This is a genomic window from Streptomyces sp. NPDC051064 (genome assembly GCF_044455985.1).
Classification (GTDB): domain Bacteria; phylum Actinomycetota; class Actinomycetes; order Streptomycetales; family Streptomycetaceae; genus Streptomyces.
Genome location: NZ_JBITFK010000001.1, coordinates 760,158 through 815,768 on the forward strand (window position 1 = coordinate 760,158; position 55,611 = coordinate 815,768).

Annotated in this window: 58 protein-coding genes and 7 pseudogenes (1 of these 65 cut by a window edge); 36 read left to right on the plus strand and 29 right to left on the minus strand. The window is 67.0% G+C overall.

The features are described 5' to 3' along the window. From ACIBCU_RS03595 to ACIBCU_RS03605, 3 genes are all read right to left on the minus strand, one after another. Positions 1-571, minus strand: the beginning of a protein-coding gene (locus ACIBCU_RS03595) for an NAD(P)H-binding protein (protein ID WP_399228956.1). 572 nt of this gene lie to the left of the window's left edge; only the first 571 of its 1,143 coding nucleotides appear in the window; it begins with the start codon at positions 569-571; its stop codon lies off the left edge, out of view. Between the two features lie 59 nt (positions 572-630). Further along, complete coding sequence (locus ACIBCU_RS03600) at positions 631-1,446, minus strand: oxidoreductase (protein ID WP_399228958.1); 816 nt, start codon at positions 1,444-1,446, stop codon at positions 631-633. Positions 1,447-2,096: 650 nt separating this feature from the next. Beyond that, a complete protein-coding gene (locus tag ACIBCU_RS03605; protein ID WP_399228960.1) occupies positions 2,097-2,666 on the minus strand; it encodes a TetR/AcrR family transcriptional regulator in 570 nt (189 codons plus the stop codon). A gap of 157 nt (positions 2,667-2,823) precedes the next feature. Between ACIBCU_RS03605 and ACIBCU_RS03610 the strand changes: the two genes are divergently transcribed. Further along, the gene (locus ACIBCU_RS03610; protein WP_399228962.1) at positions 2,824-2,985 is read left to right on the plus strand and encodes a hypothetical protein; all 162 of its coding nucleotides are present in this window, start codon (positions 2,824-2,826) and stop codon (positions 2,983-2,985) included. 108 nt (positions 2,986-3,093) lie between these two features. On the opposite strand, the gene ACIBCU_RS03615 is transcribed toward ACIBCU_RS03610, so the two are convergent. Next, complete coding sequence (locus tag ACIBCU_RS03615) at positions 3,094-4,593, minus strand: MFS transporter (protein WP_399228964.1); 1,500 nt, start codon at positions 4,591-4,593, stop codon at positions 3,094-3,096. Here ACIBCU_RS03615 and ACIBCU_RS03620 point away from each other — a divergent pair. After that, positions 4,587-4,904 (plus strand): TetR/AcrR family transcriptional regulator, encoded by a 318-nt coding sequence (locus tag ACIBCU_RS03620; RefSeq protein ID WP_399228966.1) that lies wholly within the window; start codon positions 4,587-4,589, stop codon positions 4,902-4,904. The two genes, ACIBCU_RS03615 and ACIBCU_RS03620, sit on opposite strands and share 7 nt — an antisense overlap. Positions 4,905-5,206: 302 nt before the next feature. Here the strand turns inward: ACIBCU_RS03620 and ACIBCU_RS03625 are convergent, their stop codons facing one another. Together ACIBCU_RS03625 and ACIBCU_RS03630 are read right to left on the minus strand one after the other, a co-directional pair. Beyond that, the gene (locus ACIBCU_RS03625; protein ID WP_362939299.1) at positions 5,207-5,842 is read right to left on the minus strand and encodes a LysE family translocator; all 636 of its coding nucleotides are present in this window, start codon (positions 5,840-5,842) and stop codon (positions 5,207-5,209) included. A gap of 112 nt (positions 5,843-5,954) precedes the next feature. Further along, positions 5,955-6,395 carry a YbaK/EbsC family protein gene (locus tag ACIBCU_RS03630; RefSeq protein ID WP_399228969.1) on the minus strand — a complete coding sequence of 147 codons (441 nt, stop codon included), beginning with the start codon at positions 6,393-6,395 and terminating at the stop codon, positions 5,955-5,957. A 156-nt stretch (positions 6,396-6,551) separates the two neighbouring features. On the opposite strand from ACIBCU_RS03630, the gene ACIBCU_RS03635 reads away from it, so the two are divergent. From ACIBCU_RS03635 to ACIBCU_RS03665, 7 genes are all read left to right on the plus strand, one after another. Then, on the plus strand, positions 6,552-7,643 hold the full coding sequence (locus ACIBCU_RS03635; protein ID WP_362939320.1) for a DUF5937 family protein: 1,092 nt from the start codon (positions 6,552-6,554) through the stop codon (positions 7,641-7,643). A 281-nt stretch (positions 7,644-7,924) separates the two neighbouring features. Continuing rightward, positions 7,925-8,821, plus strand: a complete 897-nt coding sequence (locus ACIBCU_RS03640) for a LysR substrate-binding domain-containing protein (RefSeq protein ID WP_362939305.1) — start codon at positions 7,925-7,927, stop codon at positions 8,819-8,821. A gap of 69 nt (positions 8,822-8,890) precedes the next feature. Continuing rightward, positions 8,891-9,946, plus strand: a complete 1,056-nt coding sequence (locus tag ACIBCU_RS03645; protein WP_362939308.1) for a tartrate dehydrogenase — start codon at positions 8,891-8,893, stop codon at positions 9,944-9,946. A gap of 183 nt (positions 9,947-10,129) precedes the next feature. Continuing rightward, entirely contained in the window at positions 10,130-11,527 is a 1,398-nt protein-coding gene (gene dctA, locus ACIBCU_RS03650) for a C4-dicarboxylate transporter DctA (RefSeq protein WP_362939311.1), read from the plus strand. A gap of 197 nt (positions 11,528-11,724) precedes the next feature. Further along, positions 11,725-11,904: a hypothetical protein gene (locus ACIBCU_RS03655; protein ID WP_399228973.1), complete on the plus strand. Its 180-nt coding sequence runs from the start codon at positions 11,725-11,727 to the stop codon at positions 11,902-11,904. 12 nt (positions 11,905-11,916) lie between these two features. Continuing rightward, positions 11,917-12,648, plus strand: a complete 732-nt coding sequence (locus ACIBCU_RS03660; protein ID WP_399228975.1) for a hypothetical protein — start codon at positions 11,917-11,919, stop codon at positions 12,646-12,648. After that, positions 12,645-13,163: a hypothetical protein gene (locus ACIBCU_RS03665; RefSeq protein WP_399228978.1), complete on the plus strand. Its 519-nt coding sequence runs from the start codon at positions 12,645-12,647 to the stop codon at positions 13,161-13,163. Before ACIBCU_RS03660 ends, ACIBCU_RS03665 begins: the two co-directional genes overlap by 4 nt. Before the next feature lie 475 nt (positions 13,164-13,638). On the opposite strand, the gene ACIBCU_RS03670 is transcribed toward ACIBCU_RS03665, so the two are convergent. From ACIBCU_RS03670 to ACIBCU_RS03680, 3 genes are all read right to left on the minus strand, one after another. Next, positions 13,639-14,295 carry a hypothetical protein gene (locus ACIBCU_RS03670; protein WP_399228980.1) on the minus strand — a complete coding sequence of 219 codons (657 nt, stop codon included), beginning with the start codon at positions 14,293-14,295 and terminating at the stop codon, positions 13,639-13,641. 13 nt (positions 14,296-14,308) lie between these two features. Continuing rightward, entirely contained in the window at positions 14,309-15,823 is a 1,515-nt protein-coding gene (locus tag ACIBCU_RS03675) for an alpha/beta hydrolase (protein ID WP_399228982.1), read from the minus strand. Positions 15,824-16,034: 211 nt separating this feature from the next. Then, positions 16,035-16,271 (minus strand): hypothetical protein, encoded by a 237-nt coding sequence (locus ACIBCU_RS03680; RefSeq protein WP_362938291.1) that lies wholly within the window; start codon positions 16,269-16,271, stop codon positions 16,035-16,037. A 228-nt stretch (positions 16,272-16,499) separates the two neighbouring features. On the opposite strand from ACIBCU_RS03680, the gene ACIBCU_RS03685 reads away from it, so the two are divergent. The 3 genes and pseudogenes from ACIBCU_RS03685 to ACIBCU_RS03695 all read left to right on the plus strand — a co-directional run. Further along, on the plus strand, positions 16,500-17,681 hold the full coding sequence (locus ACIBCU_RS03685) for a histidine kinase (RefSeq protein WP_362938288.1): 1,182 nt from the start codon (positions 16,500-16,502) through the stop codon (positions 17,679-17,681). After that, entirely contained in the window at positions 17,682-18,359 is a 678-nt protein-coding gene (locus tag ACIBCU_RS03690; RefSeq protein ID WP_399228986.1) for a response regulator, read from the plus strand. Between the two features lie 114 nt (positions 18,360-18,473). Continuing rightward, positions 18,474-18,650 (plus strand): annotated as a pseudogene (locus ACIBCU_RS03695) (transposase); the annotation flags it as partial. An 81-nt stretch (positions 18,651-18,731) separates the two neighbouring features. Here the strand turns inward: ACIBCU_RS03695 and ACIBCU_RS03700 are convergent. The 3 genes from ACIBCU_RS03700 to ACIBCU_RS03710 all read right to left on the minus strand — a co-directional run bounded on the left by ACIBCU_RS03700 (position 18,732) and on the right by ACIBCU_RS03710 (position 20,240). Continuing rightward, complete coding sequence (locus ACIBCU_RS03700) at positions 18,732-19,154, minus strand: hypothetical protein (RefSeq protein ID WP_362938282.1); 423 nt, start codon at positions 19,152-19,154, stop codon at positions 18,732-18,734. Positions 19,155-19,174: 20 nt separating this feature from the next. Then, positions 19,175-19,438 (minus strand): hypothetical protein, encoded by a 264-nt coding sequence (locus ACIBCU_RS03705; protein WP_362938279.1) that lies wholly within the window; start codon positions 19,436-19,438, stop codon positions 19,175-19,177. 559 nt (positions 19,439-19,997) lie between these two features. Further along, the gene (locus ACIBCU_RS03710) at positions 19,998-20,240 is read right to left on the minus strand and encodes a hypothetical protein (RefSeq protein ID WP_362938276.1); all 243 of its coding nucleotides are present in this window, start codon (positions 20,238-20,240) and stop codon (positions 19,998-20,000) included. A gap of 172 nt (positions 20,241-20,412) precedes the next feature. Here ACIBCU_RS03710 and ACIBCU_RS03715 point away from each other — a divergent pair. Together ACIBCU_RS03715 and ACIBCU_RS03720 are read left to right on the plus strand one after the other, a co-directional pair. After that, positions 20,413-21,233: pseudogene (locus tag ACIBCU_RS03715) on the plus strand (IS982 family transposase). Positions 21,234-21,275: 42 nt separating this feature from the next. Further along, complete coding sequence (locus ACIBCU_RS03720) at positions 21,276-21,737, plus strand: SRPBCC family protein (RefSeq protein ID WP_362938273.1); 462 nt, start codon at positions 21,276-21,278, stop codon at positions 21,735-21,737. Between the two features lie 246 nt (positions 21,738-21,983). On the opposite strand, the gene ACIBCU_RS03725 is transcribed toward ACIBCU_RS03720, so the two are convergent. From ACIBCU_RS03725 to ACIBCU_RS03745, 5 genes and pseudogenes are all read right to left on the minus strand, one after another. Further along, a complete protein-coding gene (locus ACIBCU_RS03725) occupies positions 21,984-22,694 on the minus strand; it encodes a TetR/AcrR family transcriptional regulator (protein ID WP_362938270.1) in 711 nt (236 codons plus the stop codon). A gap of 40 nt (positions 22,695-22,734) precedes the next feature. Further along, the gene (locus ACIBCU_RS03730) at positions 22,735-23,496 is read right to left on the minus strand and encodes an SDR family oxidoreductase (protein ID WP_399228990.1); all 762 of its coding nucleotides are present in this window, start codon (positions 23,494-23,496) and stop codon (positions 22,735-22,737) included. Positions 23,497-23,761: 265 nt separating this feature from the next. Next, the gene (locus ACIBCU_RS03735; protein WP_399228992.1) at positions 23,762-24,118 is read right to left on the minus strand and encodes an MmcQ/YjbR family DNA-binding protein; all 357 of its coding nucleotides are present in this window, start codon (positions 24,116-24,118) and stop codon (positions 23,762-23,764) included. After that, positions 24,115-24,282 (minus strand): annotated as a pseudogene (locus ACIBCU_RS03740) (MmcQ/YjbR family DNA-binding protein); the annotation flags it as partial. The pseudogene ACIBCU_RS03740 and the gene ACIBCU_RS03735, both read right to left, overlap by 4 nt. 57 nt (positions 24,283-24,339) lie before the next feature. Beyond that, complete coding sequence (locus ACIBCU_RS03745; protein WP_362938306.1) at positions 24,340-24,558, minus strand: hypothetical protein; 219 nt, start codon at positions 24,556-24,558, stop codon at positions 24,340-24,342. Positions 24,559-24,601: 43 nt separating this feature from the next. Between ACIBCU_RS03745 and ACIBCU_RS03750 the strand changes: the two are divergent. Beyond that, positions 24,602-24,847 (plus strand): annotated as a pseudogene (locus tag ACIBCU_RS03750) (helix-turn-helix domain-containing protein); the annotation flags it as partial. Continuing rightward, entirely contained in the window at positions 24,796-25,248 is a 453-nt protein-coding gene (locus ACIBCU_RS03755; protein ID WP_399228994.1) for an FUSC family protein, read from the plus strand. The pseudogene ACIBCU_RS03750 and the gene ACIBCU_RS03755, both read left to right, overlap by 52 nt. Positions 25,249-25,772: 524 nt before the next feature. Here ACIBCU_RS03755 and ACIBCU_RS03760 read toward each other — a convergent pair. The 8 genes and pseudogenes from ACIBCU_RS03760 to ACIBCU_RS03795 all read right to left on the minus strand — a co-directional run. Continuing rightward, a pseudogene (locus ACIBCU_RS03760) lies at positions 25,773-25,880 on the minus strand (ISAs1 family transposase); the annotation flags it as partial. Positions 25,881-26,093: 213 nt separating this feature from the next. Then, positions 26,094-26,396, minus strand: a pseudogene (locus ACIBCU_RS03765) (transposase family protein); the annotation flags it as partial. Between the two features lie 197 nt (positions 26,397-26,593). Beyond that, positions 26,594-27,385, minus strand: a complete 792-nt coding sequence (locus ACIBCU_RS03770) for an SDR family NAD(P)-dependent oxidoreductase (RefSeq protein WP_399228997.1) — start codon at positions 27,383-27,385, stop codon at positions 26,594-26,596. A gap of 171 nt (positions 27,386-27,556) precedes the next feature. Further along, a complete protein-coding gene (locus ACIBCU_RS03775; RefSeq protein ID WP_362938252.1) occupies positions 27,557-28,366 on the minus strand; it encodes a sugar phosphate isomerase/epimerase family protein in 810 nt (269 codons plus the stop codon). 57 nt (positions 28,367-28,423) lie between these two features. Next, positions 28,424-29,845, minus strand: coding sequence for an MFS transporter (locus ACIBCU_RS03780; RefSeq protein ID WP_362938249.1), 1,422 nt, complete (start codon positions 29,843-29,845; stop codon positions 28,424-28,426). Between the two features lie 100 nt (positions 29,846-29,945). Further along, positions 29,946-30,743, minus strand: coding sequence for an IclR family transcriptional regulator (locus ACIBCU_RS03785; protein ID WP_362938246.1), 798 nt, complete (start codon positions 30,741-30,743; stop codon positions 29,946-29,948). A 211-nt stretch (positions 30,744-30,954) separates the two neighbouring features. Next, positions 30,955-31,545, minus strand: a complete 591-nt coding sequence (locus ACIBCU_RS03790; RefSeq protein WP_362938243.1) for an AAA family ATPase — start codon at positions 31,543-31,545, stop codon at positions 30,955-30,957. Further along, the gene (locus ACIBCU_RS03795) at positions 31,542-32,270 is read right to left on the minus strand and encodes a bifunctional 4-hydroxy-2-oxoglutarate aldolase/2-dehydro-3-deoxy-phosphogluconate aldolase (protein ID WP_399229001.1); all 729 of its coding nucleotides are present in this window, start codon (positions 32,268-32,270) and stop codon (positions 31,542-31,544) included. The genes ACIBCU_RS03790 and ACIBCU_RS03795 overlap by 4 nt, the downstream gene beginning before the upstream one ends. Positions 32,271-32,357: 87 nt before the next feature. Between ACIBCU_RS03795 and ACIBCU_RS03800 the strand changes: the two genes are divergently transcribed. From ACIBCU_RS03800 to ACIBCU_RS03845, 10 genes and pseudogenes are all read left to right on the plus strand, one after another. Beyond that, a complete protein-coding gene (locus tag ACIBCU_RS03800; RefSeq protein ID WP_399229003.1) occupies positions 32,358-33,347 on the plus strand; it encodes a Gfo/Idh/MocA family protein in 990 nt (329 codons plus the stop codon). Continuing rightward, entirely contained in the window at positions 33,340-34,335 is a 996-nt protein-coding gene (locus ACIBCU_RS03805; RefSeq protein WP_362938234.1) for a LacI family DNA-binding transcriptional regulator, read from the plus strand. Before ACIBCU_RS03800 ends, ACIBCU_RS03805 begins: the two co-directional genes overlap by 8 nt. After that, complete coding sequence (locus ACIBCU_RS03810) at positions 34,332-34,895, plus strand: VOC family protein (protein WP_362938231.1); 564 nt, start codon at positions 34,332-34,334, stop codon at positions 34,893-34,895. Before ACIBCU_RS03805 ends, ACIBCU_RS03810 begins: the two co-directional genes overlap by 4 nt. Continuing rightward, positions 34,892-35,812, plus strand: coding sequence for a sugar phosphate isomerase/epimerase family protein (locus tag ACIBCU_RS03815; protein ID WP_399229006.1), 921 nt, complete (start codon positions 34,892-34,894; stop codon positions 35,810-35,812). Before ACIBCU_RS03810 ends, ACIBCU_RS03815 begins: the two co-directional genes overlap by 4 nt. Beyond that, the gene (locus tag ACIBCU_RS03820) at positions 35,809-36,789 is read left to right on the plus strand and encodes a Gfo/Idh/MocA family oxidoreductase (RefSeq protein ID WP_362938225.1); all 981 of its coding nucleotides are present in this window, start codon (positions 35,809-35,811) and stop codon (positions 36,787-36,789) included. Before ACIBCU_RS03815 ends, ACIBCU_RS03820 begins: the two co-directional genes overlap by 4 nt. Beyond that, positions 36,765-37,532 carry an SDR family NAD(P)-dependent oxidoreductase gene (locus ACIBCU_RS03825; RefSeq protein ID WP_399229008.1) on the plus strand — a complete coding sequence of 256 codons (768 nt, stop codon included), beginning with the start codon at positions 36,765-36,767 and terminating at the stop codon, positions 37,530-37,532. The genes ACIBCU_RS03820 and ACIBCU_RS03825 overlap by 25 nt, the downstream gene beginning before the upstream one ends. Before the next feature lie 71 nt (positions 37,533-37,603). Beyond that, positions 37,604-38,022 (plus strand): annotated as a pseudogene (locus ACIBCU_RS03830) (transposase); the annotation flags it as partial. A gap of 739 nt (positions 38,023-38,761) precedes the next feature. Then, complete coding sequence (locus ACIBCU_RS03835; protein WP_362938216.1) at positions 38,762-39,523, plus strand: IclR family transcriptional regulator; 762 nt, start codon at positions 38,762-38,764, stop codon at positions 39,521-39,523. Between the two features lie 389 nt (positions 39,524-39,912). Then, complete coding sequence (locus ACIBCU_RS03840; protein WP_399229011.1) at positions 39,913-40,194, plus strand: hypothetical protein; 282 nt, start codon at positions 39,913-39,915, stop codon at positions 40,192-40,194. Positions 40,195-40,347: 153 nt separating this feature from the next. Beyond that, positions 40,348-41,037, plus strand: coding sequence for a hypothetical protein (locus tag ACIBCU_RS03845; RefSeq protein WP_399229014.1), 690 nt, complete (start codon positions 40,348-40,350; stop codon positions 41,035-41,037). A 46-nt stretch (positions 41,038-41,083) separates the two neighbouring features. Here the strand turns inward: ACIBCU_RS03845 and ACIBCU_RS03850 are convergent, their stop codons facing one another. Then, positions 41,084-42,442, minus strand: a complete 1,359-nt coding sequence (locus ACIBCU_RS03850) for an MFS transporter (RefSeq protein WP_362938207.1) — start codon at positions 42,440-42,442, stop codon at positions 41,084-41,086. Positions 42,443-42,734: 292 nt separating this feature from the next. Here ACIBCU_RS03850 and ACIBCU_RS03855 point away from each other — a divergent pair, with 292 nt between their 5' ends. Then, positions 42,735-43,076: a hypothetical protein gene (locus tag ACIBCU_RS03855; protein ID WP_399229016.1), complete on the plus strand. Its 342-nt coding sequence runs from the start codon at positions 42,735-42,737 to the stop codon at positions 43,074-43,076. 64 nt (positions 43,077-43,140) lie between these two features. Here the strand turns inward: ACIBCU_RS03855 and ACIBCU_RS03860 are convergent, their stop codons facing one another. The 3 genes from ACIBCU_RS03860 to ACIBCU_RS03870 all read right to left on the minus strand — a co-directional run bounded on the left by ACIBCU_RS03860 (position 43,141) and on the right by ACIBCU_RS03870 (position 45,164). Next, entirely contained in the window at positions 43,141-43,416 is a 276-nt protein-coding gene (locus tag ACIBCU_RS03860) for a transposase (RefSeq protein ID WP_399229018.1), read from the minus strand. After that, complete coding sequence (locus ACIBCU_RS03865) at positions 43,413-44,036, minus strand: transposase (RefSeq protein ID WP_399229020.1); 624 nt, start codon at positions 44,034-44,036, stop codon at positions 43,413-43,415. The genes ACIBCU_RS03860 and ACIBCU_RS03865 overlap by 4 nt, the downstream gene beginning before the upstream one ends. Before the next feature lie 204 nt (positions 44,037-44,240). Continuing rightward, complete coding sequence (locus tag ACIBCU_RS03870) at positions 44,241-45,164, minus strand: transposase (RefSeq protein WP_399229022.1); 924 nt, start codon at positions 45,162-45,164, stop codon at positions 44,241-44,243. Positions 45,165-45,700: 536 nt separating this feature from the next. Between ACIBCU_RS03870 and ACIBCU_RS03875 the strand changes: the two genes are divergently transcribed. The 9 genes from ACIBCU_RS03875 to ACIBCU_RS03915 all read left to right on the plus strand — a co-directional run bounded on the left by ACIBCU_RS03875 (position 45,701) and on the right by ACIBCU_RS03915 (position 55,477). Next, entirely contained in the window at positions 45,701-46,495 is a 795-nt protein-coding gene (locus ACIBCU_RS03875; protein WP_399229024.1) for a citryl-CoA lyase, read from the plus strand. A gap of 87 nt (positions 46,496-46,582) precedes the next feature. After that, positions 46,583-47,719, plus strand: a complete 1,137-nt coding sequence (locus tag ACIBCU_RS03880) for an acyl-CoA dehydrogenase family protein (RefSeq protein WP_362938189.1) — start codon at positions 46,583-46,585, stop codon at positions 47,717-47,719. 106 nt (positions 47,720-47,825) lie between these two features. Further along, positions 47,826-48,734, plus strand: a complete 909-nt coding sequence (locus tag ACIBCU_RS03885; RefSeq protein WP_362938186.1) for an SDR family oxidoreductase — start codon at positions 47,826-47,828, stop codon at positions 48,732-48,734. A 186-nt stretch (positions 48,735-48,920) separates the two neighbouring features. Then, a complete protein-coding gene (locus tag ACIBCU_RS03890) occupies positions 48,921-49,364 on the plus strand; it encodes a hypothetical protein (protein ID WP_362938183.1) in 444 nt (147 codons plus the stop codon). Then, positions 49,364-50,500: a thiolase family protein gene (locus tag ACIBCU_RS03895; RefSeq protein WP_362938180.1), complete on the plus strand. Its 1,137-nt coding sequence runs from the start codon at positions 49,364-49,366 to the stop codon at positions 50,498-50,500. The genes ACIBCU_RS03890 and ACIBCU_RS03895 overlap by 1 nt, the downstream gene beginning before the upstream one ends. Before the next feature lie 98 nt (positions 50,501-50,598). Then, positions 50,599-51,390 carry an enoyl-CoA hydratase/isomerase family protein gene (locus ACIBCU_RS03900; RefSeq protein WP_362938177.1) on the plus strand — a complete coding sequence of 264 codons (792 nt, stop codon included), beginning with the start codon at positions 50,599-50,601 and terminating at the stop codon, positions 51,388-51,390. 96 nt (positions 51,391-51,486) lie between these two features. Next, complete coding sequence (locus ACIBCU_RS03905; protein ID WP_399229029.1) at positions 51,487-52,653, plus strand: CaiB/BaiF CoA transferase family protein; 1,167 nt, start codon at positions 51,487-51,489, stop codon at positions 52,651-52,653. Positions 52,654-52,716: 63 nt separating this feature from the next. Then, the gene (locus ACIBCU_RS03910; protein ID WP_399229031.1) at positions 52,717-53,484 is read left to right on the plus strand and encodes a nitroreductase; all 768 of its coding nucleotides are present in this window, start codon (positions 52,717-52,719) and stop codon (positions 53,482-53,484) included. A gap of 121 nt (positions 53,485-53,605) precedes the next feature. Beyond that, positions 53,606-55,477 carry an MFS transporter gene (locus tag ACIBCU_RS03915; protein ID WP_362938168.1) on the plus strand — a complete coding sequence of 624 codons (1,872 nt, stop codon included), beginning with the start codon at positions 53,606-53,608 and terminating at the stop codon, positions 55,475-55,477. The last annotated feature ends 134 nt before the right edge of the window (positions 55,478-55,611 follow it).

The following is a 55,611-nucleotide window of genomic DNA, read 5'->3' on the forward strand; positions in this document are numbered from 1 at the left end:
TGACGAGTCCGCCGAGCCGCGCACTCCGTTCTTCGACCGGTGCGGTCATCCTCTCGAACGTCATGAACGACTGCTCGTACTCGGATATGTTGACGAACGCCTCGATGTCGCCCTGGGCGCGGGCCGCTGCGGCCATCAGGCTGACGGCGTCGGCGTAGTACGGCGACAGGCTCATGCTGAAGTAGATGCGTCGGACGCCCTTCAGCGCGGCTGTCACGTCAGCGATATTGAGCAGGTCACCGACGAAGACCTCGGCTCCGGCCTGGCGGAGCGAGTGCGCGCGTTCATCGTCCTGCCGTACGAACGCACGCACTGGGTGCCCTTGTTCGAGCAGCATGTCGACCATCGTCCTGCTGACACCGCCGATTTCACCAGCGGCACCGGTGATCAGGATGGGATTGCGCTCTGGCATCAGTGTGTCCTCTGTCTGGTTGGGATGGGGTGAGTCAGCTGTTCTCGGAAAGCCCAGGATCTGGTCGACGAACGTCTTGGGCTGCTTGAGCTGGTCCGGGGGGTAAGGGGTGCCCTCCACGGAAAGGCCCTCGGCCTTCTCTGCCAGGTAGGTGCCCATGACATACGTCCCGTTCTTGCTGCCGTGCTCGAACGGTGGAACGTGCGGGGCGGCGGGTTTCAGCCATCCAGCTGGTTGAGCTTGCGGATCTGCCTGTCGAAGGCCCAAGCAGGAACGAAGCGGCGCAGTACGCTGGCACGCCCGGCCAAGGTGCCGGCGGTGTAGCGCAGCTTCGGCTTCGCATCGGTCGCTGCCGCGACGATCACCTTGGCGACGGTGGCGGGGTCGTCGCCGTCCTTGATCGCCGCCGCCATCAGGCGGTCGAAGGAGCGCCGCTGCGCCGCGTAGACCTGCACAGGCACGTCGGGCTTGGCGCTGTTGGCCTCGAATCCCGTTCTGGTGTAGGCGGGTTCGACGAGAAGCGCCCGGATGCCGTACTCCCGGACCTCGTGGTCCAGGGACTGGGAGTAGCCCTCGATCGCATGCTTGGAGGCGCCATAGACGGCCATGTAAGGCGCGGGGATGAACCCCTGTACGGACGAGAGGTTGATGATGCGCCCGCGCCCCCGGGCTCGCATGTGCGGCAGGACCTCCTTCACCATGCGCATGACCCCGAAGACATTGATGTCGAAGACCGCTTGGGCCCGCGCGACGGAGGTTTCCTCGGCCGCACCGATCGAGCCGACACCGGCGTTGTTGACCAGAACATCAATCCGCCCGAACCGCCCGACCACCTGCTCGACCACGGCGGCGACCGACGCGTCACTGGCCACGTCGAGGTCGAGGAACGTCACACCGCCGAGCGGGGTGACACGCGAGGTGTCGCGGCCTGTACCGACCACGTCGAAACCCGCTGCGACCAGCGCGAGCGCGGCTTCCCTCCCGATGCCGGATGACCCACCCGTCACGAGCGCCACCGGCCGATTTGTCGTCATCATGCGCTCCCGAACCCAGGGGGGAAACCGATCGGTTTCACCTCCTTCTCACGGTAAACCGATCGGTTTCCGCGCGCAAGTTCACGCAGCGGGCTGATCCCGGGCCGCGTCACGGGTCACGTTCGGGCCGATCAGCCAGCAGAGGGTCAGCGTTCGGGCCCTGCGAAGATTCCGCGAAGCCGATCATGCTCCCGTATGCTGATTACGCTCCGTAACCTCCGGTGTGATGCTCACCAAATGCGAGGACTACTGAAGACGGTGCTGCCGCACCTGAGCAGGGGCCTGGGGGAGCAAGTGAGCCGCGAGGAGGGGGCGTTACGCATCGTGGCCGGAACCTGGAGTCGGCGCCTGTGTCGTGCCCGTGCTGCAGGGCACTGTCGACGCGGCGGCACAGCGGACACCGGCACCGTCTTGCGGCTGACGCGATCGGCGGGCGCCAGGTGTGCATCGAGCTGACCATCAGCCGTCCGGCCTGCGGCGCGCCGGGGTGCGTACGGGTGACCTTCGCCGAGCAGATGGAGGGGTTGGCCGGGCGTTACGGGCGCCGGACTCCCCGGCTCGCAAGCCTGCTGGTGCGTTCACGGTGACCCTGGCCGGACGGCCCGGCGAGCGTCTCGCGGCCAACCGAGACTGCTCGAGAAGGCGATGGGTCAGCGCATGCGTGCCGAATCGAGCAAAGTGGTCACAGTGGGCGCGATGAGCCCTGTCAGTTTGTCGGCTCCGATACCCGCGCGGACACTGGCACCGTCGAAGACCAGGCTGAGCTGCCGGGCCAGCAGATCCGGATCGCTCGCCCCACCGTGTTCGGCCTCGGCACGGAAGAAGGCTGTCAGGTTCCCCTTGACCCGGTGGGCCACCTGGCTCGCAGGGTGGCTCTGGTCCTTCAGCTCGATCTGAACAGCCAGGTACTGGCAGCCTCGGAATTCGGGCGCACCCGCCTGCAGCTCCACCTGCTCGAAGACGTGCAGGATCCGCTCGCGGGGCGAACGGCCGTCGTCCGCCGCAGGCAGGAGCCCAGCGACGAAGGCGGAGGCGCGTTCCTCCAGGCTCGCCGCCAGCAGTTCGTCCTTGCTCTCGAACAGCTGGTACATGGAACGCTTCGACACCACCGCCGCCTTGCACAGCGCGTCGACGCCGATGCCCACACCGTCTCGGTAGGTGAGCCTGGCCGCCGCCTCCAGCAGCCGCTCTCGGGAACTCGACTTCGCCTCGGTGGTCATACCGCGAGGGTAACCCGATTCCGACACTATGAAAACCGATCGGTTTATGATGCTTTGCCGGGGCGATCTTCTGCGCCGTCCACGGCCGAGCAGGCATGTGAGTACGGTTCCGCTACGCCGGGGCGGCGGTCTTGGCGTGCCGAACCCGCCAAGGAGGGTGAGCGCACCGATCCCGGAGACCGTAAGGGCGCGCACCGAGTACAGCCACAGCAGCGGCAGGCAGGAGGCGTCCATCCCTATGAGGCCGACCGCGCCCACCGTGACCAGCGTCCCCATCGGCCTCGCAAATTCAGCCCACATCGTGGATCTGACGCCGTAATTGACGGAAGGTGCCCGCTACCTGTGATGATCAGTTTTCTGAAGGTAGCAGGGCATTTCCCACTGTCCACTCGTTGTGATCAACCGCGTATCCTCGGTGGATTCAGGCTCAGTGGGCCATCACGCGCTCGCCCTCCGACGCCTCCAGAGCCTTGTTCGGCATCAGGAACGCCGTGAGCACCGCACCGACCACGAAGAACCCGGCACCCCATGCCAGGGTGGCCGTGTAGCCCTCGACCCCCGCCTGCGCCGCGGTCAGCGCGCCGGCCTTGTGCGAGGACAGGTAGTCGGTCGCGGCCGATGAGGCAACGGTGGTCAGCAGCGCCGTACTGATCGAGCCACCTATTTGCTGGCCGGTGTTGACCAGCGCCGAGGCGACGCCCGTGTCCTCGCGGTGCACGCCTGAGGTCGCACCCTGGAACGCGGTGGCCATCACCCCACCGAGACCGAGACCCAGCAGGATCATGCCGGGCATGATGTCGGCGACGTAGGTGCTGTCCAGCTTGAGCTGGGTCAGCAAGGCCATACCGGTTGCGGCGACCAGGAAGCTGGCGCCGACCACGATCTTCGGACCAACCTTGGGCAGCAGCAGCGAAGGCGCCGTGGTCGACGCAAGAACGATGCCCCCGACCATCGGCAGGAACGCCAGACCGGTCTTGATCGGCGAGTAGCCGATGCCGGCCTCCAGGTAATAGGTCAGGAACAGGAAGATCGAAAACATTCCCATGCCTATGACGAACACCGCCAGGAACGAACCACCGCGGGTCCGGTCCCGCACGAGTCGCAGCGGCAGCAGCGGATGCGCGACCCTGGACTCCAGCCAGACGAATGCCGCGAGCAGCACCACGCCGACGATCATGGAGCCGAGGGCGACCGGGTCGGTCCAACTGGTGGATTCGACGTGCGCGAACCCGTAGACGATGGCGAACAGTGCGGCGCTCACCGCGAGGGTGCCAGGAATGTCGAGTTTGGGCCGCTCGGTGATCGCAGGCTTGGCAAGCCACAGCAACGCACCGGCCAGCGCGACGGCCGCGAAGACGACGTTCACGTACATCACCCAGCGCCACGACGCCCATTCGGTGAGCATGCCGCCGAGCAGCAGCCCGACCGCACCGCCCGCACCGGCCAACGCACTGAAGATGCCGAAGGCCTTCGCCCTTTCGGCCGGTTCGGTGAAGGTCACGCTGACCAGTGAGAGTGCCGCGGGCGCAAGCAGCGCGGCGAAGAGGCCTTGGGCCACACGTGCCCCGACGAGGATTTCGAAGCTGCCGGCCGCGCCGCCGACGACGGATGCGACCGCGAAACCGACCAGGCCGGCCACGAAGGTGGTACGTCGGCCGAACAGGTCACCGAGTCGGCCACCGAGCAGCAGCAGGCTGCCGAACGCCAGGGCGTAACCCGTGATGACCCACTGCCGGCTGCCGTCGCTGAAACCGAGGTCATGTTGCGCCGCGGGCAGCGCGATGTTCACGACGGTCGCATCGAGCGTGACCATGAGCTGCGCCACACCCAGCACGACAAGCACCAACCAGCGCATGGCGTGTGAGCCGCGGCGGCCCGAGTCTGTTTTCCCGGAGGCAGGCGCCCCACGATCGACAATGGTTGTCATTTTTCCCCTTTGGCGCTGGTCATAGGTGGAACCGGAACATCAATCGGAAACCGATCGGTTTCCACACAGAAAAACAGATCGGTTTCCACAGCGCAAGTGAACGGGTGGTCTCTGGCCTGTGGGCGCCCCGACAACGCCCGACGCCCGCGTCGGCCGCCTGTGCTGTCTCGACGCGCGACCGGTTGCTCGACGTCGCCGCGCAGCGGTTCTACGAACAGGGCGTCCACATCGGCGACGACACGTTCTGCGGCGCCGCCGGGGTATCGAAGCGTTCGACGTACCAGCTGTTCGGCAGCAAGGATCAACCTTGAGCGACGACGACCGCGCCGATCCATGCGGGGACGGCGAAGAAAAAGCCGAGCGGGGATGACGGCGTAGATGCCGACCACGGGCGAGATCGTCGCGAATCCGATCCAGCGCCAATACCCTTCATGGTGGGCGGGTTCATCCCGTCGAGCGTGCCATGTCGGCGCGCGGGGCTCCCCGAGGCCGCTCCGCGCGGCCGGCCGGTGCGACAGCCTTGCCGCATTGCGCCGCCTCATGACTTCCCGCCCTACAGCCGATCTTGTACACGGCCCTGCGGATGACCCTGTACGCGGACACCTGGAGTCGGTCAGTGGCGGGTGGTGGCGACGGTGAGCCCGAGGCCGATCAGTGCGATACCGCCCGCGCCGCCGATCATCGAGAGGCGGCGGTCGGAGCCGGCGAGCCAGGTCCGGGCGGCCGACGCGCTCAGACCCCAGACGGTGTCGCAGATCAGGCCGATGCCGGCCGGGATCAGGCCGAGGACCATCATCTGCAGCGGGATACGCCCGGCGTCCTGGTTGACGAACTGCGGGAGGACCGCGGCGAAGAAGACCAGGCCCTTGGGGTTGGTGGCGCCGACGAGGAGGCCGTCCAGGACGGTGCGGAGATCGCTGCGCCGCTCCCCTTCCTCCGCTGTCAGGTCGGTTCGCAGGCGGTCGCGGTGGCGGAGCGCCTGAACGCCGAGATAGACGAGGTAGGCGGCACCGGCCAGCTTCACCGCCGTGAACAGGGTGGCTGAACTCTGCACGAGGGCACCCAGGCCGAGGGCGACGGCGAGGACGAGGGCGTAGCAGCCGAGGAGGTTGCCCAGGACGGTGGCGAGCGCGGTGCGGCGGCCGTGGGCGAGGGCGCGGCCGACGACGAACAGGACGCTCGGGCCGGGGATCGCGATCACGACGAGGGACATCGCGGCGAAGGCGAGAAGGCTTTCGGTGGTCACCATGGGCCGGTCTTCCCTGATTTCTGCTGTGTCGCCGCTGGGGCTGCGGCATGTGCGTGCTGTACGTAGGCGGGACGGGGCGGACCCGGCGTGAACCGGGGTTCGGCGGGGACGGCTACCGGGAGACCGGGGTCACCTGGGCGCGCGGGAGGCGGGCCAGGACAGCGGAATCGATCTGAAGGGTGCAGTCGGCCGATCCTGCGCCGCAGTAGACGGGCCGGGCCGATTCGGCGACCGCGGTGTCGATCAGGCACGGCACTCCGGGCCGGTGGCTGACCGGCGGGATGCCGCCCGGGATCAGGCCCTCCGCAGCGAGCAGGTCGGCATCCGCCGTGCGCAACTGGGAGCGGCTGGTGCCGGTGGCGGCCGTGGGACGGGCGAAGTCCACCCGGTCCTCCGCCCGCAGAGCCACGAGCAGGAGCGGGATGTCCGGAGTGGTGAAGGCGAGCGTCTTGACGGCCTGAGTCCAGGGGAAGGGCAGTGCCTGGCGCTCGGCGACGCTGTGCGCGGCGGCATGCTCGTGGACGGTGTAGGCGCAGCCGTCCGCGTCCAGCACAGCTCGCCAGGATGTCTCGGACGTACTCATAGGCGACCTGCGGCTTTCGGTCAGGGGTAGGGAGACGACCTGTGGAGACACGGTCGTGGGGTCCCAGCCTGGTCAACGCGGCGAGATCTGATCAACTGATTGTGGAATCCTGCAATCGTGATCACCATGCGTTTCACCGAGACGGCCGAGGAGGACATCGCCTTCTCCGTCTCACCGCTGCTCGAAGCCGTCCATTCCTGGCACGTGCTGACCGACCCCGGCCACCACGCCCTGCACGTGCCCTGGGTGCGGCGGTGCCGCCGGCTGCCCGCCGCCCTGCGCCGGCGGATCCGCGAGCACGGCTTCGTGGTGGCCGACTACATCCCGGCCTTCTTCGAAAGCCGGGCAGGCGATCACGACGCCGACTTCGAGGACCAGCTCGTGGCCGTACGGGCGCTGCCGCCCGCCCTGCTGGCCGCCGAACTCGCCCAGACCCTCATCGACACCACCCGCTACACCGGACACAACCTCGTCGAAGACCCCACCGCCCGCGACACAGCCCTCGCCGAACTCCATCAGACCGACCCCGGCCGGGCGGCTCGCCTGAACAGCATCCTCACCGACCCTCTCCCCGTCCTCGAAGGCGCACTCACGGTCCTGGAGGACTACTGGAGTGCCGCCTTCGCCGACGAGTGGGAGCGTGTCGAGCCCTCCCTGTACGAGTCGATCGCCCGGGCCGGGTCCCGGATCGCCCACCAGGGCCTGTTCCCGATGCTCCGCACCCTGGTCCCCCAGATCCGCATCGACCCCACCCAGCGGACACTCCGGCTCGACCGCCCGCACCACCACGACATCGCCGTCACCCGCGACCGCCCCGTGACGTTCACCGCCAGCCACTACGTCTGGCCCCACGTCCGCGTCACCTGCGACACCCCATGGCCCCTGCGGATCACCTACCCCGCCCTGCCCCTCGCCCCGGCGTCGGCCACCCGCCCCACCAGCCAGGAAGAGATCCTCACCGCTCTGCGCGCCCTGGCAGCCGCCCCGCGTCTGCAGATCATCACCCACCTCGCCGCCCAGAGCCGCAGCACCCAGGAACTCGCCACCCTCCTCGGCCTCTCCCCATCCGTGACCTCCCGCCACCTCCACCAGCTCACCCAGGCAGGACTCACCACCACCCGCCGCGAGGGCTACTACGTCCTCTACACCCTCGACCCCACCCGCCTCGACCAGATCGCCACAGCCCTCACCACCCTCACCCCCAGGCCCGACGCCTGAACCGGCGCAGTTCCGACAACTGCCCCACGCGCCCCAGAACCAGGTGCCGACCGCGCTCGGGTTCTGGCTCACTTTCCGTAAAGGGTTGGCGGACGGCAGAGGGCCGCCGCCCTGCCTCGTGGCTCAGCTGGGCGCGCTGATAGAACCTCTGAAGTGCCGTCGCGACGGCCTACCGCTCCATACGTGAGGCCGCCTCGCCGTTGGCATGCACCCCACGGTGCGGTGCCGTCCAGGCCGAGGCGCCGGACTCCCTGCTTCGGCGAGGGGGAGAGGATGGCGTCATGGACATCCGGCAGCTGGAGCATTTCCTCGCCATCGTGGATCAGGGCGGGTTCAACCGGGCGGCGTCGGTCCTGTACGTCTCCCAGCCCGCGCTGTCCCAGACGGTTCAGGCGCTGGAGCGGGACCTGGGCAGCGCTCTCTTCCACCGGATCGGCCGCCGGGCGGTGCTCACCGAGGCCGGTGAGGCGCTGATCGAGCCGGCCCGCGCTGCCGTACGGAGTCTGGCGACTGCCCGGGCCAGCGTCGCCGCCGTTCATGAGCTTCGCGAGGGCCGGCTCGACGTGGCGGCGATGCCGTCCCAGGCGGTGGAGCCGCTGACATCGATGATCCGGGCCTTCAGTACCCCCTGGCCGGGGGTGGCAGTCGTCATCAAGGCCGCTTTCACCCGCCAGGATGTCATCGACATGGTGCGTACCGGTGCTGTCGAGCTGGGGCTGCTGGCCACCGCGGGGCCGCTACCCGACAAGGAAGTGGCTTGCCACCTGGTCGGCGAACAGCGCTTCGTGCTCGTGGTGCCGCCCGACGGGCGGTTTTCCGGGCGACAGTCGGTGGACTGCCGGGAACTGGCAGGGCAGCGCCTGATCGTCGGACAACGGGGAACGGGCATGCGGGCTTACGTCGACGGCCTCATCGAACACGGGATTGTGTTCGACATCGCCGCCGAGACGGAGCACCGGGTGGCCATCCTGCCTCTCGTCCTGGCAGGGGTGGGTGTGGCCGTGGTGACAGAGTCCTGGCGCACCCTGGCCGAGCGTGCCGGGGCACGGGTGCTGAACATCGAACCGAAGAGCACCCTCAACATCGGACTGATCAGTCGCCGCACCGGACTGTCACCGGCCGCTGAGGCCTTCCTGAGTACCGTCCTGCCCGCAACGGACACGCCAGACGTCAGATAAGTGTGACTTATAAGCGAGATTAGAACTGCGTCTTGGACGCCGTGACCGGTCCATTGCTGCAATCAACGCATGACGAACCACCGTATTGCCTTGATCCCGGGTGACGGCATCGGCGCCGAGGTGCTGCCCCCGGCGCAGCAGGTCCTCGATGCCGTCGGCCGTCGCCATGGCTTCGGCTTCACCTACACCGCGTACGACTGGTCCTGCGAGCGCTACCTGCGCGACGGCGCGATGATGCCCGAGGACGGAATCGACCAGCTCCGTGACAAGGACGCCATCCTGCTCGGCGCTGTCGGCTACCCGGGCGTGCCCGACCATGTCTCGCTGTGGGGCCTGCTGATCCCGATTCGCCGCAGCTTCCGCCAGTACGTCAACCTGCGTCCGATCCGCGTCTTCGAGGGCATCGACAGCCCGGTGCGCGGCGCGGCGCCCGGGGAGGTCGACTTCGTCGTCGTCCGGGAGAACGTCGAGGGCGAGTACAGCGAGATCGGCGGCCGTCTCAACCGCGGCTTCCCGGAAGAAATGGCCGTCCAGGAAGCCGTGTTCACCCGCGCCGGGGTGACCCGCGTCCTGGATTACGCCTTCGACGTGGCTGCTCGGCGCGGTGGCAAGGTCACCTCGGCAACCAAGTCGAACGGCATTGTGCACACGATGCCGTTCTGGGACGAGCTGGTCGCCGAGCGCGCCGCCGCGCACCCCGATGTGGACTGGGACCAGGAGCACATCGACGCGCTGGCCGCCAAGTTCGTCCTCGACCCCGCCCGTTTCGACGTGGTGGTCGGTTCCAACCTCTTCGGTGACATCCTCAGTGACCTGGCCGCCGCTGTGGCCGGCTCCATCGGCATCGCACCGGCCGCCAACCTGAACCCCGAGCGCGAGTTCCCCTCGATGTTCGAACCGGTGCACGGCTCCGCCCCCGACATCGCCGGACGAGGCATCGCCAACCCCCTGGGCGCAATCTGGTCGGCCGCCATGATGCTCGATCACCTCGGCCACCCCGAGGCCGGCAAGGACGTCACCGACGCCATCGCGGCGCTCCTGGCCAAGACAGACGTCCGGACTCCCGACCTGGGCGGCACAGCCAGCACCGCCGAGTTCACCGAAAAGCTTCTCGAACTCCTGTGAGCTGAACCCTCTGCCGTGCTCGGGACAGCATGGACGATGCTGTCCCGGCCCCCCCTGCTGCCCCTCCGCTGGGCACTCCCTTTTGTCTGCTCCGAGCCGCGTTCATCCCCCGCCGGCCCCGCTCCCCCCGCGGGACCGCGCCTGCGTCCCGGCTGCGCCCGTTCCTCGATGAGGAGAAACGCCATGGCAGCACCCGCGTCCACCGCACCACCCCAGACCGGAACGGCGCCCAAACCGTGGTACCGGCAGCTCTACTTCTGGGTCTTGACCGCGATCGCCACCGGCATCCTGACCGGCTGGCTGTGGCCTTCGGTAGGAGTAGCCCTCGAGCCGGTCGGCACCACCTTCGTCTCGGCGATCAAGATGCTCATCACCCCGATCGTCTTCCTGACCATCGTGGCGGGCATCGGCAGCGTCGACAGCCTCGGCCGCGTGGGCAGGGTGGGGGTGAAATCGCTCGCTTATTTCCAGGCAGGCACCCTCGTCGCGCTTCTTGTCGGGCTGCTCGCGGTCAACATCTTCCAGCCCGGCGCCGGCGTCCACGCTCACCCGGGCGACCTCCAGCTGGAGGGTGACGCCGCCCAGTACGTGAAGGACGGGGAGGAACAGAGCTGGTGGCACTTCATCACCGATCTGGTGCCCGAGAGTGCCGTCGGCGCATTCGCCGAGGGCAACATTCTCCAGGTCCTCTTCTTCTCCGTGCTCTTCGGTGTCGCCCTCAAGGCCGTCGGTCCGATCGGTGAACCCCTCGTAGCCGGCGTCACCCGGCTCAGCGCCGTGATCTTCAAGATCCTGCACTACGTCATGCTTGCCGCCCCCGTCGGCGCGTTCGGAGCGATGGCCTACACCATCGGCAAGTACGGGGTGTCCACCCTCACCAGCCTGGGCCAGCTGATCGGTCTCTTCTACGGCACGTCGGCGTTCTTCGTCATCGTGATCCTGGGCAGCGTCACGGCGCTCCTTAAAATCAACATCTTCCGGCTTCTGGGCTACCTGCGCGAAGAGTTCCTGCTTGTCCTGGGCACCTCCTCCTCGGAGAGCGCCCTGCCCCGCCTCATGGCCAAACTCGAAGGACTCGGCCTCCGCCGGGACATCGTCGGGCTCACCGTCCCCACCGGCTACTCCTTCAATCTCGACGGCAGCTCCATCTACCTCTCGCTGGCCGCCGTCTACATCGCCCAGGCCACCGACACACCGCTCAGCATCACCCAGCAACTCGGCCTGCTCGCCGTCATGATCCTCACTTCCAAGGGCTCGGGCGGCATCACCGGCGCCGGCTTCATCGCACTCGCCGCCACCCTGTCCACGGTCGGCACCGTCCCTGCGGCCGGCATCATGCTGATCTTCGGCATCGACAAATTCATGTCCGAGTGCCGCGCCCTGACCAACCTCGCCGGCAACAGCGTCGCCACCCTCGTCGTCGCCCGCTGGGAACGCGTCCTGGACGCCGCACACGTCAACGCCGTGCTGCACGGCAAGACCCCTGCCACACCGTCCGCGCCAGAGGAGAAGGCGGCCGGTCCCACCCCGTCGGCCGATCTCACCAAGCCGCATCCCGCAGCAGCCCTCGACAGCCCCTGACCAGACGTCCCGGGCTCTGCCCTGTCGCGCCCAGAGCCCGGGCACGGCGTACGCCTGATGGGTACGCCCGCGTATGCCCGGCCGGAGCCCCCGGCCGGGCATACGCATATCCCTGTGAGCCTTTCCTTGTTGCGCCAAGGTAAGTAGCGGGTCTGATCAGGCTGGCCCTCGCAGCCGTCGTGGTCGACTCCGACATCATGGACGGGACCATGAACGGCTTCAACAGAAGCCCTGCGAAGAGCCCTTATCCCTCCCTGGAGGAAGCCGGCAAGGCCGCCAACATGCCGAAGGGGAGGGCCGCCGTGGCGGAGTGGTGGCGTGATCTCGACCCGGTCACCCGCGGCATCCTGCTGCGAGAGCGCGGCGACGACCTTTGAGAAGCAGGGATCATGGCCCCGCTGTACGAGTGGGGGCCGGCCGACGCGGGCTCGGGGGCATTCGACACGGAGGATCCCACCGCCCACGACCTCTGGGTCCTGACGCAGGCTCAAGCGATTGCCACGGGTGGCGATGTCACGGGAGAGGCCGCGGCATCCCGCAACGTGCAGCACTACCTCAGTGGCACCGGCGAGCCGCTCGACCTCGACGTCGACCGCATCTTGCACGAGGATTCCGGGTTCCGGACCGACGTCGGCACGCTTCACATCACCGAGAACCAGGAAGCATGGCGTCAGAAGGCCCTCGATGAGTTCGAGAAGGCCGGCGGCGACAGGACAGTCGTCGTTCCCGTGGAGAGCCAGGCGATCGGACCGACCTTCGGTGAGGACGAATGGTTCCACGCGGTCGGGTCGCACCAGCAGAATGTGTCGGGCATGGTCACCGTCAGTCCGGGCGACGGCGGCAAGGCACAGGTCTCGCTCGACTACCAGGTCAACGTGTGGGACCGGTACAACTGGGACTCCGGCAAATCGACTACGTTCCCCGGTGGTATCACCATTCCCGACGATGACATGGGGCGGCTGCACAAGGTGGGCTTCGCTCAGGAATTCGACATGCGCGGTAGCAGCAGCACCTACACCCAGGATTTGAACAGTGGCTCAGCCCCCGGAGTGACACCGGCGGAACCTGGGCGCGAAGGGTCCCGCGGCGACGTCTCGCGCGGCGACGAGGAGAACCGGTGAACGACCGATCTGCCCTGCGGCCACGGCTGCTCGCGGTCCTCGGAACCGCCGCCCTGCTCCTCACAGCCTGTTCGAGTGCCGGCGGGGATGATCACCGGACGACGGACGGGCGCGCCTCGCACTGGGGAAAGGACATGGGCGCCCCGGAGGCATCGGCGTTCATGAAGGTGGCGGTGCCCAAAAGCGCGACAGAGGTGAAGGGCGCCGTGCAGATCAATCCGCAGGAGGACATCTACCTGCTCTCCTTCGTCACCGACGAGAAGACCGCGGTGGGGGTAGCGGAGGACCTGCGTCCCGAGAAGCCCCTGCGCACCAGGAACCAGGACCTCCCGTCCCCCACCGAGCTCTTCGGACACCTCGGCCTCGCCGAGCCCCAGAGCGAGAAGGGTGTCCGCTGGGCCGGGGTTTGCCCGCCCTGCGTGGGGGACAGCGGCCGGAGCGAGGTCCAGTGGATCGAGATCCACGTCCTCGAACTGGACGCCGGCACAACCCGGGTGTACATGCAGGCGTTCTGACCGACCGGGAGACTCTTGCGCCGCCTCGGAGCTCGGAGCCCGGGACCTGAGCTTCGAGGTCCGGGACCGGGTTGAACTCTCTCAGCAGCGGGCGCACACCGGCGGCTGCGCCTCACGCTCCGCGGCCTCGCGCTCTTCCTGCCGCCGACGGACCTCCCTCCACTGCACCGCGTACAGGCGGTCGCCGTCGGGTTGTCCAGAGCCTCCGCCAGCGTCTGCCACTCATCCTCATCCCTCCCGAGCCTGCGCCACACGTTCCCCGCCGCCCCATCCGGATCGGCCGTGATCCGCTCCAGCTCGGTGACGACCTCGGGCACCGCTTGGTGGTAACCGACGGCCGTGATGCCCGAGTACGGCTCCCCGGCGAAGTAGCGGCGGGCGGCCTCCTCCAGGCGCCGGATCCGGCTCTCCCGCTAAGCCTTCGTCCTGCCCGTGAACACGAGCTGTTCGACCCGGTGGCGCCGGTGGGGCGGGGTCAGCCCGCCCCACCGTCGAGCAGCCTGCTGTAGCGCAGCCGCAGCGCCCGCTCCGTGCTGGCCGCCACGGTGACGAGTCCGAGCACGGCGTTGCCCCAGCCCGGCAGATCGGCGGGCGAGGTGAAGGTCCCGACGTACTGGGCGAGGCCCTCCGGGTCCCGGGTGACCTGTTCGACGAGCTGAAGGATCAGGAGGACCAGGCCGATGACGAGCATCATCACCGAGAGGGAACCGATCAAGCGGCTCAGCGCGGGGTGTGCGCGGTCGAGGTGCGCGCGGCGCCCCTCGGCGGAGGCAGTGTCCGGGACGAGCTGAAACTCGGCCCCTCCGGCGGTGACGTAGTGGCAGCGCTTGAGCCCGAAATTGCTCGCCCTCACTTCGACGGTGCCGCCCTGGACGGGGAAGACGGCGGGGACTCTGGACTCGGCATGATGCCTGCCATCGAGATACAGGTGGGCCTTGACGTGGCCGTTCGACGACTGCTTCTGATGCCTTACGTCGACGGTGTAGACCGTCTGCCGACCGTCGTCACTCATCAGCCGAAGATGGAACAGTGCGCGGGTAAACATCTGCCACCAGCGGAAACGCTTCAACGGTCGCCCGTCCCCGGGCTTGACCCGCTGCACGGCCCGGCGATGCCGCCACTCCTTGAACATGTCTCCGCTCCCGCTACTCACTCGGCTCCGCCGCGCAGGCGAGGTCCCGCGACGGGCGCTGCCCGGTGGTCAGGAACGTCGTCACCGCGTCGTTCGCGCACGTGTTGGGGCCGAACGGATAGACGCCGTGCCCGCCCTGGTCGGCCGTCACCATCGTGGCCCGCTTCCCGAACGCCCGCCGCAGCTCCTGGGCGCCGGCCAGCGGGGTCCCCGGGTCGCGCTCGTTCTGCACCATGAGCACGTTCGACGGGCCCCGCTCCCCGATGCGCACCGGCGGCTCGACCCGCTTGTCCGGCCAGAACGCGCACGGTCCGATGCCTGCCGCGGACCCGCCGAGCATCGGGTACCTCACCCGGTCGACCGCGACATTGCGCTGATACTCCCGGACCGTCCCCGGCCAGCGCGTATCCCCACAGATCACAAGAAACCGGGCCGCCATGAAGTTCTCCATGCCGTCCATCGACGGTGGGGTGCCGGGCGGCAGCGGCCGGTTCTTGTCGAGCGCCTGCCACATCTCGGCCACCAGGGGCATGGACGCGTCGCTGTAGAGGCGGTCGAACGTGATCCCTCGGAACAGGGTCGCGTCCATGCCCTGGACCGGCTTCGCCTCCAGGCGCTTCGCGAGCTCGAAGAACTTCGCGGTCACCTGCTCCGGTGTGGTGCCCAGGCCGTACTCGGGGTGCGCGGCGGCGAACGCCGCGAAGTCCGGGAACCGCTCCTCCATCCCACGGGCGAGCGACCGCGTGGCGGTGACGTCGTACCCGCCGGGGCCCAGGTTGCTGTCGAGCACGATCCGGTCGCCGCGCTTCGGGAACATCGTCGCGTACACCGCACCGAGGTAACTGCCGTAGGACCCACCGAGGTACGAGAGCTTCGGCTCGCCCAGTGCCGCCCGGATCCGGTCCATGTCACGCGCGGTGTTCGCGGTGGTGGTGTGCGGCAGCATCCACGCCGTCCGCGAGGTGGCGCACTGCCCGGCGACGGTCCGCGCGTTCCCCGCCTCCCGCGCGACATCGGCCGCGGTGTGCGCGTACGGCGGCAGGTTGCCGCGGTTGCGCTGTGCCTGCGTCAGATCGCAGGTCACCGGCGTGCTGCGGCCGGTGCCCCGCGGGTCGAAGCCGATCACGTCGTAGGAGTCCAGCACGTCCTGCGGCAGCCCTGAGGCGGCGAGAGCGACCGGGTAGCCGAGACCTGTGATGCCGGGACCGCCCGGATTGGTCAGCAGCACACCGCGGCGCTGCGACGGCTTCTCGCTCGCCAGCCGGGAGATCGCGACGTCGATCTGCCGGCCGTCGGGATTGCGGTAGTCCAACGGGACTTCGAGTGCCGAGCACTCGAGACGGGGTGACGCGGCCCTACCGGGTGAAGCCGCCTTCTTCTCCGAACACGGGCCCCACCGCACGGTGTCCGGCGTCGTCGCCGCGGTGCCGGGCGTCGCCACCGACACTTCCGGAAGCACGGTCAGCGCCACGGCGGCCGCCGTCACCGTGGTGGCGGCGAGGGCGAGGGACAAGGTATTTCTACGCATCTGATGTCCTCCTGAGGGGCGCACGGGAGCGCCGAAACGGGCATGCTCGGGGCAACCCCGCCCGCCGGCCGTTCATGCGGACCAGCACGTCGATCCGGGCGGAGTTGTGGAGGCCGTGGGCGGCCAAGGCTGAGCGCGTGGACGGCGAATGCTCTCCCCGGGGCGCGTGGGCACACATGCCGTAGGGGCGGGTCTGTCGTCCGGATGGGCCTCAGGTCGTTCCTCGGTCGCGGATTCCCCCGGGATTTCCGGCCCGCTCGGTGGTCGGTTCCTTGCGGGTGTGTGCCCAGCCACCGGACACCGTTGCGATGAGCGCGATGAGTCCGAGGAGGATCATCTGGCCGGTGATGCCGCCGGGGACCCGGGTGAGGATGCCCCACAGCGGCTCGGAGCCCTGGTTTAGCAGAGCGCGGATCATCCCTTGGGCGGCCAGGGCTGTGATCACCATGCCGACCGCCTCAAGGGCCGTGCAGCCGCCCTTGCGCATCGCGTTTCTTCGTCTGGTGTTCGGTTGTCTCGGCACGTGAACGAGTCTGTCCGCGCGGTGCGGCAGACACATCAGCCCGGCGGCTCGCAACGCCTTCGACCGAAGGCGGGGCAGTGATGCGACTCTGGTCGGGGGCGCATCATCCCGCGGTCCGATTCACCGGCCGCACGGCGTCGCGACAATGGCCGGGTGAACACGGACGTAGCGCCACGGCTCGGGTGGTGGCAGCAGACATGGCGGTTGGGTGCGGCCGCGGCAGTGGGGATACCGCTCTGGCTCTCCATCGGTGTGTTGCTGCGGGGGCAGACGGACGAAACGGGCTCGTGGTTCGTCATCGGTGATCCGCTGGTGGCTTTCGGCTGCCTGACGGCGCTTCTGTGGCGGCGGCGGTTCCCGCTCGCCGTCGCCATGACGGTCGTGATCGCCTCGACCGCGTCGGCACTCGCTTCCGGCGCCGCTTTTCTGGCGCTGATTTCGATCTCCACGCGTCGCCGTCCGGTGGAGATCGGGGTCGTCGCGGTGGCCTTGGTGACCGCGTCACAGTTCGCCGGCGGGTTCTACCCGGTCCAGAGCTCGCCCGGCCTGTTGTGGTACCAGCTCGCGTTCCCGGCACTGATCGCGGGCATCGCGGTGGCCATGGGCATGGCCATCGGGGCGCGGCGCGTCGAAGTGCGGTCGTTGCGAGACCGGGCGGAGAGCGCGGAACGTGAACAGACCGCACGAGCGGCGCAGGCACGGGCCCTGGAACGGAACCGGATCGCCCGCGAGATGCACGACGTGCTCGCGCACCGGATCTCCCTGGTCGCCATGCAGGCCGGAGTGCTGGACCACCGCAACGACCTCACCCCAGAGGAAAACCGCGTGCTGGTCCGCGGTATCGCCGACGGCTCCCACCAGGCCCTGGAAGAACTACGGGATGTCCTCGGTGTGCTCCGGGCCGACCCGGGCCGCCTGGAACCACCTCAGCCCTCCCTCGACCGCATCCCCGAACTGGTAGCCGAAGCCCGCACATCTGGACTGGACGTCACGCTCACCACCACCGTGGCGGGAACACCGTCCGATGCCGTCGGACGCACCTGCTACCGGATCGTCCAGGAAGGACTGACCAACGCCGCCAAACACGCCCCAGGCGCACACGTACACATCACCCTCGAAGGAACAGCAGGCGACAACCTCAGCGTCAGCGTCCACAACTCCCCAGCCGCCACAGCAACCGCACAACCACCAACATCGGGATTCGGTCTGCTCGGCCTCACCGAACGCATCGGCCTCGCCGGCGGAGAACTCAGCCACCACCCCACACCCGACAACGGATACATCCTCACCGCGCAGCTACCCTGGCCAAATCCCACCCACGAAAAGAGAGTATGAGTGGATACCGAGCGGGAGCCGGTGCGCGTCGTCATCGTCGACGACGACCAGCTGGTGCGGATGGCACTGCGGCTCGTCATCGACGGCGAACCGGACCTGACCGTCGTCGCGGAAGCGGCCGACGGGGACGCCGCGATCACCGTGGTGGACGAGCAGCGGCCAGACGTCGTTCTGATGGACGTGCGGATGCCCGGCCGCGACGGTCTGAGCGCGACCCGGGAACTCCTCACCCGACCGGCGCCGTCGCGGGTGCTCATGCTGACCACATTCGACTCCGACGATCTGGTACTCGGCGCGCTGCACGCCGGAGCACTCGGGTTCGTCCTCAAGGACACCCAACCGGCGCGGATTCTCGACGCGGTGCGGACCGTCGCGGACGGCAACTCCGTGCTGTCTCCAGCGGCCACGGCACGGGTGATCGCCGCAGCCACCCGCCCGCAGTCGTCCTACGCTCGCGACTCATCCCGCGAAGCCGCGCGGAAACAGCTGTCCGCACTGACCGAACGAGAACTCGAAACTGCTCGGGCCGTCGCGGACGGACTGGGCAACCCGGAGATCGCCGAGCGGCTGTACATCAGCGTCGCGACCGTCAAGGCGCACGTAGGCAACCTGTTCGCCAAGCTGGGGGTCGACAACCGGGTGCAGATCGCGCTCCTGGTACGTGACGCAGAGGAATGACCAGCCTCGCGCAGAGGGAGGTCGACGCTGCTCCAAGAGGGCGGGTCCAGGACGCGCTGCCGGTCAGGGGCTCCAAGATCCTGCGTGGCGGGGGCAGAAACGCCGCCCATATCCTTGATCGGCTGCGCCGCCGGACGCGCTGGCCAGGCAGGCGGCCAGCGGCCGGGGGCGCCGCCGCCCGAGCATGACCTGCGCGACATCATCGACGCGATCCTGTACGTGGATCGCACCGGAGTCCAGTGGCGCTACCTCCCGCACAGGAACACGGTCTACGGGACGACTGGCCGATGGCGCGGGCCGGAGCCACCGCGACCTGGGGCCCGCCGCCTCGACTCCCCCTCGAAGCCGAGGCGGCGTGCCCGGCGCCTGCGATCAGACCCTCTCCACCCGGATGCGACGCTCCGCCAGGAACTTGCCCATGTCGTCGACATCCGAGGTGAAGACGGTGACCTCGAAGCCGCGCTCCGCAGTCCTGGCGGCTACCGCAGCCAAAACGGCGTCAATGGCGTACTTGTGCCCGTGCAGCCCGGCCGTCTTCAGCATGTCGCGGGCCAGGGAGATCACCTGATCATCAGTGTGCTCCACATCGATCCGGGACAACGCCCAGTCCCACAGCCCTTGGCGCGCACCCTGCCGAGGGTTCCACGCCTCCAGCGTGGTGAGCGCACTGGTGACAACAGCGATGTCCAGGCGCGGCGCCGCCTTCACCAAGGCCATCATCCGACGGTCGCCCTGGACCGTCATCGACAACGCCTGGGAGTCGAGGAAGAAGGCGCGCCTGCGAGCAGATGGCACGCCGGCGCGCTTCGAACGGTTCACGCCGCGGCGCCGGGCGAGGACTGCTCGTCATGCCAGTCGTCGGTGACCGCGATGCGCTCCAGCGCCGCCCGCTCCTCCTCGGCCGTGACCGGGCCATACTCGGTCTCCAGGCGATCCGTCAGCTCCCGGAGCCGGTCCATGGCGTCCTGATGCGCCGCAGCTGCCGCGATATAGGCGGACACTCCCCGGGCATCAACCCGCCCCTTGATCGATTCGACCAGTTCATCCGGCACTGTAATCGTGATCTTCCGAGTCGCCATACTTGAAGTATGCCACGCGATGCCGCGATACGCATGGCACAACACCACTCATGCACGAGCTCCTCCGCGTCGGACGAAGCAGGAGCGACTCATCGCCTTCCGGGCGGCCGTGGGGCCGTTCACCACACATCCCACGGAGAATTGACCAAAACGCCAGGTCACAGCCCTACGAGAGCTCACGGGCAATCAGAACGCCGCACATTCGCTGCACCGGCTCAAGGTGCCGGAGGGCGCAAGGAGCACGTTTCCGCAGGTCAGAACGTTTCCGCAGGGTGAAACTGGTGGGGCGGGTGGGACTCGAACCCATGCGAGTGACGCCTCTCACCTGCGGCGATGCCGAAACAACGGACATAGCCACCCGTTTCCAACCGGCTACATCCCCCTCGATCCGGCTCGAACGGGGTTCGGTCAGGCGTTCGCCACACCGCTTCCTATGCACCCCGAACAAGCACCGGCTTTCGAGAAGCAGGGGAACGATCTCGTCTTCGGTGCAATCGGATCACCGCCGCGTCGCGGTAGTCATCCCTGGGCCCCGCTGAAATCAGGCTGCCGCGCACGGTTACGTTCCGTAACTGAAGGCACCGCTGACGCTGCCTTTGAGGACCATCTCCTCGGCGCCCTGTTCAGGGATCCAACCGTTCTTCGCCAAGTTTGCCGTGAAGTGGATGGGGCTGTCGTCAGTGAGAACCAGGCTGAATCCGCACATTTCCTTGCGGCTGTCTCTTTCGACGAGCTGTGGAACGGTGTCGGCGCCAGGTTCAGTGCCCTCGGCTGGACTAGGCAGATACTCCTCGACCATCACAGGGACCTCCAAGGGTTGGCGGGCGGCTTCCGCAGGCCACGCCGTGGTCAAAGCGGTGTGGGCCTGAAACGTGGCCACATGCTGGTCCCAGCCATTCGTTGATGGCTGCGCCTAGATGATCAATTCCAAGGGGTGCCCGCGGAACGAGATCGAGGGTGTTCAAGATTGTTGTGTGACGAACAACCTGAACACCCTCGCGACTGCACTCTACGTGACCACGGCCGACCTGCTGAAAGAGCGGCCCCACTTGGCACCCGGCCGCCCTGCCGTCGGTATCGCACCGCGTCTGAGCGATGCCGAACTACGCACCCTCGCCATGATGCAGGCCATGCTCGGCTTCACCTCCGAGGCCAAGTGGCTCCGTCACGCCGCGCCCACCTGCGGCAGGTCACCCGCTTCCTTGCCTCCTCCACCTCCGTATGGAGCGACGATGTGTGGGTGGTCGACTCCACACCGGTGGAGTGCGGCCGCTCACGCGAGACCGTCAAACGCTCCGACCTGGCGGGATGGGCCGAGTACGGGTACTGCGCCAGCCACAGCCGGTTCTTCTGGGGCCTGCGCCTGCACCTGGTCTGCACCCTCCAGGGCCTGCCCATCGCCTTCGCCCTGACCGGAGCCAAAGCCGACGAACGCGAGACCCTCCTCGACCTCCTGGCCCGCCGTCCCGGACAGACCCTGATCGGCGACAAGAACTACTTCGGCCGCGCCTTCGAACACGAACTCGCCGATCAGGCAGTCCAGTTGTTGCGGCCGGTCCGCAAGGGCGAACGCGAGCGGCCGGGCGCCCACCTGTTCAAACCCCTGCGCCAGGTCATCGAGTCGATCAACAAGACATTCAAGGGACAGCTCGACCTCGAACGGCACCGAGGCCGCACACCCGGCGGCGTCATCGTCCGTGTCATGCAGCGCATACTCGCGCTGACCGCCGCGATCTGGCACAACGACACCACCGACCAGCAAGTCCTACGATCCCTCACCGCCTACGATCACTGACTTTCCTGGAATTGATCACCTAGCGCTGGCTATGGTGGTGTGATGGCACGGACGGACACGGCTTCCCGGGTGATCGCGTCCTCACGTGACCGTGTCTACACCGCCCTCGTGGATTCAGACGCGCTTGCGGCATGGCTACCGCCTGACGGCATGAGCGGCAGATTCGAGCGATTCGACGCGCGGCCGGGCGGGTCTTACCGGCTGATCCTCACCTACGCGAATGCCTCGACCGCGCCGGGCAAGGCCACAGAGGATTCTGACATCGTTGAGGCACGCTTTCTCGACATCGTCCCCGGCGTGCGAGTCGTGCAAGCCGTGGATTTCGTCTCTGACGACCCGGCCTACGCCGGCACGATGACGATGACCTGGGAGGTCACCGCGGTCAACACAGGGACGCACGTGGAGATCCGCGCCGACCATGTCCCCGTCGGCATCTCCGCGGAGGATCACGCTGCCGGGCTTGCCTCCTCGCTGGCGAACCTCGCCGCATACCTGGAGCAGTAACCGGCCTCCCGGGGCACCTCCGCCGCTTGACACATAGAGTGCATCGCGAGGGTGTTCAGGTTGTTCGTCACACAACGATCTTGAACACCCTCACTCTCGTTTCCGCGGGCACCCCTTGGAATTGATCACCTAGGCAGTCGCCAAGCGCCAAGCTGCCGCAGACGATCCTGCTGGCCCCGGCCACCGCAAGGTGAATCGTCCCGCCCTGGCCGCCCCTCGTCTCCCGCGTGAACTGGTAGTGGGGGTTCAGGATCCGGTGCGATAGCGGGTGAGCATGAGGGCGACGGCTTCGTCCACGATCGTGGTGTCGGTGGGGTCGGGCGGAACGAAGTCGGTCCGTACGAGTTGAGGCCACAGGAGCTGGCCGCAGATCATGCCAAGGAACTGCTCGGCTACCGCGGATGCTGGCTGTGGCTGTCCGTCGGCCGAACGGAAGTCGAGTGTGCCGGCCTGTGCTTCGGCGTCCAGGTAGTCGCGGAGCCGGTCGAAGAAGGGCCCGCGGTCGATGGCGAAGCCGGTGCCGACGATGTCGGCGAGTTCCGGCATCTGGGGAAGTTCGGCGATGATGAGGCGGCACAGCGCCGCCGTGCCGGGCCGCGAGACCAGGCAGGCATAGTCGCGGCCGATGTGGTCCAGACCGTACCGGGGATCACCGGGCGGGGGCGGTGCGGCGTACTGCACATCCAGCTGCCACTGTTCGGAGGTGACGGCCGCGAACAGCGCAGCCTTGGAGGGGTACCGCTTGAAGAGGGTGCCGGTGGAGACGCGGGCCTCCCTGGCGATCTGGGCCAGGGAGGTCTTGTCATATCCCCGGGCGAGGAAGAGGTCGCGGGCGGCGCGGATGATGCGCGCGCGGTTCTCCGCCTTGATCTGCGCGTGATACCCGGCTTTGGTCTGCGCGTCATACCCGGCCTGGCACGTATCGCCACCGGTCTCCGCTCGATCCGCCACCGACATACCCACGCCCCTCGCCCGTCTCCCAGCCGCATCCTCACTGTCAAAGGACGGTCTGGCCTCCGTCCAGGATAAGGTCCTGGCCCACAGTGAAGGCCGAGGCATCGGAGGCCAGGTACACGACGGCTTCCGCGATCTCCCCGGGCATACCCATGCGTTCCAGCGGGATGCCGGAGCTGATCGCCTCCAGAACCGCCGTCTGCTGCGCGGGGTCCTCGATCCCGAGCTTGGCCCCTGAATACAGCGGGGTGTTCACCGGGCCGGGGCTGATCGCGTTGAACCGGATGCCGTGCGACCTGAGCAGGTCCGCGTTCCATGACCGCATCAGGGAGCCGACGGCCGCCTTCGTCGCGGCGTAGGCGTTCGAATGCCCGTAGCCGCCGTGCGCGCTGTTGGACGCGTTGAGGATGACCGAGGACGGGTTGGCCAGCACGGGCACCAGGGCCTGCGTGAGAAAGAAGACGCTCTTGACGTTGATGTCGAAGAGCCGGTCGAAACTGCCCTCCGTGTGGTCCTCGAACGGCCGCCAGTCCGAGACGCCGGCGTTCAGGAATGCCACGTCCAGCTCCCCGAAGTGCTCACGCACCCGCTCCGCCAGGCCGCGCTGGGCATCGAGATCGCGTGCATCGGCCCGCACCACCGGCACCTTGTCCCCGAGGATCTGCCGCGCCTTCTCGATGCTGGCCGGGGTGACCCCCGTGACCAGCACATCGGCCCCCTCCGCCACAAAACGCTGGGCAGTCTCCAGGCCGATCCCGCTGGTGCCGCCGGTGATGAGGGCGCGCTTGCCCGCAAGACGATTCATGTTGATTGTTCCTTGCCGAGTCGTAAGGTAAGTCAAAGGACTCACCACCTGAAAGTAACCCCCGCACCCCTTACATGGCAAGTCGATCCACTTACCATCGGTGGTTGATCAACACCTGGATCCGTTGATCATGGAGACGCCAAGTGGGTGAGGTGACGCGCATGCGTACGCTGCCGGAACCCACTGACTGTTCACCGGCCCTTGCCGCCTGCCTAGGACCTGCTGGCGCTTCGGGGGCTACAGTCCGGCGTCGCGCCCGACGCACTCAAGGAACTGGTCGCGGCAGCCGCTCGGCGACCAGGTCGTAGGAATCCTCGACCGCGTCGGTGACCAGCCGCTCGGTGATGCCGGGTCCCGGCCCCAGTGAGATCCCATGCCGTTTGTCGAGGTAGCGGCCTGGTGTGATCGAGGCATAGCCGCGTTCGTGGGCGCGGGCGTGTTCGGGTTCGCACTTGACCGTGATGATCTGTTCGCCCGGGTCGTCGGTGACGATCAGGAACACCTTGCCCGCGACCTTGTACACGTCGAGTCCGGGAGTGAAGGGGTATCCGTGGCTGACGTCAGGGAGGGCCAGGGCCGCCTGGCGGGCGGTGTCCTGGAGCCGGTCACCGGCCGCGCTCACCGGGCCGCCCGCGTGCCGGTGCCGTAGTTGTGCGGGTCGACAGGCCGCTCGGCCTTGGGCAGGTGGGCGACGACGAGCCGATAGGAGTCGGTGACGAGCTCCCTGACGAGCTCCTTGTCGACGCCTTCTCCGCTCTCCAGGGTGATCCAGTGCTTCTTGTTCACCCCGACGACGCCCCCTGGGCCGAGCGCACCGCCCTCCAACTCCTCGACGAACACCGGTCACTGGGGCGGCGCCCCCTCGCTCTCCACCACGCCCTGCGCCGCAGCCTCCTGGAGGCCCTGCTGCTCCGCCTCGCCCACAGCCCAGACACCACAACCCCGCCGCCCGCTGCCCGCGGTCGTCGTCCCACGGTCTACCGGCGCTTCCTCGACGCACTGGAACTGCACTTCCGCGAGCAGCACCACGTGGACGACTACGCCCGCCTGCTCGGTCCGCACCCTCACCCGCGCCGCACAAGACGCCGCCGGCACCGGAGCGCGGCAGGTGATCGACGAGCGACGCCTCCTCGAAGCCCGCCGCCTCCTCGGCCCCTCCGACTGGACAGCCCGCACCGTCGCCGCCCACCTGGGCTTTCCCGACGCCGCCGACTTCGGCCGCTTCTTCCGCAACCGCACCGGCCTCACCCCTGCCGCCTACGCGGCACGGGCAGACCAGCAGGAAAGCAGCTCCAGCCCGTGCGCTGGGCCCTCGGCATTGAGAAGCCACGCTCGCCGTCTGCGCTGCTGAACTGGCCCACCTGGACCGCCCGTACTGGGCGGTGCTCTCCGCCACCGTCGCCCTACACGCACGAGGCGACCGGGGCCTCCACCACCGTTCGCGGGGCCCATCACGTCGCCGGAAGCCTCCTCGGTGTCGCGGTCGCCGCCGGCATCGAAGCGACCCACCCCGCCAGTGCGATGCAGCTTCTCCTGGTCCTCGGGGGCGCCTGGGGAATGAACCTACTGCTGCCCCGGAACTACACCTACGCCGTCATCTGCGCGACCGTGATGGCCCTCGCGGCCAACATGGCCACCGCCCCGCCACGTCCGTCTCGGACATGCTTCTCGCGCGTACCCAGGAGCGCTTTCTCGGTGTGGCCTGCGCGCTGGTGGTGCTCTGGGTCACCGGACACCGCGCCCACCACATGATCGACCGGCAGTTCCGCTCGGCCGTCGATGCTCTCGCCCGCGTGCTGGAACACGTGCACTCAGGAAGCGCCGCCACCGCTCCAGGTGTGGCGGCCCGGCGTGATCTCAGGTTCGAGCTCACCGTCCACCGGGCCATCCTCGACCGGGCAGGGAAGGACAGGCGGGCGCTCCAGTCCTGGGACACCGTCGACCGCGCGCTCAGTACCCTCAGCCATCACGCGTTCGCCCTCTGCGGGACCCCGGGACCACACGGTTCCGCATGCCCTCTGCCCCAGACGTCCCAGATTCTGCAGGATCTGCTCCGCGACCTGCCCCGGCCGCTCCCGGACGGATCGGCCCTGACCGCCTGGCCGCCACGCTCTCCCGTGCACCGGTCGCCACCAGCTGATTTCACCGTCCTCGGTCCCGGAGTGCTCACGCTTGAGCCCGCATCCGGCAAAATTCAGATCGCCGGGCCGGACGGAACGATCGACGGGCGGAAGCCGAGCGACGACCAGGAACTTCGCGTGGCCGGTCCGGGGCAGCAGCGCGTCGAAGGTCACCACCGCACCGGTCAGGTCCAGCGGTTCCAGCAGCGGCCGGAAGGCGGTGATCTCATTGCTCTTGGCGTCGACCTCGCGCTGGGCGAGCACGATGCCGTCGCCGCGCAGCGCGGAGAGCAGGTGGACACAGAGCCCGTCGGTGCGGATGGCACCGCGCAGGGATTTGCCGTCCACCGCGACTGCTGCCCGCACTGGACGGCACGGCGGGCATTTGCCCTGGTCGACGGCGCGGAAGGCGTCCGCCCGAGCGGTGAGCCAGCCGCCGATCGTCGCGTCGAGTGCGTCGCCGTCGATGCACTGCTCGCTGGGCGCCCGGTAGGGCTGCTCCGGTTCGCGCAGTGTGGCCCCGCAGCGGAGAAGGAGCCAGTCAGAGGCATCGGCGGCCCACGCGGCGATTGCGGTGAGGGACCTCGCTCCGGCCAGGACTGCGCAGGCGGCCAGGGCCAGGACGTACGGCAGCGGGTGACGCCGGCCCTGCAGACGGCGCGAGTCGGGCAGGCGGGACAGCCTGGCCAGCAGGTCGGGCAGTTCGTCGGGGCGGGCCGGATCGGATCCAGTGAGTTGACCCAGCCCGGCAGGGATGGGTGATGATGGCGCAACAGGCACAGTCTTCCGTTGTGGTGATCAGCGAACTCGACACTCAGTGATCACCGGAAACCGTGCCTGCGCGTGTACCTGCCGATCCATCACCATCACGGCCGGATTGGGGTATCAGGCCCATGCCCTATCGGGCCCACCGCGAGAATGACAGAACCCTGAGGGGGCACCGCTGTGTGACTGTCAAGCCGGTTGAACAGTTCCCGTCAGGACTTGGAGCTGGGCCGACCGGGAATGTGACTGAGAATGGACTTGGAGAAACCCCCATCGACGCAGACATCTTGGCCGGTGACATATCCCGCCAGTGGGCTGACAAGAAACTCGATCACGTTCGCGATATCCATCGGGTCGCCAATTTTCGACAACGGGATAATTTCTTCCCTTGCCTTCTTGACTTCGGGATCAAGGTACATTTTTTCAGTCATCTGCGTGCGAGTCATGCCCGGGGATACCACGTTCACGCGGATTCCGTCAGGTGCCCATTCCAGTGCGAGTGTCTGGGCCAACATCGTGAGCGCAGCCTTGGTCGGACTGTATGCGCCCGATCCGGCATGTGGGAGCTGGCCGGACATGGAAGAGGTCAAACAGGCGGCCCCGCGGCTATCCTTCAGGTGCGGGTAACTTGCTTTGGCAAGTAGCCACGCCCCGCGGAGGTTGACGGAGAACATGTCGTCCCAGTCCTCCAGGGAGAGATCCTTGAGTGCGCCAGGGTTGGCGATTCCGGCATTTGCCACCAGCGCATCCAAGCCACCGAATTCCTCGACCACAGCGGTTACCAGCTGACCGGGCACATCGGGATCACCCAGGTTTCCTGTCAATGCAATGGCTTTGCCACCCATCGACTGGATCGACCGGACGACCTCGTCTTGTCGCGCGTTCGGAGTAAGGCCGGATACCGCGACCATCGGCTTCTCACCGCGGGCAAGTGCGGCCTCTGCGAGCCTTAGGCTTGCAGCCGCGCCGATACCGCTGCTTCCACCACTGACCAGAACCCTCATTGCACACTCTCCTTGCATATTTCCAGCGGGCATACTCAGCATGCCACACAAGTCGTGACAGCTTCATCTGATGCGTTTCGAAGCACTTCAATTCACACCGGCGAGCGAAAACTGCCATCTTGCTGTTCGATGACCCTCGGAGTCGCTCTGAACCCCGAGGCGCTGAAATCACTATCCGAGATTCCAACCCTCTTCACTGAGATCACCCATCGACTTCGCGAATACTTCCAGGGTGTTCTCTTCGCGAATGACTTCGAGAACGACGTTGTCCACCCCGATTGTTTCTTGGACTGCTTTACCCAGCCCCTTCCAATCGATCACCCCAGTGCCGATGGGGTCGTGGCCCCACGTCTCCGTACCCGTGTCGGAGATATGCATGAGCGCAACCGATCCGTGGTGCGAGCGCAGACTCGATACGGGATCCTCCCCGATGTAAGCAGCGTTCGCGACGTCGTACACGATTTTGAGTGCATCATCGTTGACTGTGCCGACGATATCTGCCAGCTCCCCAATCGTGGGAGCAAAGCAGTAGGGAGTGTTCTCGAAGAGGAGTCGCTTTCCCGCCCGCTTGGCCAGCGGGACCAGGTCTTCCAGGCTTTCATACATCCACCCGTAGACACTCTCCAGTGAGGGGGAGATCATAGGACGCCGTGTGCCGGGCGAGATGACAACTTCCGGGACATCCCAAGCCACCGCAAGATCGATCACCGAGGCGATGTGCTCGATGCTCTTCCGGCGCATGCTGGCACCAGGACTGGCCAGATTGATGTCGTATCCGCCGGCGTTCAGGGATCGGATCTTGGCGCCGTTCTCGTTGAGTGTCGCCAGGATTTCCGAACGCTCGGAGCTGGAGATCTCTTCCGGCCAGCAATGTGGAGAGCTGATGGGAACCTCGAAGGTGTCGTACCCGTTCTGGGTCAGCTCGGATATCGCATCGATCGCCGTTGTCGACCAAAGATACGAAAAAGTGTTGATGATCATATGAATTTCCGTTCAATCTTTGAGGAGTCCCGATCGTGCGCTCGGGAGCAGGGGCGGCTACAGCCGGGGAACCTTGTGCTGTTCAGGGGCTGAACTGGCGGCAGTGGCCGAGTCCTCGCTCATGACGACGGCGATGGTGTCGGTCGCGGAAACGATCTCCCGCGGGGCTCGGCTGCCGGTCTCCGGGAGGGTGAAGTAGACGATGAGGCACAGGGCGACGATGACGATCATGTAAATCGCCACGTACATGGGCCGTCCGGCGCCGACGAACGCGGACGCGATGAGGGGTGCGGTGCCGCCGAAGAGGGCAATGACGATCTGATGGGCGAATCCGATTCCGGAGACGCGGACCGAGGCGGGGAACAACTCGGCCTGGATGGTGGGGTAGACGGCCTGCCAGATACCGAGGACAACCCATCCGGAGGCGGCGACGATGACGTAGACACCGAAGCCGGGCACCTGCAGGAGGAGAAGGAGCGGATAGAACAGGACGATCATTCCGATGGCGCCGATGATGGGGAAGATCTTCCGGCGACCGAGACGGTCGGAGAGGTAGCCGCCGACGGGGACGATGACCACCAGCAGGGCCAGGCCGATCGCGCTGCCGGCAAGGGTGGACGACAGGTCTCGGCCCGAGGTGAGGTTGGCGTAGGTGGGCAGGAACGTCGCCCAGGTGTAGTAGGCCACGGCGGGAGCGGACAGGGCAGCAGTCTGCAGGATCGCCTTGGGGTGCTCGCGGAGCAGCTGGAGGAGCTTCGCGGGTGCGGACTTCTGCTCGACGAGCGTGCTGGCTTCGAACTCCGGAGACTCGTCCGAGCGGGCGCGGAGGATGAGTCCGACGATGCCGATCACACCACCGAAGATGAAAGGGATCCGCCATCCGTAGGACGCCAGGGCGTCGGGGGCGAAAACAGAGGTGACGGTGGCTGCGGCGCCCGTCGCGGCGAGGGTTGCCAGCCCGCTGGCCATGTTGGTGAAGGAGCCGAAAAGTCCGCGCCGGTTGGCTGGAGCGTGTTCCACCATGTACGCGATGGCGCTCTGCCCCTCGGTGCCGGCGGAGATGCCCTGGAGGATGCGGGCGACGACGAACAGGATCGGCGCGAAGTAGCCGATGGTCGCGTACGGGGGCGTGAGCCCGATGATCAACGCGCCGAGAGCCATCCCCGAGACCGCGAGAGACAGGACGCGGCGGCGCCCGTACCGGTCGGCAAGCGGCGAGAGGATGATGCCGCTCAGAGGACGCACGAGGAACCCGATGGCGTAAGTGAGGAACGCGGCGATGAGGGACGCGAACTGGGAGCCCGAGGGGAAGATCTGAGCAGAGAAGACAGAGGCGAGCAGGCCGTATATATACCAGTCGTACCACTCGACAAAGTGCCCGACGGTCCCGGCGAGCAGGTTACGGGCCTGTCCCTTACGCGGGACGGGATCTGCACTGTCGGGGGTGGATGCGCTGGGCGCGCAACGTGAGGGCGTCATTGCAGTCTCCATTGCATTTGGTCGCGAGTGAGCATCCCAGCGCCCTGGGCCGAGAGTCGCTGAACATGTTGAAGGGGTGTTTGCCTGGGTGTCTGCCTGTCTAGGCGGAGAGTTCCTCGTCCGCGACGAGGTAGGCGTAGCTAGGCCAGCTCCGGGAGATGTCAGCCGCGGCCGCGAGCAGGGGCGGCGACAGCTCGGCCATGCGCGCTCGGGTCATCCGTACGGAGGGGCCCGCGATGCTGATCGTCCCGGTGGCCTCCTGGCCCGGTCCGGCTCCGTGGATGGCGGCCGCCACGGCACTGATACCGAGGTCCATCTCCTCGATCGTCGTGGCGTACCCGCGGTGACGAACCTCGTCGAGCTCGACCTGGAGAGCGGCCCGGTCGAGGGTGGATCTGGGGGTGACGTCGAGATGGCTCTCGTGCGCCAGCACGGTCGCGACTCGGTCCGGAGAGAGAGTGGCGAGCCACGCCTTCCCGGATGCAGTGGCGTGGGGGACCGCGTCCTGACCCATGACGGGGTCGATGCGGAGGGACGAGTTCGCCCCCTGGGCTTTGGCGATCCACTTCAAGGAATCGTTGGTGGCTACCGCCAGGCGGACGAGCTCTTCACACTCCGCCGCGAGCGAGTCCAGGCTTCGCTGAGCCCACGTTTCCACTGCTGACGAGGACAGCTGGCGGAGCCCCAGGGCGCCGAGGCTGTGAGTGGCGAAGTAGCTGGAGGTGCGGGGATCCTGATTCACATAGCCCGCATCGACCAGGGCGGCGAGGAGACGATGAGCGATGGCCTTGTTGAGGCCCAGGCGCTCGGCGATGTCCGTGACGCGTCGGCCTTCGGCATGCGGCGCCAGCAGTTCGAGCACACGCATCGCATTTGTGACGTCATCGGCCAGTGCCATGTTCTCGTCTCCTCGCCATCGTGGATCCACGTCCACGTCGACGTGGATCCACATCCACTTCCGTGTCGATGTGGATCCACATGCACTTCCGTGTCGACGTGGATCCACACCCACTTCCGTGTCGCTGTAACGCTGTTACGAAACGTCACGCGCGTCCGCCCTGTCAAGACCCAGCGGTCATCCTGGTCGTCAGACCTCGAGAACGCAGCGGTCAGATCTGCAGCACCAGCTCACGAAGACGCGTGAACGCCGACTCGTCATCGTTCACGACGACGTCGTGCTCGCCGGTGTTCCAGCGGCACTCGAGTGCTCCGAATCGCTCCCAGTAGACGTCCCATCCGGCGAGCTTGACCCGGTCCCGCTCGCTGCCGCGCTCGATCAACCGTTGCCGCACGACCTCGGGCGAGGTGCGCACGTGGATCACCCGGATGCGAGCGGCGGCGGGCCAGCCTGCACCCTCGGTCGAGCGAGACAGGAAGTCGGGGTCTTGGAGGTACGCCACGAACGGTGCATCGATGACGACGGAGTGGCCGAGTTCCAGGTTCCGGCCGGCGGTCGCGAAGAGCGTCTCGTACTCGGCCGGCATGACCCTCCGCAGGTACAGCTCGTTCGATTCCCGGTCGGAGGGATCCTGCCCGAACGCCTCGAGAGCCACTCGCACGAGGGGCCCGGCGAGCGTGTCCTTGTCGAGATACGCCGCGCCCGTCAGGGAGCTGAGGTGTCTCGACAGGGTCGACTTGCCCGACCCCGCCCCGCCGAGCGTGATGTAGGCGACGGGCGGGGCTTGGACGTCGGCTGTCACCGCTTCACTCGCGCGATCGCGGCCACGAACTCCTTCGCCGCTGCGGTGACCTTGCCCATGTCGCCGTCGGGGCGGCCGGCCTTGGTGATGGCGCTGCCCACTCCGACCGCCGCGACGCCTGCGGCGAACCAGTCGCCGACGTTGGCGGTGGTGACGCCACCCGCCGGAAGGATCGGGACGTGCGCGAGCGGCGCCAGGACCGCCTTGGCATAAGGGATGCCGCCGGCTTCGGTGGGGAAGAGCTTGACGATGTCCGAGCCGGCCTCGGCCGTATCGAGGATCTCGGTCGGCGTGTAGGCACCACTGATGGTGGCGACCTGGTAGCGGTTGGCGACGCGGATCATCTCAGGGTTGAGGTTCGGGCTGACGAGGAACTGCGCGCCGGCCTGAATGCTCGACCAGGCGGCGTGCCCGTCGAGGACGGTGCCCGCGCCGAAGACCACGTCTTCACCGGCGAAGCGCTCGGTCAGGCGCTCGATCACGGTGAGGGCGCCGGGGATCGACAGGGTGATCTCGAGGGCGCGGATGCCGCCGGCGACGGCTGCCGAGGCGACTTCGAACGCCTCCTCGGCGGTGTCGAGGCGGACGATGAGGACGTTGCCGGAATCGCGGATGGTCTCTATGACGTGGAGTTTTTGGAACATGGCCCTGATGGTTACACCACGTTGGTGCGCTTCGTCGAGCCGCGACCCGGACGCATTGACGAATCGCGGCGAGGTGTACATCCTGGGTTGCAATCGATCTCAGCAATCGTTCTCATTCGCGGGCGACTGAACGCCGGGATCCTCATCGAAGCGAAGGAGTCGACGGCGGTGGATCATTCCTCTTCGGTCCCTCGGCCCTCGGCCGTGGTGCTGGGCGCGTCCCACTGGCACGCGCCGCTGTACCGTGCCGGGCTGGCTCGACGATTCCGCGTGACGGCGGTGCAGGACCCCGACCCCGCGGTCTCTCGGGCATTCGCCGAGCCCTTGGGCGCACCCGTCGCGGCGAGCGTCGACGAGGCTCTGGACCAGGACGGCATCGAGGTGGCGTTCGTGTTCTGCCCGCACCACGAGATGCTCGCGGTCGGCCGAAAGCTCGTCGACCGCGGCATCCCGTTCGTGATCGAGAAGCCCGCCGGTGCGAACCTCGACGAACTTCGGGCGCTCGAGGAGGAGGCGCGCCTGGCCGCCGTGCCGGCGACCGTGCCGCTCGTCCAGCGCGGTGCCCCGATCGACACGTGGCTGCGGCAGGCCGGCGACATCGTCTACGAGCGGATGGCGTTCGTCGCCGGTCCGCCCTCGCGGTACCGGGGCAACGGCAACCCGTGGATGCTCGAACCCGCCCTCTCCGGCGGCGGCAGCCTGATGAACCTCGGCCCGCACTTCGTCGACCTGGCGATCCGCCACCTCGGACACCCCGTCGACGTCGTCCAGAAGCTCTCCACCACGCTGCACGGCGGGGCGGTCGACGACCACTCCACGATGGTCCTGACCACCGTCACGGGCCGCGAGGCAATCATCGAGGTCGGCTATGCGTTCCCCAACTCGCCGCTGAAGCGGTACTGCAGCTTCACCGCCGCCGGGACCAACGGGTTCGCCACCGTCGACACCACCGGCGACGCGACGTTCACCGATCAATCCGGCGTCACCAAGAGCGCCGTCCTCGAGGTCGACAGCGACCCGCTGTACGACGTGTTCGTCACCGGCGTCGCCGATACGCTCACGACCGGGTTCGCGGGCCTGCCGACACTCGCCGAGCTTGTGACCACTATGGAGCTCATCTGGTCGCCGCACCTGGAGAGGACGGTGCGTTGTGGCTGAAGTGAGCATCGACGACGTCGCCGAGGCGGCCGGCGTGCACCGCTCGACCGTGTCACGCGCATTCTCGAAGCCGGATGCCGTACGCGCGGCGACCCGGGAACACGTGCTGCGTGTCGCAGCCGAGCTCGGGTACTCGATGAACCCCCTCGCGCAGGCTCTCCGCCGCGGCTCGAGCAACCTCATCCCGCTGATCGTTCCGGACATGACCAACCCGTTCTTCGCCGAGCTGGCGCGCACGACAGCCGCCGCCGCCAAAGCACGCGGCTACCAGCTGATGCTCTGCATCACCGACGGCGACGCCGGGCAGACCGCCGACTACGTGAGCGCGATGCACTCCATGTACTCCCCCTTCGGCATCGTGGCCCCCTCAACCCGGGTCAACCTCGAGGCGCTCCGCCGATACGCGTTTCAGAACCGGGTCGTCGTCATCGACCGGGTCGAAGACGACCTCGCCGTGCCCACCGTCACTGTCGACAGCGCCCGGGGCATCGACCTCGCCTTCGACCACCTCCTTGGTCTCGGCCACACGAACATCGCCTACGCCCCGGGGATCGTCGGCACGTACACCGCCCAGGACCGCTGGGACGCCTACCACCACGCCGCCGAGCGCCACGCCATCTCGCCCGTCGTCCTGGAGGCGGCGCCCGGCGCCGCTCCGGGGCCGGGGATCGTGGACCACTGGATGCGGGAACCGATCCGCCCGACGGCGGTGATCGCGTCCAACGACCTCATCGCGTTCGCCATGATCTCCGAGCTCGGCTCGCGCGGACTGACCGTGCCCGCCGACCTGTCGGTTATCGGCTTCGACGGCCTCGACCTCGGCGCCCAGTTCAACCCCCGGTTGACCAGTGTCCGACAACCAATCACCGACCTCGGACGGATCGCCATCGAACTCGGCGAGGCCCTCATCGCCGACGGCCCGCCCGACCACGTCGTGCTCGAGCCATCGCTTCTCATCCGCTCCTCCACCCAGGAACTCCGCTCATGAATCCGAACCCCGGTCGCCTTCCCGGTCTGCGATACGTGGACCACGTGGCCTTCACCGTCCCCGACCTCGACGACGCCACCCGCCTGTTCACCGTCCTTCTCGGCGCCGAGGAGCTCTATCGCTCCACCCGCGGACCCGATGCCGCGGTCATGCCGGAGCACTTCGGCGTGCCCGCGGACGCGCACCTGGAGCTGCGCATGCTCCGGCTGCCGCCGAACCTGAACGTGGAGCTGTTCCAGTGGTGGAGCGAGGACCGCTCCCCCGTGTTCCCGCGCGCCAGCGATGCGGGCGGGCACCACCTCTGCTTCGTCGTCGACGACGTCGACGACGTCGTCGCCGCGGTCGCCGACCTCCGGGGCATCGACATCCTCGGCGCGCGCAAGGAGGTCGCCGGCGACAGCCCCGCTGTCGCCGGGAACCGGTGGGTGTACGCCCGCACCTCCTGGGGACTCATCCTCGAGTTCGTCGACCGCTCACGGGTCGCCGATCCCCCGCGTCTCGTCGGCCCCCACGACTGGCACACCCACTCCACCTCGAAGGCCTCGGAGACACCCTCATGAAGATCGCCGGCCACACCCTCGGCACCCCCCACCACACCGTTCCCGAAGCGCTTGTACTCTTCGCCCGAGCCGGCCTGGACGCCGCCGAGGTGATCTACCAGGACGACTACACGAGCGGTCTGCCCATCGGCGATGCCGCGGCAGCGGCGGAAGCGGCACGCGTCGCCGACGGCGAAGGCATCCCCGTCATCGGGCTCACCCCGTACACGACCGCCATCAACGCGACCGACGAGCGCATGCGCGGAGCAGCCGTCGACGAACTGCGATCGGCCATCGACATCGCCCACGCCATCGGCGCGAACCGCATCCGCGTCTATTCCGGCGCGTGGCAGCCGGGCCAGAAGGACCACGCCGCGCACTGGACGCAGCTCGTCCGCTCGTTCCAGGAGCTCTCCGGCCCGGCGGCGGACGCAGGCGTCGTGCTCTGCGCCGAGAACCACTTCGGCACCATGACGCAGACCGCGCGCGACACCGCCAAGCTCATCCGCGCGGTCGACTCGCCCGCCGTCCGCGTCCTATATGACCAGGCGAACCTCACCTTCACCCACGACGAGGACGTCGACGACGCCTTCGCCGTCCAGGGCGATCTCATCGGCCACGTGCACGTCAAGGACCTTGTCTTCAAGGACGCGAACGCCCCGTTCGTCGCGTCCGAGACGGCGCGGGTGCACGCCGAGGAACGCGCCGTCATCTCGCGCGTCGTCGGCGACGGCACCCTCGCCTGGTCGCCCATCCTCCGGCGCCTCCGCGAGGTCGGCTACGACGACGTGCTCTCGCTCGAATACGAGTACCGGTGGCATCCACAGGATCTCGACGCCCCCGAGACCGGATTCCGTCGCGGCGCCGAGCACCTCCGTACGCTGCTGCGGCAGCTCGATCTCGAGGCGAACAACCAGGACGCCGAGGTCCGCTCGTGACCACACTCCGCGTCGGCGTGGTGGGCGCCGGCAACATCGCCAGCATCGCGCAGCTGCCCACCCTCGTTCAGCGCGACGACGTCGAGCTGCGCGCCCTGGTGTCGCGGCGCGAGGACCCGAGCCCGCTGCAGCGTCGGTGGGGGTTCGCGAACGTGTACCGCACAGTCGACGCGATGCTCGACGCCGAAGAGCTCGACGCCGTCTTCGTGCTCACTCCCCGCTCCGAGCACGTCGCGGCCGTCGAGAGCGCCCTCCGCGCCGGCATCGACGTATTCTGCGAGAAGCCCCTCGCCACCTCGACCTCCGACTCGGTCCGCCTCGCTGAGCTCGCCGACGAGCACGGCCGCATCCTGATGGTCGGCCTGAACCGGCGGTTCGCGCCCGTGTACGTCGCTGCGCGGGAAGCGTTCGGTGCGGCCGGAGCGTCGTTCTGCGTCGCGCAGAAGAACCGCGCCGGTTCCGAGTACCGAGCCACCTTCGAGAACGCGATCCACATGGTGGACCTCCTCCGCTGGTTCTGCGGCGGAGACGTCGTCGAGGTCACCAGCGCGGCCGCCGGAACCGACCCCTGGGAAGAGGACGGCACGGCTGCCCTCATCCGGTTCTCGACCGGGAACACGGGCCTGCTGGTCGCGGCCCGAGCCGCCGGCGCGTGGGGTGAGAAGCTCGACGCGTACGGGCAGCTGCGCTCGGCGGAGGTCATCGCCCCCGACACCGTCGCGGTGACGGCGGACGGCGTCCGCACCGTCCGGTCGATGAGCCCGGAGGCGTTCGGCTGGGCGACCGCGACCGAGACCTTCGGCTTCGCCGACGCGGTCCGCCACTTCCTCGACCGCGTTCAGGACCGGCAGCAGCCGCTGACCTCCGGATGGGAAGCGGTCAAGACCCAGCAGCTACTCGACAAGATCCTCGCGGCGGCAGGCCTGCCCACCGAGGAGCAGGAGGGACGCACATGGTCCAGCAAAGCAGTGCAGTAGCACCGCAGCCCCAGGTCGCCCTGGTCACCGGCTCCAGCGGCGGCATCGGCGCGGCCGCCGTCGACGCGCTGCGGGCGCGCGGAGACATCGTGGTCGGGGCGGACCTCGCACCGCTCGACGGGCAGGACATCACCGGCTTCTCCGAGCTCGACGTCACCGACGAACATCAGACCGCCGAAGTGGTGCGCCGGATCGTCGGCGAGCACGGCCGCATCGACGTCCTCGTCCACGCCGCGGGGGTGCTCGGCGGCACCCCCGATCCGCTGGCGACCACGACCGAGGAGTTCGAGCGCACCATGCGCATCAACGCCACGGGCACGTTCACCATCACGCGCGAGGTCGCGAACCTCATGCGGGGCAGCGGCACGAAGGGCACCATTCTGCTGCTGTCGTCGGTCGCGGCCAAGGAAGCTCGGATCGACTACCTGCCGTACAACGCCAGCAAGATCGCCGTGCTGCACATCATGTGGTCGATGGCGAAGATCCTCGGACCGGACAGGATCTCGGTCAACACCGTCAACCCCGGACCGGTGAACACGCCGATGTGGACACTGCTCGCCGACCAGTCCGGCTCCGCGCAGGCAGCACGCGACGCGCGCGCCGCGCAGCTCCCCATGCGACGCTTCGCCGAACCGGCCGAGGTCGCCAACGCGATCGGCTTCCTCACGGACCGGGCCAACCGGTACATCACCGGCGTCTCTCTCGACGTCGCCGGTGGGGCGCATCTCGGTATGGGGTCCTAGCCTGCGCCTTTCACTTGCGGCGGTGTCCGAATCTTGAGGGGAAAGGCGAAAGTGCCTTCTGAACTGGGAAGATGAGGCGTCGAAGGTCTCTGTCATCCCAGCAGGAAGGCACTTTCTGCGTGAACCTGACCCGGTCGCGTCCCAAGCTCGTCGTGTCGGCCGACGGTCACGGGGTGGTCAGCCACGCCGGATGCGCCTGCTGGCCGATCTCTCCGATGTCACCGGCCTGACCAGCGCCTTCACGAACGCACTGCGTCAGCTGCGACCGCGTGGCACCGGGCACGACCCCGGCCGGATCGCGGTCGATCTCGCGGTCATGCTCGCCGACGGCGGCGAGGCGATAGCGGACCTGGCCCCGCTGCGCGACCAGGCGGAGGTGTTCGGTCCCGTGGCCTCCACGCCGACCGCCTGGCGCCTGCTGGCCGGCATCGATCGGCGCGCAAGATTTTGGATCATGTCGATGCGGGACGCGGGGTCCGCACGGGAATTGGAGCGATGAGGTGCTGGCATTCCTCCGGCGCCACACAACGGATGACGCGCCTGCAAGCACCTCGGCGCCGGTACGAATATTCGTGATGGGACGCTACGAATGGCGCGACGAGGCAACCTGGCCTCTGCAGCGCTCCCGTGTCGAGCGCTGGCACCTGCATGCCGATGGCGGCCTCAGCACGACGGTGCATCGACGGAAGGCCGAGTGAGATCGACTACGACCCCGCCGACCTGGTCCCCACGTGTGGTGGGCCACTCGGCACCGGCACCGGACGAGGCCCCTTGACCAGGCGCTCGTTGAGTCCCGATCTGACGTCCTCGTCTTCACATCCGATGTGATCGAGGAGGACCTCGAGGTCACAGGGCGGATCTGTGTACGGCTGCACGTGCAGAGCTCGGCGCCGTCGACCGACTCGGTCGCGCGGCCCCTATTCCGGAACGAGGGGCAGCTCGATGTACGACGGACGGCGAGCATCGCGAAAGAGCCGCTGGTGCGCGGTGATGAACTCCGTTCCGCGCTGGTTGCCCGTGTTCAGGTTGCGGTCCCATCAAGGGGAGCAGCTGTTCGTAACCTGCACCAACCCGGCCAAGCACACGTGGCTCGTCGATCGATCTCAATCTCCTGAGCCTCGTCAGCACCGCTGTCAGGCCACGTGTCTCTTCGGCGACGGAGGATCGAGTACGCGGAGCAGTAGGGTGGCGCTGGGATCTGCAGTTGTTCGGATGGTTGAGGGGATCGGATGACAAGCGCCGCCGTGAGAAGTGTGCTGACGGGAATGCGGGTGCTGGAGCGGCTTGCCGAGCCAGGACTGGTGGGTGTGTCAGAGCTGGCCAGAGACTTGCAGATCCCGAAATCGTCTATGCAGCGGATGCTCCGCACGCTCCAGGAGGGCGGGTGGGTCACGGAGGTTCACGATCAGGCGACGCGCTGGACCCTGACACCCAAGATGTTCCAGCTGGGACAGCGGCACCAGGCCGGCAACGATCTTCGCACGATCGCCCTGCCGGTGATGGAGCAGCTTCGTGAGGAGACTCGTGAGACCGTCCATCTCGCCGCACCCAAGGGGGTGGATTCGGTCATTGTTCTCGAGTGCATCGAGAGCCCCCAGGGGGTACGCGCCCACGTCTCCCCGGGCATGATGATCCCAGCGTTGGCCTCCGCCAACGGGCATGCCCTGCTATCGACCTGGTCGGACGACGAGATCGACGAACTCATATCTCGGGGCTTGACGGCATATACGTCTTTTACCTTGGCTGATGCTGATGCCCTTGCGTCTGCCATCCACGAGGTCCGTCGGCGCGGCTACGCCGTGAACGATCAGCAGTGGCGAGAAGGCGTCCACGCCGTCGCAGCGCCCATCGTGATCGCTGGGGTAGGGATCGCCGGCATTGGCATCTCGACGCCGATTCACCGAATGTCTGCTGCGTTGCAGGCGAAGTTCGGGGGCATGGTAGTGGAGGCTGCCAGCGCCATTGCCCACCGCTTGGGGGAAGCGCCCTGAGCTTGACTCTGTCGGGGATCTTGGAGTTTGCCGGTGCGCCTGCATGATCAGCGGGCATGCTCGGGGATGCTTCGCAGACCGATGCAGTTGTCGAGGTGTCCGATGTCGCTCCGTGCCCGTTCCGGCGAGCATGTCCCTTCTCTGACCGCGCGGATCGCGCGGGCGAGCAACCCGGGCGGTACGACGGCGATGTGGTTGAGAGACCGCCTCGACGGGCTGTGGTGCGACGAGGTCTTCGCCGGCTGGCACCCGCGTGACGGTCGTCCGGGTCTGTCGCACGCCCAGCCGGCGACTGTCTACGTGCTGCAGTCCCCTGGTCGGCCTGTCGGGCCGTCAGGCAGCGGAAACGGTCCGCTGCCGGATCGACTTCAAGTACGCCAGCCCTGGACTTGGACGATCCCGGCTTCCACCACAGCGTGCTGGCCGACTTCCGCGACCGTCTCGCCGAGGGCGACCGTGCCGACCGCCTCCTCGACCTCGCGCCGGCTCGTCTCAAGGAGGCCGGTCTCGTGCGCGAGCGCACCACGCAGCGCACCGACTCCATCCATGGCTTGGCCGCGGTGCGCGACCTGACTCGGCTCGAACTGGTCACCGAGGCCGTCCGCGCCGTGCTGGAGGAAGTGGCCCGCACCGCTTCGCATCTGCTGGACGGCCGACGGCGAACGGCGTGAACTCGCTGGCAATCCGTACGAGTTGGAGTTCTCGACGAAGCCGGATCAGGGCCGTGGCCATGGTGCGCGACGCCCGTGACGCCGGTATCGGGGCGACTGGTTCGCCGGTGACGAGGTCTACGGCAGTCGGGCGCTGCGGCACAGCATGCGCGCATGGGACTGGGCTATGCGGTCGCGGCCGCGGCCGCGGTCAAGCAGAACCAGAAGGTCACCTTGCGCTCTGGCCTGCACATCGAGGTCCGCAAGGTGATCAACAATCTCGCCCCGCAGAACTGGATGCGCATGGCTACCGGCCAGGGCCAGAAGGGCACCCGCGAGTACGACTGGTCGATGATCGACATCCGTGCGGACGACACCCCCGAGGAACACGAGGCCGGGACGTCCAGACTGATCGTCCGCAGGCACCGCTACACCCGAGAGACATCCAACTACCTCTGCCACCACCAACATCCCGCCACACCCGCGAAGTTGGTCGAGGTAATCTGCCGCCGCTGGGAAGTGGAGGAGGCCTTCCAGCTGGGCAAGTCCTTCGTCGGCCTCGACCTGGGCCAGGTGACCTGCTGGAACTCCTGGCACTGCTGGTCACTGTTCTCGATGATCGCTGCCATCGTCCTCACCCTGACCCGTGCCGCCACCGCGGCCCTCACCGCCCCCGACTGGCCACCGGGCCTCACCCCGGTTTCATGCCCCGAACTGCTCAAGCTGCTCCGGGCGTTCGCCCTGCCATCGCCGGCCCGGGACGGTGACCACGTGGTGTTCTGGTCCGCCTGTCGACTCCGCCGCCAGGCCGTCGCCCAAGCCTGCCACCGACAACGTCACCACCTCCACGACCAAGTCGCCTGACCAGGAGGAACGCAACGGAACCGCTATCTACGGCTGCCGTATCAGTTCAGTCAGAGGCATGATGAGCTCGCGAGGCATTTCCCACCGCGGACTTCCCGAATGACGGGGCTGTCGTCCTGCCCCTCCACGCTGCAATCAAAAACATCATTCCACCCAGAGCGAAGAGTATTGATACGCCAATAGTGCTGGATGTCCCGGAGGCACTGACGAGACCGAGGGCTAGCACCGGTCCTAGGCCGGCCGCCACGGCGGCACTGGTTTCTTTGGCCACCCCCAGACCAGTGACGCGTGTATTAGTCGCGAATTGACGAGCCATGAACGGGCTCGCCGCTACGGAAAGCAATGGAGCAAGAAAGCCCGTACCCAGGATCAATGCGATCCAGATCCAAATAGCAGTTCTTGTGTCGAGTAGCCAGAAAAAAGGAAATGAATAGAGGATCACCAAGAGGCCGCCAGTTGCGAGAACCCATCGGACTGGAACTGCATCGCAGAGCCTGCCGCAGATTGGAGTCCAAACGATCGCAAAAAGGCTGGCCAATGTCACGCCAAAACTGCTTACAGCTCCACTGATTTCTTGAAACTCAGACAGATACGAGAGCGAGAAGGTCTTCCACAGTGTCGCCACGAGCGCGTAACCGCTGTACGTCACGAACACTATGACTAGGCCCTTCCAGTCAGACCTGAAGAGGTCTGCCAGGACTCGGAGCCATGTACGCCGCGTTTCCTCTACCGGTAGTTCCGTAAACTCGGGACTCTCCGGAAGCTTCAGGCGAATGACGTACCCAACCAGGGCCAGAACGAAGCTGCCAACGAATGGGATGCGCCAGCCCCAGGAGTAGAAGAAATCATCTCCGATCAAATTCAGACCAGCGACCGCCAGTGAAGCAATGAACACTCCCAGGTTGATTCCCAATGTTGGCAGTGAACCGAGTCGCCCTCGCCTGTCGGCGGTGGCGTACTCGTAGGATACTGCTATCGCGGAACTGAATTCTGCGCCCGCGCCGATTCCTTGAATGATACGCAGCGCTACGAGCAAGATCGGAGCTGCTATACCAATGGATGCATAAGATGGAATCAGTCCCATCAGCCCCGTCGAAACACCCATCAAAATGAGGCTCCAAGACAGCACCGTCTTGCGGCCGAACTTATCTCCAATGATTCCAAATATTAGCCCTGCGAAAGGGCGCGCAAGGAATCCGACGCCGAAAGACGCCAATGCGGCTATAGAGCTGGCTGCGGAATTGTCCGAGGGGAAGAAAGTGGGGCCGATGACGAGCGCCGCCATAGCCGAGTAAAGGAAGAAGTCGAAGTATTCAAGAGCGGTGCCTACGACAATGGCCGCAGCGACGCGCCTGTTGGATGCCTCGGGCGTCGGCGACGCGGGTTTGGCAACTGGGGCTTCCATTGGCTCCGCCTTTCGGTGGTCGGTGCGACGATCCGTGCCTCAGTTTTCAAAGCGTGCCGACTGATGGCACGGCGTATCGCTCTGCAGACCACCCATGTTGAGGTGGCACCTGCTGGGCGTCAATGGGCGCGTAGGAAGAATCTGTACGGTCTCCGGGTCTTCCAGGAATTTTCGTAGGCGTTGATCGTTCCTGATAGTTCAGCTGAGCAGGATGCGCTGGCGCAGAGGCCGGTGTCCGGCGCGGCCGTACGTCTGACGCTTAATCAGTTCGATCTTCTTGTGGACGCCCTCGATGCGTCCGTTGTGCTGCGGCAAGGGTGAGCGCGGCATCGATGGCGGCACGATCGCGTTCCAGGCCTGTGGCGAAGGCGTGCAGGAAGGGCAGGTCGGTATCGCGGGTGCGGGTGATCCACCCGTTGAGGGCGGCGGCGTTGCCCGGGGCCGAGCTGAGCAGAGCGGCGAAGCTGCTGATCTGGGTGGCCAGGGCGGTCATCTCGGGGCAGGCGCCGGCGATCTGGTCGCGCAGGGCGAGTTGGTCCTCGCGCAGCCGGTCGGGGCGGCGGGTGAGGAGGCGGGTGACACGGCGTGGAGACAGGCAAGCGTGGTCGACCTCGAACGGCCCTGGTTGATGTAGCGGACCAGGAGGTTGTGGCTGCCGTGGTAGCCCATCTCCCGGATCTCCCGCAGAAGGTGGGTCTTCAAAGTTGAGAGGTGCGGAGGTGTCCGCGGGCTCGGCGGGTGGTAAGACAGCGTGTGCGGAGGTGCTGGTTGGCGGCGTTGCGGAACCCGAAGGCGGCACAGGCGACGAGCTTGATCACGCGGTTGATGCCTTCGCTCTCGGCATTGCTGTAGTTCTGCACCATGATCTGGCGCAGGGCCTGGACGCGGGGACCGGACGTGCAGTGCGCTCCGTGCCGGTGGAGGTGTTCCAGGAGCCGGACGCCGTCGTTTCCTGCGGCAAGAATCCTGGTCATGGGCTTCGTGGGTTCTTGCCCAGGCGGATCGGCCGACCGTAGCGGAGTCCCCAGTCCTCGTCGATGAGTCCGTCGAGCAGGTGAGGGGAGGCGTCGGCGGTCTCTTCGAGTGCGGCGCGGACCGCCTCGGTGATCAGTTCCAGGCGGGTCAGGTCGCGCACGGCGGCCAGGACGTGGGTGGAGTCGGTGCGCTGCGTGGTGCGCTCGCGCACCAGCCCGGCCTCCTTGAGTCGGGCCAGGACGAGGTCGAGGAGGTGGTCGGCCCGGCCGTCCTCGGCGAGTCGATCTCGAAAGTCGGCCAGGACGCTGTGGTGAAAGCCGGGATCATCCAGTTCCATGGCCATCGCGTACTTGAAGTCGATGCGGCAGCGGACCGCCTCGGCGGCCTGCCGGTCCGACAGGCCGAGCAGGAACCGCAGTACGCAGAGGGTGGCCAGCTGAGCAGGCGAAAGCCCTGGGCGTCCGTCCCTGGGGTACCAGTCAGCGAAGTCCTCATCGCACCACAGACCGTCCAGCCGGTCACGGATCCAGATCGCCGTCGTGCCACCCGGGTTGCTCGCCCGCGCGATCTGCGCGGTCAGAGGCGGAACATGCTCACCGGAACGGGGGCGCAGGGACAACGGGCACCTCGACAGCTGGATCAGTCATCAGAACCACCCGACCATGCCCGTTGACCATGCTGCCGCACCGGGAAACTCCAAGATCACCGACAGAGTCAAGTCAGGTGAGGAATTTCCATCGTGCTTGGCCGACTTGGTGTCGGTCGGCGCCGGTGCGGGCCAGGGCGAGAAGGTTACGCACGGACTCCTTGGCGATCCACGCGGTCAGCAGGGTTCGGCCGATCTTCCCCTCGGCCAGCAGCGGGTTCCACATCTTCGCGAACTGCTCGTCGGTGAGGTCCTCGCGATTGCGGAGGAGTCGTCGGCGGGCCTTCCACTCGGGGTCGGTAGCGCGTCCGCGCCGACCCCCCGGATTTCGGCGGTGGTGCGGCGCCGGACCAGGGACAGCATCTTGTTCGCAAGCTGCACGATGTGGAAGTGGTCGACCACGACGGCGTTCGGCAGGCCGGTGCGGATCGCGGCCCGGCATGTGGCGGACATGTCGATGGCCACGTGCCGGATGTTGTAGCGCCAGGTCAGGGGTGTGGTCGACAGCCAGGCCAGCACGTCGGCGACGGTGCGGCCCTCGACCTGGCCGAGCAGGCCACCGACACCGAGCGCGTCGACGAACCCGGTGTGCCACCGGTCCCGCGTCAGCTGCCGCTTGCCCGTTTCAAGGTCCTGCTCCCAGCCGGTCCTGCCGCGCCGGGTCGCGTCGATGCCCAGCGCCCCGACCTCGGGCAGCGGCGCTTCGACGACCTCGTGGGCAACGGTCCGGAAGGCGTCCATCACGGTCGGCCAGGACAGACGCAGATCGCGGGCGGCCTGGATGACTGTGGAGCCGGCATCCCGTATCCGACGTCCGGCCGTACTCCGTAGCCTCCCGGTCAGCCGGGCGCCGGCCGGGATCTGCGGGATCTGCTCGGTGAACGATTTCCGAGGACAGGCTGGCTCGCGGCAGAACCAGCGCCGTTTCTGCCAGAAGAGCTCCAACCCGCGCTCGCCATAAGGGAGGTCACGGGGGCGGGTGGTGGCGGAGCCTTTTACTCGGGACGAGAAGACCCCGCAGGCCGGGCAGGCCCGGGCCGAGGCATCCGCCGTGGCCAGGTGGACCCGGAGGCCACCGCCCTCGCACCGCTCGACCCGCATGACGGACACCCCGTCTTCTGCGTAGGGAACAGAAATGATCACCCAGGACCACGGGCGCCTTGTATCCGGGACCGGCAACCACCACGGCGGTCACGCACTGTGACAGCCAGTCAGCGCGTATCCCGGCACACACCGCCCAAGTTCGAAGACCCCGCTTCTCGCAATCCCACGTTGAACGGTGCGGTGTGCGCTGAGCCGGGGTGAGCCCGGCTGAAGGTCGGTTGCCCGAGCACACCGTGCTGTGGACTGCTGCGGGCACGTGGTTCGACGTCCACGCGGTGGTCGATGTTCCAGTGAGCTGAACGCGCTGGGTGCCCCCTGCGCTCGTGGAGCGCAACGGCGGCGGCATCAGCGACGGAAGATCGCAGAGCCTCTGCCGACCGCTGGCGCGCCTCTGTGCCCTCCCTATTGACAGGTGCTCAGGGGTGCGCCACGCTGCGTGTACCGACAGGCGAGACGCTGTGCCACTGTGTGGAACAGACTCTCCCGGGCTTCACCGCCGAACGGCGGCGTACGACGACCAAGAGGGACTTCGAATGGGTGCACGAGACACGAATTCCTGGGAAACCGGGATCGCGAAGGTCGAACGGGATGACGTGATCGTCCGGGGCCACCGTCTGACCGATCTGATCGGCAACACCTCGTATGCCGAGATGATGTTCTTGGTCCTCACCGGCAACCGCGCCACCGATGGCCAGGCACGAGTCCTGGACGCCATCCTCGTCTCAGTGATGGAACACGGGATCTCTCCGTCCAGTACGGTCACGAGACTCCTCTCGTCGTACGGCGTTCCGATCCAGGCGGGCATCGCGGCTGGTGTCATGACGTTCGGTGACATCCACGGCGGAGCGGGCCAGCAACTGGCACACACCCTCCATTCGGTCGTCGCGAGCGTTGCCGCCGATGGAGAGGTCACCGATGAGGCACTTCAGAGTGCGGCGCGCGAAATGGTCGCTGACAGCAGGGCGCGGCGCACTCCCCTCGACGGGTTCGGCCACCCGCAGCACGGTGCTGACCCTCGGACTCCCATCCTGATCAAACTCGCCAAGGAAGTGGGCGTGTACTCGCACCATTGCGCACTGGTCGAGCACCTCGAGCACGAGCTCAGCCAGGCAGTCGGCCGCGTAGTACCCGCGAACATCGACGGCGCCTCCGCGGCCCTGCTTCTCGATCTCGGATTCACATGGGAAGCGGCTCGGATCTTCGTGATCGCCCCCCGGACCGTTGGTCTCGCAGCCCACTACCTGGAGGAGAAGGAGCAAGGGAACACGTGGCGCCACGTGCCCTCCGAGCAGGTTTCGTACACGGGCCCGAGCCCCGACAGCCTGTGAGAAGCCCATGGACACGGGGGCCGATGCCATGAGCGAGACAGCTCGTCGGACGGGGACGACAACTCATACACCGCCCAGGAGGATGTTGTGACTGACGACCAGGACGCACTGCGTGCGGCAGTGCGGGAACTCATCGACAAGGAAGCACCGCAGGAAACGGTCAAGAAGTGGGACGAGGACGGCCATTACCCCCAGCACTTCTTCGAGCAGCTGGCGTCACTGGGCTACTACGGCCTCCCGTTCCCGGAAGAATACGGCGGCGACGGACGCGGTGTGACCGAGATGCTGATCGTCTCCGAGGAGCTCGGACGGCGAGGGCTCGATTTCGCTGCCGGGTACGGCATCACGATGTACCTCGCTCTCAACATCCTTCGCAACGGAACACCGGCCCAGAAGAAGCACCACCTGTCCCGGGCCATTCGCGGAGAAGAGCGCTACACCATCTGCATGACCGAGCCCGGCGCGGGCAGCGATGCGGCGGGCATCCGTACCTCAGCGCAGCAGCGTGACGGCGCCTGGGTGCTCAATGGCCAGAAGCTGTACATCACCGGGGCCGGGCTGCCTGGAACCATCCTGCACGTCACCGCGCGGACCGATCCGGAAGCAGGACGCCATTCAGGACTGTCCGTCTTCCTGGTGCCTGCCGACGCGCCTGGCGTAGAGGTCCGGCGGCTGAAGACGCTGGGACGTCACCTGCTCGGAACCAACGAGGTCTTCTTCGACGATGTTCGTGTCGGACCTGAGCAGATGCTCGGACCCGTCAACCGGGGATGGGACGTGCTCCATTCAGGCTTGGAGTTTGAGCGGGTGTTCACGTGCGGTGGTTACATCGGGGCCCTCAACACCGTGTTCGAGATGACTCGCTCGTACGTCAACGCGCGCGAGCAGTTCAACCGCTCGATCGGATCGTTCCAAGCTGTCGCCCACCCGATCGCCGACATGTATTGCGACCTCCAGGCAGCAAAGCTGCTGACCTACAAGGCCGCAAGCATCATCGACTCAGGTGAGTCGGCCCTCACTGAGGTGACGGCCGCGAAGCTGTTCGGGTCCGAGGCGCTACAGCGTGCGACGAACACAGGCATGCAGCTGATGGGCGGTGCCGGTTTCATGCTCGAGTACGACATGCAGCGGTACTGGCGCGAGGCGCGGGTCGCGACCGTCACCGCAGGGTCGTCCCAGATCATGCGCACCATTCTCGCCCGCGCCGTCGGCGTCTCCAAGTAGCACATGCGCACCGCCGATATCCCCGGCGTGCGCATCAGAACCCAAGTTCCACTACAGCGGGGTGCGGGCCCGCACGGACTTGAAGAAGACGAAGGGAAGACAACTCATGGGCGTCCTCGACGGAAGAGTAGCGATCATCACTGGGGCCGGCCGTGGTCTCGGCCGGGAGCACGCGTTGCTGTTCGCGGCCGAGGGCGCGCGGGTCGTGGTGAATGACGTCGGCGGATCGGCGTCCGGCGAGGGGACGGACTCCGATCTCGCGCACGAGGTGGTCGCAGAGATCAAGGCCGCCGGCGGTGAGGCCGTCGCGAACACCGACAGCGTCAGTGACTGGGCGGGCGCCCAGCGACTCATCGAGACCGCGGTCGACACCTTCGGTGACCTGCACGTCGTGGTGAACAACGCAGGCATCCTCCGCGATCGGATGCTGGTCAACATGACCGAGGACGAGTTCGACTCGGTCATCAACGTCAATCTGAAGGGCACCTTCGCCGTCAGCCATCACGCAGCGCGGTACTGGCGTGGTCGGTCGAAGCAGGGGCTGGACGCGGATCGAGTCATCGTCAACACCTCTTCGGGGGCGGGGCTGGCGCCTGGAGTGGGCCAGACGAACTACGCCGCGGCGAAGGCCGGGATCGCGGCAATGACGCAGGTCGCGGCCAAGGAACTGGGTCGGATCGGGGTCCGGGTCAATGGAATTGCCCCACTCGCGCGAACCCGGACGACCGATGCGACTCCCGGGCTCAGCGAACGGCTGGCGGAACCCGAGACGGAGCAGGAGTTCGACGTATACCACCCGAGGAACGTCTCTCCTCTCGTCGCGTACCTGGCGACGGAGGGCTGCTCCCTGTCGGGTCACGTCTTCCGGGTCGTGGGGGGACTGATCGGGGTCTACTCGGGTTGGCATCTCGTCGACACCTTTAAGAGCGATCAGCGCTGGAATGTCGGCGACATCGAGTCGGCGTTGGCCGTTGTTCCCCCGGTTCCTGCCGGCGAAACCACACGACTGGCCTGAATACAAGCGGCAGGCAGCTCGCACGGGTCTCGGATCGAGATCAGAGCCCGGCGGCGCCAGACACAGGAATGAGGACACACAACATGGATCGCAGAGCGTCGCTCGTGGCGCCGTCCCCTGAGAAATCGCCGCAGGGCAGCGCGCAACGTGTTCTCTCCCGAGTATCTACGAGATCTGGAGAGCGAAATGGATGAGCAGCAGTCGTCCTCGCCGCCGAAATCGAGCATGGAAAGCAGCAACCCCTCACCTTCGGGATCGGCCCCTCAGACCGCGCCGCTATGGGAAGACTCGGAGGACGGGGTTTTGCTGACTGGGTGGATCTGCCACCGATGCAACCAGCGGGGACTTCCTCGTCAGCACTTCGGGTGCGAACGGTGTGGAGCACCATCTGACGCGATCGGCGAGTCCAAGTTCGCGGCGCGTGGCATCCTCCGAAGTTCCGCCGTGATCCGGCGTCACGCCTTCTGGCCCGTCCCCTTTGTCATGGGTGAGATCCAGCTGGAGAGCGGTCACATGATTCATGCGTTCTTGTCGGAGGACATCACCTGGAGTCCCGGCGCAAGGGTTGTCGGCCAGGGCGGCGACGAGCTGCGGCAGTCCTATGTGGTCTTCACGATGGGAGAACACTGATGGGACTCATCAGCGAACTGCGACCGGTGTATGTCGTCGGTATCGGGTTGCACCCCTATCAATACCCGACGGACACGTCGTACATCGAGCTCGGGCTGCATGCGATCCGTGAGGCTCTCGTTGACGGTGGCCTCACATGGCCAAGCGTGGACGCGGCTTTCGTCGGCACAGCGCGCCTCGGCATGGCGGCCGGCGTGCCGATGCTCCGGTATCTCGGCATGACGGGTCTGGCGGTCTCGCAGGTCGAGAACGCCTCCGCCACCGGATCCACGGCGTTCCGCCAGGCCGTCGTGGAGGTGGGCAGCGGTCTGGCTGAGGTGGCGCTCGCCGTCGGTGTCGACAAGCCGCTGGGCAGAATCGCCGCGCCGGACACTGGTATCACTCCGATCTCCCCGGCCTTCGACGTTCCCTTTGCTCGGTATGCGCTTCTGACGGAGAGGTATCTCGCCGACTCGGGCTACACCAAAGAGCAGATCGGTCTCGTTGCGGTCAAGAACCACGGCAACGGAGCCTTGAATCCTTACGCGCAGCGCAGGAAGAAGCGCAGCCTCGAAGAGGTGCTGCGTCCGCCGTACGTGGCTGGATCGCTGAACGGTCTCCAGATCACGCCCATCGGCGAAGGTGCGGCGGCGGTCATCGTCATGTCAGAAGAGGCGGTCCAGCGCCATCAGGTGCCGAGTAAGCGCGCAGTACGAGTGGCCGCCTCGGCAACTGTGAGCGACCAGGCTTTCGAGGGTGTCAACGCCGACGTGGCCCTCACGGCTGCCGCAACCCATGCGGTGTACGAGGAATGGGGCGGGGAGCCCGCAGACCTGGACGTGGTCGAGGTCCATGATGCCTTCGCGATCGAAGAGCTTCTGTTCGTGGAGGCGATGGGACTGTGTCCGCCTGGAGAGGGTGCCTCCGAGCTCGCCAAGGGGGCTTTCGACATCGGAGGGCGGCACGCAGTCAGCCCCTCGGGCGGGCTGCTCTCCATGGGACATCCGCTCGGTCCTACGGGGCTGGGACAGATCGCCGAGATCACTCGGCAGTTGCGCGGAGAGGCAGGGGAGCGGCAACAACCGGACGCCAGAGTCGGACTGGCACACATGGTCGGAATCGGTCCGGTGTGCGTCGTCCACATCCTGCAGCGATGAGGCAGAGCTGGTGATGGAAGTGCATCACCCTTCCATCACCACCGACCAGTCACCGGCCTCCCGAGAGGTTCGAGAACTCAGAAAGGGTCACGGCAATCATGGCATCAGACGACACCACCGAGGAGCTCCTGCTGACGCGAAGCGGAGCGGTGCTGTGGCTCACGCTGAATCGTCCGCACGCGCTGAACGCGATGACGGCAACCCTCGTGGACTCCTTGACCGCCGCGATCGAGGACGGCGGCCGGGATCCCGAGGTACGCGCGATCGTGCTGACAGGGAAGGGCCGCGGATTCTGCGCCGGCGCCGATCTGAAGGACAGTGCCAAGCGCAGCCACGAGAGCGGCGCGGAGTTCGTGAAGAGGATCGGTGAGCTCACGAACCTGATCGAGTCGTGCGGCACCCCGGTCATCGCCGCGATCAACGGGATCACCGTCGCCGGCGGACTGGAGCTGGTTCTCTCCTGCGACATCGTCGTGGCAGCGGAGTCGGCGGTTCTCGGTGATTCGCACTCGAACTTCGCCATGTTCCCTGGCGCTGGAGCCACCGTGCGTCTCCCCAGGAAGATCGGCAGCAACAACGCGAAGTACCTGATGCTCACCGGCGAGACGCCGTCGGCCCGTGAGTGGATGGCGCTGGGTCTGGTGAGCCAGGTGGTCGCGGACGGGGATCTCCACGACTCGGTCGCGCTACTCGCCGAAAAACTCGCGTCGAAGAGCCCACTGGTGCTGGCGCGCATGAAGCAGGCCCTGAACGACTCGCTCGATCAGCCGGTGCCGATCGGCCTTCGCTACGAGCGCGCCCTGTGCAACGTTCACAGCCACTCCGCCGATCGCGTCGAGGGGCTGGCCGCTTTCCGGGAGAAGAGGACGCCTCAGTTCGAGGGCAGGTAGCGGACGCGCGGTCGAAAACCCCGCCGGAGCCAGTCAATCGCTATCGATGGAGAGGTAAGAACGATGATGTCAAAGGACAAGGGCCCGCTGTCGGGCGTGCGTGTGATTGACGTGGGAACCATGGTGGCCGGACCTGTCGCCGGCACTCTGCTCGCGGATTTCGGCGCAGACGTGATCAAGGTCGAGCAGCCGGGCCTCGGCGACACGCTTCGACACATCGGACCGTTCGCAGAGGGTGAGAGCCTGTGGTGGAACGTCGAGGGGCGGAACAAGAAGTCGATCACGCTCAATCTGCGTGAGCCCGAGGGCCAGCGAATCTTGAAGGAGTTGGTGAAGGACGCCGATGTTCTCGTGGAGAACTTCCGCCCTGGCACCCTCGATCGCTGGAACCTGTCCTGGAAAGAGCTGGAGCAGGTGAATCCGCGACTGGTGATGCTCAGCGTCTCCGGGTACGGCCAGACAGGGCCGATGGCAACGCGGGCAGGCTACGACCGCATGGGCCTTGCTTTCGGCGGAGTGATGGGAATCACCGGATACCCCGATCGTCCTCCCGTGCGTCCGGGCACGGCTGTCGCCGACTACCAGACGGCACTCTTCGGTGCCTTCGGCACGATGGTGGCGCTGTACAACCGAGACGTGAACGGCGGGCGGGGCCAGCAGGTCGACCTGTCGCTGTACGAAACGGTGTTCCGATTCACCGATGTGATGGTGACCGCGTACGACAAGCTGGGACTCAATCGCGAGCGCACAGGGAACCTCCACTTCGCGGCTGCTCCGGGTGATCATTTCGAGACCAGCGACGGCCGCTACATCGCTCTCACGGTCTCCTCGGACCGCATGTACCGCCGTCTGTGCGAAGTGATGCCAGAGCTGCTGGACGACCCACGGTTCGCGACACACACAGAGCGACTGGCCAACGTGACGGAGATCAACCGGACCGTCGGAGCCTGGATCAAGTCGCTCCCCGTGCCGGAGCTGTGCGAGATCCTGGACGAGAAGGGACTCGCGTACGCACTGATCTACTCGGTCGAGGACATCATGACGGACCCGCAGTACGAGTCCCGCGGCACGATCGCGACGGTGGACCATCCGCGGATCGGTTCGCTCAAGATGCCCGCGCCGCAGCCTCGCTTCAGCGATACACCAGCCCCGCTGGTACGGCCGGCGCCCGAGCTGGGGGCGCACACGGACGAGGTCCTGCGTGAGTACGTGGGCCTCTCGGACCAGCGGATCGCCGAGCTGCGCGCGGCAGGCACCATCTAGCGGCTGGAACTGACGGCTTGCCTGTCGCCCAGCGTCATTCCCGGCCTTCTGAGGAGTTCTGCGTTGCCCACGTCCCGAGTCACCGCGGTGGTGAACGATCCCGACAGCGTCGTCTCCGCCATCACCAACCGCCTCTCCTGCCGCGCCTTCGAGCGCGACAAGCCGGTCGACCGCAGCGACATCGAAGAGATCCTGTGCGTCGCCAGTCATGCGGCGTCCGGGACGAACACCCAGCCGTGGAAGGTGTACGTGCTGCAGGGTCAACCGAGAGACGACCTCGTCGATCGGGTGTGTGCTGCGGACGACGCCATTCACGCGGATCCTTCGCTGGCGTCGCTGTACCGAGAGCAGCCCGACTTCTATCCGGAGGAATGGGTCTCCCCGTACATCGATCGACGCCGCCAGAACGGGTGGAGCCTGTACGGCCTTCTCGGCATCGCGAAGGGCGAGAAGGAAAAGATGCGCGCACAGGTGCAGCGCAACTACCGATTCTTCGACGCGCCGGTAGGTCTGATCTTCACGGTCGAGCGGGTCATGGGTCGCGGGGCGTTGCTGGACTACGGGATGTTCATGCAGAACATCATGCTGCTGGCGAGGGCGCGCGGCATGCACACATGTCCCCAAGCCGCCTGGAACTACTACGCGAAAGTCATCCTTCCGTTCGTGGGTGCGGGCCCCGATGAGCAGCTGGTGTGCGGGATGGCGCTCGGCTACGCCGACCAGGCGGCGCCGGTGAACACGCTTCAGACGCCGCGGGAGACGGTTGACACCTTCGCCCACTGGGTGGGCTCGGCGACGGTCAGCTCGAGTCGTCACGAACATTCCCGGTAGGCAAGCACTGCCACCCTCTGAGGAGCATGACGTGGCTTCGTCCGCCCCGGTCGCCACCCCGGCCCTACCGCACGGAAGTCCTCGTAGGGCCGCCGGTCGATCCACGAACGTCGTCATTGCCGTGCTCGCGCTTGCGGGATTGCTCGCGTCCCTGCAGCAGACGCTCGTCGTACCCCTCATTCCGGATCTGCCCGAGATCCTGGACGTCGGTCCGACGACCGCATCCTGGGCCGTGACCGTCACGATCCTGACCGGCGCCGTGGCGACGCCTATCGTGTCCCGCTTGGCTGACATGGTCGGCAAGAGACGCATGGTCGTCGTCGCACTCGTCACGATGACAGCCGGCTCCATCTTCGTCGCAGTTGGAGGGGGCTTCGTCACCACAGTGGCCGGACGTGGCCTGCAAGGTTTCGCGGCGTCCCTGATCCCGGTGGGGATCAGCATCATGCGTGACTCGCTGCCACGCGAACGCGTGGGCTTCGCGGTAGCCCTCATGAGCGCGACGCTCGGCATCGGGATGGCGTTGGGCCTCCCTCTGTCCGGAGTGCTGTACGGCCACTTCGGGTTCGACTCCATCTTCTGGGTCGCGGCGATCTGTGGCGTGCTGCTCACTATCGCCGTGCTCCGGTTGGTGCCTGAGTCGAGTGTGCGCACCCCGGGACGGTTCGACTCTGTCGGTGCGGTCCTGTTCTCGCTCGCGCTGGCGTCAGTGCTCCTGGCCATCTCCAAGGGCGGCGATTGGGGGTGGGGAAGTCGCGGGGTTGCGGGCCTACTTTGCGTGAGCTTCCTGGCGCTTCTCGTCTGGTTCCCCTACGAACTGCGTGTCAACGATCCGATCGTTGATCTGCGTACGGCGGCCAGCAGGCCCGTGTTGCTCACGAACATTGCCTCGATAGGCGTTGCCTTCGCCCTGTTCGCCAACCTCCTCGCCAGCGGACAGCAACTGCAGATGCCGACAGCTACTGGCTACGGCTTCGGATTGACAGTGACGCAAGCCGGGTTGGCCATGGTGCCCGTCGGCCTTGCCATGGTGTTCCTGTCACCCGTCTCCGGGCGGATGCTGGAGCGGCTCGGCGGCCGCGTCACCTTGCTGGTGGGCGCCGGGATCATGTCTGTCTCCTACCTGTTCCGTGTCTTCGCGACGGGCTCGGTTGCCGAGGTGGTGCTCGGTGCGAGCCTGGTGGGCATCGGGGCAGCGGTCTCGTTCGCAGCCATGCCGACCCTCATCATGGCCCATGTGCCGATCACCGAGTCGGCCTCGGCCAACGGGCTCAACTCGCTCATGCGTGCCATCGGTGGGTCGACATCGAGCGCAGTGCTCGCCGCCGTTCTGTCGTCGGTCAGTGCCACAGCCGCCGGCGAGGTCTTTCCCACGTTGGCGGCATTCGAGGACATGTACTGGATCAGCGCCGCGACGTCGCTGCTGGCCGTGGTGCTTGTCGCGTTCATCCCGACGCGGCGCCGGCGGATCCTCTCCGGCGCAGGTGGCGAGACCGTGGTGCACGGCCGGATCCTGCCCGGCGGTGGCGGAGTTCTTGAGCACGCGGCCATCGTGACCGTCACCCAGCTCGAGGGCGAGCCTGTCGACTGGGCACGCACGGACAACGACGGCCGCTACTCAGTGGCCCTTCCCGGATCGGGGCGCTACCTCGTCGTCGCGAATGCTCGCGGTTGGTCCCCCCGAGCAGTTGTCCTGGACTTCCGCGAGAGGGACATGGAGCTGCACGTGGAGCTGACGGATGAGCTGGCGCTGACAGGTGTGGCGGTTCGTCTTGGCGTGCCCATATGCCGGTCCCTCGTACTGCTCCACCAGGGGACAGGCGAGTTCGTTTCCAGGGAGCAGACGGACGAGCACGGACAGTTCCGCTTCCCGCTCCCTCCTGCAGGTGCCTACATCCTGACCGCGGTGGACGAGTTCGGTCAGCAGGCACATTCCCGCAAGGTGGTTGTGACCGCGCTCGGCGCGCACATCGTGATCGAGGTAGGGCCATGAGCGTGCAGGCACCGGCCCGGGCAGAGACAGCGGCAGGAAGCCGTGCGGCGCTCGTGTGCAGCACGGCTACGCCAAGGTCAGAGTCTGCAGGATCGCCGGACCTGCCGCGGTGTCGCCCGGTTTGGCCATCAAGA

Excerpts from the sequence above, each read along its gene's own strand:
- ACIBCU_RS03600 (WP_399228958.1), bottom strand. The coding sequence starts at position 1,446 with ATGACGACAAATCGGCCGGTGGCGCTCGTGACGGGTGGGTCATCCGGC.
- ACIBCU_RS03605 (WP_399228960.1), bottom strand. The coding sequence starts at position 2,666 with ATGACCACCGAGGCGAAGTCGAGTTCCCGAGAGCGGCTGCTGGAGGCG.
- ACIBCU_RS03615 (WP_399228964.1), bottom strand. The coding sequence starts at position 4,593 with ATGACAACCATTGTCGATCGTGGGGCGCCTGCCTCCGGGAAAACAGAC.
- ACIBCU_RS03625 (WP_362939299.1), bottom strand. The coding sequence starts at position 5,842 with ATGGTGACCACCGAAAGCCTTCTCGCCTTCGCCGCGATGTCCCTCGTC.
- ACIBCU_RS03635 (WP_362939320.1), top strand. The coding sequence starts at position 6,552 with ATGCGTTTCACCGAGACGGCCGAGGAGGACATCGCCTTCTCCGTCTCA.
- ACIBCU_RS03640 (WP_362939305.1), top strand. The coding sequence starts at position 7,925 with ATGGACATCCGGCAGCTGGAGCATTTCCTCGCCATCGTGGATCAGGGC.
- ACIBCU_RS03645 (WP_362939308.1), top strand. The coding sequence starts at position 8,891 with ATGACGAACCACCGTATTGCCTTGATCCCGGGTGACGGCATCGGCGCC.
- dctA (WP_362939311.1), top strand. The coding sequence starts at position 10,130 with ATGGCAGCACCCGCGTCCACCGCACCACCCCAGACCGGAACGGCGCCC.
- ACIBCU_RS03655 (WP_399228973.1), top strand. The coding sequence starts at position 11,725 with ATGGACGGGACCATGAACGGCTTCAACAGAAGCCCTGCGAAGAGCCCT.
- ACIBCU_RS03660 (WP_399228975.1), top strand. The coding sequence starts at position 11,917 with ATGGCCCCGCTGTACGAGTGGGGGCCGGCCGACGCGGGCTCGGGGGCA.
- ACIBCU_RS03670 (WP_399228980.1), bottom strand. The coding sequence starts at position 14,295 with ATGTTCAAGGAGTGGCGGCATCGCCGGGCCGTGCAGCGGGTCAAGCCC.
- ACIBCU_RS03675 (WP_399228982.1), bottom strand. The coding sequence starts at position 15,823 with ATGCGTAGAAATACCTTGTCCCTCGCCCTCGCCGCCACCACGGTGACG.
- ACIBCU_RS03680 (WP_362938291.1), bottom strand. The coding sequence starts at position 16,271 with ATGGTGATCACAGCCCTGGCCGCCCAAGGGATGATCCGCGCTCTGCTA.
- ACIBCU_RS03705 (WP_362938279.1), bottom strand. The coding sequence starts at position 19,438 with ATGGCGACTCGGAAGATCACGATTACAGTGCCGGATGAACTGGTCGAA.
- ACIBCU_RS03720 (WP_362938273.1), top strand. The coding sequence starts at position 21,276 with ATGGCACGGACGGACACGGCTTCCCGGGTGATCGCGTCCTCACGTGAC.
- ACIBCU_RS03725 (WP_362938270.1), bottom strand. The coding sequence starts at position 22,694 with ATGTCGGTGGCGGATCGAGCGGAGACCGGTGGCGATACGTGCCAGGCC.
- ACIBCU_RS03730 (WP_399228990.1), bottom strand. The coding sequence starts at position 23,496 with ATGAATCGTCTTGCGGGCAAGCGCGCCCTCATCACCGGCGGCACCAGC.
- ACIBCU_RS03770 (WP_399228997.1), bottom strand. The coding sequence starts at position 27,385 with ATGAGGGTTCTGGTCAGTGGTGGAAGCAGCGGTATCGGCGCGGCTGCA.
- ACIBCU_RS03775 (WP_362938252.1), bottom strand. The coding sequence starts at position 28,366 with ATGATCATCAACACTTTTTCGTATCTTTGGTCGACAACGGCGATCGAT.
- ACIBCU_RS03780 (WP_362938249.1), bottom strand. The coding sequence starts at position 29,845 with ATGACGCCCTCACGTTGCGCGCCCAGCGCATCCACCCCCGACAGTGCA.
- ACIBCU_RS03785 (WP_362938246.1), bottom strand. The coding sequence starts at position 30,743 with ATGGCACTGGCCGATGACGTCACAAATGCGATGCGTGTGCTCGAACTG.
- ACIBCU_RS03795 (WP_399229001.1), bottom strand. The coding sequence starts at position 32,270 with ATGTACACCTCGCCGCGATTCGTCAATGCGTCCGGGTCGCGGCTCGAC.
- ACIBCU_RS03810 (WP_362938231.1), top strand. The coding sequence starts at position 34,332 with ATGAATCCGAACCCCGGTCGCCTTCCCGGTCTGCGATACGTGGACCAC.
- ACIBCU_RS03815 (WP_399229006.1), top strand. The coding sequence starts at position 34,892 with ATGAAGATCGCCGGCCACACCCTCGGCACCCCCCACCACACCGTTCCC.
- ACIBCU_RS03825 (WP_399229008.1), top strand. The coding sequence starts at position 36,765 with ATGGTCCAGCAAAGCAGTGCAGTAGCACCGCAGCCCCAGGTCGCCCTG.
- ACIBCU_RS03835 (WP_362938216.1), top strand. The coding sequence starts at position 38,762 with ATGACAAGCGCCGCCGTGAGAAGTGTGCTGACGGGAATGCGGGTGCTG.
- ACIBCU_RS03845 (WP_399229014.1), top strand. The coding sequence starts at position 40,348 with ATGGGACTGGGCTATGCGGTCGCGGCCGCGGCCGCGGTCAAGCAGAAC.
- ACIBCU_RS03850 (WP_362938207.1), bottom strand. The coding sequence starts at position 42,442 with ATGGAAGCCCCAGTTGCCAAACCCGCGTCGCCGACGCCCGAGGCATCC.
- ACIBCU_RS03855 (WP_399229016.1), top strand. The coding sequence starts at position 42,735 with ATGCGTCCGTTGTGCTGCGGCAAGGGTGAGCGCGGCATCGATGGCGGC.
- ACIBCU_RS03860 (WP_399229018.1), bottom strand. The coding sequence starts at position 43,416 with ATGACCAGGATTCTTGCCGCAGGAAACGACGGCGTCCGGCTCCTGGAA.
- ACIBCU_RS03870 (WP_399229022.1), bottom strand. The coding sequence starts at position 45,164 with ATGCGGGTCGAGCGGTGCGAGGGCGGTGGCCTCCGGGTCCACCTGGCC.
- ACIBCU_RS03875 (WP_399229024.1), top strand. The coding sequence starts at position 45,701 with ATGGGTGCACGAGACACGAATTCCTGGGAAACCGGGATCGCGAAGGTC.
- ACIBCU_RS03885 (WP_362938186.1), top strand. The coding sequence starts at position 47,826 with ATGGGCGTCCTCGACGGAAGAGTAGCGATCATCACTGGGGCCGGCCGT.
- ACIBCU_RS03890 (WP_362938183.1), top strand. The coding sequence starts at position 48,921 with ATGGATGAGCAGCAGTCGTCCTCGCCGCCGAAATCGAGCATGGAAAGC.
- ACIBCU_RS03895 (WP_362938180.1), top strand. The coding sequence starts at position 49,364 with ATGGGACTCATCAGCGAACTGCGACCGGTGTATGTCGTCGGTATCGGG.
- ACIBCU_RS03900 (WP_362938177.1), top strand. The coding sequence starts at position 50,599 with ATGGCATCAGACGACACCACCGAGGAGCTCCTGCTGACGCGAAGCGGA.